At 65.9% G+C, this 56,575-nt stretch carries 56 protein-coding genes (1 of these 56 cut by a window edge); 24 read left to right on the top strand and 32 right to left on the bottom strand.

Features of this window, described 5'->3' with window-relative positions; translation table 11 throughout:
* Window positions 1–47 carry the beginning of a hypothetical protein gene (locus VB716_RS01510; RefSeq protein ID WP_197159387.1) on the bottom strand. The gene continues 175 nt to the left of window position 1, outside the view, so only the first 47 of its 222 coding nucleotides appear in the window; it begins with the start codon at window positions 45–47; the stop codon falls past the left edge of the window.
* Between the two features lie 173 nt (window positions 48–220).
* Window positions 221–1,978, bottom strand: a complete 1,758-nt coding sequence (locus VB716_RS01505) for an ATP-binding cassette domain-containing protein (RefSeq protein WP_323269541.1) — start codon at window positions 1,976–1,978, stop codon at window positions 221–223.
* Window positions 1,979–2,141: 163 nt separating this feature from the next.
* Between VB716_RS01505 and VB716_RS01500 the strand changes: the two genes are divergently transcribed.
* On the top strand, window positions 2,142–2,363 hold the full coding sequence (locus VB716_RS01500; RefSeq protein WP_323269548.1) for a hypothetical protein: 222 nt from the start codon (window positions 2,142–2,144) through the stop codon (window positions 2,361–2,363).
* Here the strand turns inward: VB716_RS01500 and VB716_RS01495 are convergent.
* Window positions 2,341–2,568, bottom strand: a complete 228-nt coding sequence (locus VB716_RS01495; RefSeq protein WP_323269539.1) for a hypothetical protein — start codon at window positions 2,566–2,568, stop codon at window positions 2,341–2,343. The genes VB716_RS01500 and VB716_RS01495 overlap by 23 nt on opposite strands.
* 92 nt (window positions 2,569–2,660) lie before the next feature.
* Window positions 2,661–2,906: a hypothetical protein gene (locus tag VB716_RS01490; RefSeq protein WP_231598199.1), complete on the bottom strand. Its 246-nt coding sequence runs from the start codon at window positions 2,904–2,906 to the stop codon at window positions 2,661–2,663.
* A gap of 140 nt (window positions 2,907–3,046) precedes the next feature.
* Here VB716_RS01490 and VB716_RS01485 point away from each other — a divergent pair, with 140 nt between their 5' ends.
* Entirely contained in the window at window positions 3,047–3,364 is a 318-nt protein-coding gene (locus tag VB716_RS01485) for a ribbon-helix-helix domain-containing protein (protein WP_197158648.1), read from the top strand.
* A gap of 7 nt (window positions 3,365–3,371) precedes the next feature.
* Here the strand turns inward: VB716_RS01485 and VB716_RS01480 are convergent, their stop codons facing one another.
* The 8 genes from VB716_RS01480 to VB716_RS01445 all read right to left on the bottom strand — a co-directional run bounded on the left by VB716_RS01480 (window position 3,372) and on the right by VB716_RS01445 (window position 13,029).
* On the bottom strand, window positions 3,372–4,547 hold the full coding sequence (locus tag VB716_RS01480; protein ID WP_323246763.1) for an anhydro-N-acetylmuramic acid kinase: 1,176 nt from the start codon (window positions 4,545–4,547) through the stop codon (window positions 3,372–3,374).
* A 5-nt stretch (window positions 4,548–4,552) separates the two neighbouring features.
* Complete coding sequence (locus VB716_RS01475) at window positions 4,553–5,257, bottom strand: potassium channel family protein (protein WP_197158650.1); 705 nt, start codon at window positions 5,255–5,257, stop codon at window positions 4,553–4,555.
* Window positions 5,258–5,505: 248 nt separating this feature from the next.
* The gene (locus tag VB716_RS01470) at window positions 5,506–6,915 is read right to left on the bottom strand and encodes a TrkH family potassium uptake protein (protein WP_197158651.1); all 1,410 of its coding nucleotides are present in this window, start codon (window positions 6,913–6,915) and stop codon (window positions 5,506–5,508) included.
* A 34-nt stretch (window positions 6,916–6,949) separates the two neighbouring features.
* Window positions 6,950–7,585: a peroxiredoxin gene (locus tag VB716_RS01465; protein ID WP_197158652.1), complete on the bottom strand. Its 636-nt coding sequence runs from the start codon at window positions 7,583–7,585 to the stop codon at window positions 6,950–6,952.
* A gap of 68 nt (window positions 7,586–7,653) precedes the next feature.
* Window positions 7,654–9,465: an SLC13 family permease gene (locus VB716_RS01460; protein ID WP_197158653.1), complete on the bottom strand. Its 1,812-nt coding sequence runs from the start codon at window positions 9,463–9,465 to the stop codon at window positions 7,654–7,656.
* Window positions 9,462–11,144 (bottom strand): GTPase HflX, encoded by a 1,683-nt coding sequence (gene hflX / locus VB716_RS01455; protein ID WP_323269537.1) that lies wholly within the window; start codon window positions 11,142–11,144, stop codon window positions 9,462–9,464. Before hflX ends, VB716_RS01460 begins: the two co-directional genes overlap by 4 nt.
* A complete protein-coding gene (locus tag VB716_RS01450) occupies window positions 11,141–11,803 on the bottom strand; it encodes an HAD-IA family hydrolase (RefSeq protein ID WP_323269535.1) in 663 nt (220 codons plus the stop codon). The genes hflX and VB716_RS01450 overlap by 4 nt, the downstream gene beginning before the upstream one ends.
* A 5-nt stretch (window positions 11,804–11,808) precedes the next feature.
* On the bottom strand, window positions 11,809–13,029 hold the full coding sequence (locus VB716_RS01445; RefSeq protein WP_231598200.1) for an NAD(P)/FAD-dependent oxidoreductase: 1,221 nt from the start codon (window positions 13,027–13,029) through the stop codon (window positions 11,809–11,811).
* A 178-nt stretch (window positions 13,030–13,207) separates the two neighbouring features.
* Between VB716_RS01445 and VB716_RS01440 the strand changes: the two genes are divergently transcribed.
* Both VB716_RS01440 and VB716_RS01435 read left to right on the top strand, forming a co-directional pair.
* Window positions 13,208–13,969 carry a phosphoadenylyl-sulfate reductase gene (locus VB716_RS01440; RefSeq protein ID WP_197171821.1) on the top strand — a complete coding sequence of 254 codons (762 nt, stop codon included), beginning with the start codon at window positions 13,208–13,210 and terminating at the stop codon, window positions 13,967–13,969.
* Entirely contained in the window at window positions 13,956–14,726 is a 771-nt protein-coding gene (locus VB716_RS01435; RefSeq protein WP_197158658.1) for a type III pantothenate kinase, read from the top strand. The genes VB716_RS01440 and VB716_RS01435 overlap by 14 nt, the downstream gene beginning before the upstream one ends.
* On the opposite strand, the gene bcp is transcribed toward VB716_RS01435, so the two are convergent.
* Entirely contained in the window at window positions 14,696–15,163 is a 468-nt protein-coding gene (gene bcp, locus VB716_RS01430; RefSeq protein WP_197158659.1) for a thioredoxin-dependent thiol peroxidase, read from the bottom strand. The genes VB716_RS01435 and bcp overlap by 31 nt on opposite strands.
* Before the next feature lie 61 nt (window positions 15,164–15,224).
* On the opposite strand from bcp, the gene VB716_RS01425 reads away from it, so the two are divergent.
* On the top strand, window positions 15,225–15,845 hold the full coding sequence (locus VB716_RS01425) for a 4'-phosphopantetheinyl transferase family protein (RefSeq protein ID WP_197158660.1): 621 nt from the start codon (window positions 15,225–15,227) through the stop codon (window positions 15,843–15,845).
* A gap of 435 nt (window positions 15,846–16,280) precedes the next feature.
* Window positions 16,281–16,946, top strand: a complete 666-nt coding sequence (locus VB716_RS01420; protein WP_197158661.1) for an alpha/beta hydrolase — start codon at window positions 16,281–16,283, stop codon at window positions 16,944–16,946.
* Between the two features lie 83 nt (window positions 16,947–17,029).
* Here the strand turns inward: VB716_RS01420 and VB716_RS01415 are convergent, their stop codons facing one another.
* Window positions 17,030–19,270: an AAA family ATPase gene (locus tag VB716_RS01415; protein WP_197158662.1), complete on the bottom strand. Its 2,241-nt coding sequence runs from the start codon at window positions 19,268–19,270 to the stop codon at window positions 17,030–17,032.
* A 192-nt stretch (window positions 19,271–19,462) separates the two neighbouring features.
* On the opposite strand from VB716_RS01415, the gene VB716_RS01410 reads away from it, so the two are divergent.
* Genes VB716_RS01410 through VB716_RS01385 form a run of 6 tightly spaced genes read left to right on the top strand, consistent with a single transcriptional unit; the run spans window position 19,463 to window position 29,138 of the window.
* Window positions 19,463–20,527 carry an efflux RND transporter periplasmic adaptor subunit gene (locus VB716_RS01410; RefSeq protein ID WP_197158663.1) on the top strand — a complete coding sequence of 355 codons (1,065 nt, stop codon included), beginning with the start codon at window positions 19,463–19,465 and terminating at the stop codon, window positions 20,525–20,527.
* Between the two features lie 53 nt (window positions 20,528–20,580).
* Window positions 20,581–24,006: an efflux RND transporter permease subunit gene (locus VB716_RS01405; RefSeq protein WP_197158664.1), complete on the top strand. Its 3,426-nt coding sequence runs from the start codon at window positions 20,581–20,583 to the stop codon at window positions 24,004–24,006.
* Entirely contained in the window at window positions 23,996–24,337 is a 342-nt protein-coding gene (locus VB716_RS01400; protein WP_323246777.1) for a hypothetical protein, read from the top strand. The genes VB716_RS01405 and VB716_RS01400 overlap by 11 nt, the downstream gene beginning before the upstream one ends.
* Window positions 24,338–24,381: 44 nt before the next feature.
* Complete coding sequence (locus VB716_RS01395; protein WP_322758280.1) at window positions 24,382–25,488, top strand: efflux RND transporter periplasmic adaptor subunit; 1,107 nt, start codon at window positions 24,382–24,384, stop codon at window positions 25,486–25,488.
* Window positions 25,485–28,823 carry an efflux RND transporter permease subunit gene (locus VB716_RS01390; protein WP_322758281.1) on the top strand — a complete coding sequence of 1,113 codons (3,339 nt, stop codon included), beginning with the start codon at window positions 25,485–25,487 and terminating at the stop codon, window positions 28,821–28,823. The genes VB716_RS01395 and VB716_RS01390 overlap by 4 nt, the downstream gene beginning before the upstream one ends.
* Before the next feature lie 33 nt (window positions 28,824–28,856).
* Window positions 28,857–29,138: a hypothetical protein gene (locus VB716_RS01385; RefSeq protein WP_197158668.1), complete on the top strand. Its 282-nt coding sequence runs from the start codon at window positions 28,857–28,859 to the stop codon at window positions 29,136–29,138.
* Window positions 29,139–29,220: 82 nt separating this feature from the next.
* Here the strand turns inward: VB716_RS01385 and VB716_RS01380 are convergent, their stop codons facing one another.
* The 3 genes from VB716_RS01380 to VB716_RS01370 all read right to left on the bottom strand — a co-directional run bounded on the left by VB716_RS01380 (window position 29,221) and on the right by VB716_RS01370 (window position 33,096).
* Window positions 29,221–30,951, bottom strand: coding sequence for a SulP family inorganic anion transporter (locus tag VB716_RS01380; protein ID WP_323269533.1), 1,731 nt, complete (start codon window positions 30,949–30,951; stop codon window positions 29,221–29,223).
* 40 nt (window positions 30,952–30,991) lie between these two features.
* A complete protein-coding gene (locus VB716_RS01375) occupies window positions 30,992–31,243 on the bottom strand; it encodes a hypothetical protein (protein WP_197158670.1) in 252 nt (83 codons plus the stop codon).
* A 212-nt stretch (window positions 31,244–31,455) separates the two neighbouring features.
* On the bottom strand, window positions 31,456–33,096 hold the full coding sequence (locus VB716_RS01370) for an alpha-D-glucose phosphate-specific phosphoglucomutase (protein WP_323269532.1): 1,641 nt from the start codon (window positions 33,094–33,096) through the stop codon (window positions 31,456–31,458).
* Window positions 33,097–33,221: 125 nt separating this feature from the next.
* Between VB716_RS01370 and VB716_RS01365 the strand changes: the two genes are divergently transcribed.
* Entirely contained in the window at window positions 33,222–33,596 is a 375-nt protein-coding gene (locus VB716_RS01365) for a hypothetical protein (RefSeq protein ID WP_197158672.1), read from the top strand.
* A 33-nt stretch (window positions 33,597–33,629) separates the two neighbouring features.
* Here VB716_RS01365 and VB716_RS01360 read toward each other — a convergent pair whose 3' ends face one another.
* The 10 genes from VB716_RS01360 to sufR all read right to left on the bottom strand — a co-directional run bounded on the left by VB716_RS01360 (window position 33,630) and on the right by sufR (window position 41,377).
* Complete coding sequence (locus VB716_RS01360) at window positions 33,630–34,004, bottom strand: hypothetical protein (RefSeq protein ID WP_323246785.1); 375 nt, start codon at window positions 34,002–34,004, stop codon at window positions 33,630–33,632.
* Between the two features lie 185 nt (window positions 34,005–34,189).
* Window positions 34,190–35,467: an FAD-dependent monooxygenase gene (locus tag VB716_RS01355; RefSeq protein ID WP_323269531.1), complete on the bottom strand. Its 1,278-nt coding sequence runs from the start codon at window positions 35,465–35,467 to the stop codon at window positions 34,190–34,192.
* Window positions 35,468–35,495: 28 nt separating this feature from the next.
* A complete protein-coding gene (locus VB716_RS01350; protein ID WP_322758286.1) occupies window positions 35,496–35,756 on the bottom strand; it encodes a hypothetical protein in 261 nt (86 codons plus the stop codon).
* Window positions 35,756–37,141 (bottom strand): phosphatidylserine/phosphatidylglycerophosphate/cardiolipin synthase family protein, encoded by a 1,386-nt coding sequence (locus VB716_RS01345; RefSeq protein WP_323269530.1) that lies wholly within the window; start codon window positions 37,139–37,141, stop codon window positions 35,756–35,758. The genes VB716_RS01350 and VB716_RS01345 overlap by 1 nt, the downstream gene beginning before the upstream one ends.
* A 130-nt stretch (window positions 37,142–37,271) precedes the next feature.
* Entirely contained in the window at window positions 37,272–37,469 is a 198-nt protein-coding gene (locus tag VB716_RS01340; protein ID WP_197158676.1) for a hypothetical protein, read from the bottom strand.
* A 19-nt stretch (window positions 37,470–37,488) separates the two neighbouring features.
* Window positions 37,489–38,556, bottom strand: a complete 1,068-nt coding sequence (locus VB716_RS01335; protein WP_323269529.1) for a DUF4912 domain-containing protein — start codon at window positions 38,554–38,556, stop codon at window positions 37,489–37,491.
* Between the two features lie 167 nt (window positions 38,557–38,723).
* Window positions 38,724–39,485, bottom strand: a complete 762-nt coding sequence (locus VB716_RS01330; protein WP_197171846.1) for a phycobilisome rod-core linker polypeptide — start codon at window positions 39,483–39,485, stop codon at window positions 38,724–38,726.
* 145 nt (window positions 39,486–39,630) lie between these two features.
* Window positions 39,631–40,230, bottom strand: coding sequence for a phycobiliprotein lyase (locus VB716_RS01325; RefSeq protein WP_197159071.1), 600 nt, complete (start codon window positions 40,228–40,230; stop codon window positions 39,631–39,633).
* Between the two features lie 37 nt (window positions 40,231–40,267).
* Window positions 40,268–40,693 (bottom strand): hypothetical protein, encoded by a 426-nt coding sequence (locus VB716_RS01320; protein ID WP_231598203.1) that lies wholly within the window; start codon window positions 40,691–40,693, stop codon window positions 40,268–40,270.
* Window positions 40,694–40,696: 3 nt separating this feature from the next.
* Complete coding sequence (sufR, locus tag VB716_RS01315) at window positions 40,697–41,377, bottom strand: iron-sulfur cluster biosynthesis transcriptional regulator SufR (protein WP_197158679.1); 681 nt, start codon at window positions 41,375–41,377, stop codon at window positions 40,697–40,699.
* A gap of 192 nt (window positions 41,378–41,569) precedes the next feature.
* Here sufR and VB716_RS01310 point away from each other — a divergent pair, with 192 nt between their 5' ends.
* From VB716_RS01310 to VB716_RS01290, 5 genes are all read left to right on the top strand, one after another.
* Window positions 41,570–41,923, top strand: coding sequence for a ferredoxin-thioredoxin reductase catalytic domain-containing protein (locus VB716_RS01310; protein ID WP_197171850.1), 354 nt, complete (start codon window positions 41,570–41,572; stop codon window positions 41,921–41,923).
* Between the two features lie 33 nt (window positions 41,924–41,956).
* Window positions 41,957–43,399, top strand: a complete 1,443-nt coding sequence (gene sufB / locus VB716_RS01305) for a Fe-S cluster assembly protein SufB (RefSeq protein ID WP_322758290.1) — start codon at window positions 41,957–41,959, stop codon at window positions 43,397–43,399.
* 71 nt (window positions 43,400–43,470) lie between these two features.
* Window positions 43,471–44,289, top strand: a complete 819-nt coding sequence (sufC, locus tag VB716_RS01300) for a Fe-S cluster assembly ATPase SufC (RefSeq protein WP_197158682.1) — start codon at window positions 43,471–43,473, stop codon at window positions 44,287–44,289.
* Window positions 44,289–45,551 carry a Fe-S cluster assembly protein SufD gene (sufD, locus tag VB716_RS01295; RefSeq protein WP_323269528.1) on the top strand — a complete coding sequence of 421 codons (1,263 nt, stop codon included), beginning with the start codon at window positions 44,289–44,291 and terminating at the stop codon, window positions 45,549–45,551. Before sufC ends, sufD begins: the two co-directional genes overlap by 1 nt.
* Window positions 45,552–45,555: 4 nt before the next feature.
* Window positions 45,556–46,923, top strand: a complete 1,368-nt coding sequence (locus VB716_RS01290; protein WP_322758292.1) for a SufS family cysteine desulfurase — start codon at window positions 45,556–45,558, stop codon at window positions 46,921–46,923.
* A 10-nt stretch (window positions 46,924–46,933) separates the two neighbouring features.
* On the opposite strand, the gene VB716_RS01285 is transcribed toward VB716_RS01290, so the two are convergent.
* Window positions 46,934–47,635: a class I SAM-dependent methyltransferase gene (locus VB716_RS01285; RefSeq protein ID WP_323269527.1), complete on the bottom strand. Its 702-nt coding sequence runs from the start codon at window positions 47,633–47,635 to the stop codon at window positions 46,934–46,936.
* A gap of 161 nt (window positions 47,636–47,796) precedes the next feature.
* Between VB716_RS01285 and VB716_RS01280 the strand changes: the two genes are divergently transcribed.
* Entirely contained in the window at window positions 47,797–47,988 is a 192-nt protein-coding gene (locus tag VB716_RS01280; protein ID WP_323269526.1) for a hypothetical protein, read from the top strand.
* Window positions 47,989–48,164: 176 nt separating this feature from the next.
* Window positions 48,165–48,401, top strand: coding sequence for a Nif11-like leader peptide family natural product precursor (locus tag VB716_RS01275; protein WP_197158686.1), 237 nt, complete (start codon window positions 48,165–48,167; stop codon window positions 48,399–48,401).
* 55 nt (window positions 48,402–48,456) lie between these two features.
* Here VB716_RS01275 and VB716_RS01270 read toward each other — a convergent pair whose 3' ends face one another.
* On the bottom strand, window positions 48,457–49,173 hold the full coding sequence (locus tag VB716_RS01270) for an iron-containing redox enzyme family protein (protein ID WP_323269525.1): 717 nt from the start codon (window positions 49,171–49,173) through the stop codon (window positions 48,457–48,459).
* A 335-nt stretch (window positions 49,174–49,508) separates the two neighbouring features.
* Window positions 49,509–49,898, bottom strand: a complete 390-nt coding sequence (locus VB716_RS01265) for a hypothetical protein (RefSeq protein WP_323269523.1) — start codon at window positions 49,896–49,898, stop codon at window positions 49,509–49,511.
* Between the two features lie 221 nt (window positions 49,899–50,119).
* On the opposite strand from VB716_RS01265, the gene VB716_RS01260 reads away from it, so the two are divergent.
* Window positions 50,120–50,815, top strand: coding sequence for a response regulator transcription factor (locus tag VB716_RS01260; protein ID WP_197158689.1), 696 nt, complete (start codon window positions 50,120–50,122; stop codon window positions 50,813–50,815).
* A 172-nt stretch (window positions 50,816–50,987) separates the two neighbouring features.
* Here the strand turns inward: VB716_RS01260 and VB716_RS01255 are convergent, their stop codons facing one another.
* Window positions 50,988–51,758, bottom strand: a complete 771-nt coding sequence (locus VB716_RS01255) for an STAS/SEC14 domain-containing protein (protein ID WP_323269522.1) — start codon at window positions 51,756–51,758, stop codon at window positions 50,988–50,990.
* 127 nt (window positions 51,759–51,885) lie between these two features.
* On the opposite strand from VB716_RS01255, the gene mtnA reads away from it, so the two are divergent.
* On the top strand, window positions 51,886–52,977 hold the full coding sequence (gene mtnA / locus VB716_RS01250; RefSeq protein ID WP_197171860.1) for an S-methyl-5-thioribose-1-phosphate isomerase: 1,092 nt from the start codon (window positions 51,886–51,888) through the stop codon (window positions 52,975–52,977).
* Here mtnA and VB716_RS01245 read toward each other — a convergent pair.
* Window positions 52,968–55,310 (bottom strand): response regulator, encoded by a 2,343-nt coding sequence (locus VB716_RS01245; RefSeq protein WP_323269521.1) that lies wholly within the window; start codon window positions 55,308–55,310, stop codon window positions 52,968–52,970. The genes mtnA and VB716_RS01245 overlap by 10 nt on opposite strands.
* Window positions 55,311–55,521: 211 nt before the next feature.
* On the opposite strand from VB716_RS01245, the gene VB716_RS01240 reads away from it, so the two are divergent.
* Both VB716_RS01240 and VB716_RS01235 read left to right on the top strand, forming a co-directional pair.
* Entirely contained in the window at window positions 55,522–55,749 is a 228-nt protein-coding gene (locus VB716_RS01240; RefSeq protein ID WP_197158692.1) for a hypothetical protein, read from the top strand.
* Window positions 55,750–55,847: 98 nt separating this feature from the next.
* Window positions 55,848–56,575, top strand: a 728-nt coding sequence (locus VB716_RS01235) for a class II aldolase/adducin family protein (protein ID WP_323269520.1), incomplete at its 3' end; no start/stop codon positions are given.

Here is a 56,575-nt window from a genome sequence, read left to right as displayed (position 1 = left end):
ATCCCGGTGCGGGAACCAAGTCCCGTGGACCAGAGCTCGACGCTCATGGGCTGCTCTCAACGACGTAAGGTCAGGCTATGCACACATCGCGCTGGACACCAGCGAAATGGGTCGAGTTGCTTACTCGTCTATGAAGTTGTGTTTTCCAGCTCCGCGCTGAGGTTCCTCCGTCGGCCGGCCGGCCGGCCGGCATGAGCCCGTCTGCCGGCAAAGCCGGCAATCAGCAGGCCGGCTGTCGTTGCTTGCCGCCATCGTTCTTGCTGGCCTGCTTGTTGCGCAGGCGCTCGCGCTGCTTCTCGCGGTTGGCGGCCTGTTTGCGGGTTCGGGCTTCCGTCTCCAGGGCCTGGCGGGCCGCTTCGGCTTCCTCCTGCTTCTTCTGCAGGTAGTAGGCGTAGTCGCCGCGGTAGACCACCAGCTCTCCCTCGCGCAGCTCCACGATCCGGTTGGCGACCCGGGAGATGAAGTAGCGGTCGTGGGAGACCAGCAGGGCCGCGCCTTCGTACTCCTGCAGCGCGTTCTCCAGCATCTGCTTGGCGGGGATGTCGAGGTGGTTGGTGGGCTCGTCCAGCACCAGCAGGTTGCAGGGCTTCAGCAGCATCAGCGCCAGGGCCAGGCGTGCCTTCTCTCCGCCGCTGAGCTTGCCGGCCTGCTTGAACACCGCCTCATTACTGAGACAGAAGCTGCCCAGCAGGGAGCGCACCTGGGTCTGGGTCCAGTCCGGTACCGCTTCGAACACGGTGTCGATCACGGTCTTGTCCAGGTCGAGGGCTTCGGCCTGGTTCTGCTCGAAATAGCCGGCGATCACGTTGTGCTCACCCAGCCCAGCCCGGCCCTCGTCTGGTGCCTCAAGGCCCATCACCAGCCGAAGCAGGGTCGACTTGCCTGCGCCGTTCGGCCCCACGAAGGCGATCCGATCGCCCCGCTCCACCTCCAGCTCGGCACCGAGAAACAGGATCTTGTCGCCGTAGCTGTGGGTGAGATCGCGGAATTCGGCCACCAGCCTTCCGGAGCGGGGGGCTTCGGGAAAGCGGAAGCGTGGACCGGAGACACTCTCGATCGGGGCCTCGATCCGTTCGACCTTCTCGAGCAGCTTTTCCCGGCTCTTGGCCTGGGTGGAACGGGTGGCGCTGGCCCGGAAGCGGTCGACATAGGCCTGCTGGCTGGCCAGTTCCTTCTGCTGCCGATCGAAGGCAGCCTGGCTGGCCTCGCGCTCCAGCGCCTTCTGCTCCAGATGCTGGCTGTAGTTGCCCAGGTAGGTCCGTGAGACGCCACGTTCGGTCTCCACGATCTGGGTGCAGACCCGATCGAGGAAGGTGCGGTCATGGCTGATCACCACCAGGGCGGCGCTCTGCTCGATCAGGTAGCTCTCCAGCCACTGGATCGTCTCCACATCCAGGTGGTTGGTCGGCTCATCCAGCAGCAGCAGATCCGGCTCCTGCAGCAGGATCTTGCCCAGGGCGATGCGCATCTGCCAGCCGCCGGAGTAGTCACCCACCAGCAGCTCGGCCCCTTCGGGGGTGAAGCCGATCGTGGGGAGTAATTTGTCGATGCGAGCATCGAGTTCGTAGCCGTGCAGGGCCTCGAAGCGGCTGTGCAGGCGGCCCAGCTCGTGGATCAGCTCATCGAGGTGATCGGGATCGCTGGCGGCCTGCTCGCTGGCCATGGCGTGCTCAACCTGATGCTGGCGGATCAGCACCTGGGCTGCTTCGCCGAAGGCCTGAAACAGCTCTTCGCGCACGGTGCGCTCGGGATCGACATCGAATTCCTGCTGCAGGTAGGCGATGCGCGGCTCCCCCTGCTTCACCACCTGGCCGCCGCTGGCTTCCTCCAGGCCGGCAATGATCCGCATCTGGGTGGATTTGCCGGCACCGTTCACTCCCACCAGGCCGATGCGCTCACCGGCCTTCACCTCCCAGGTGACATCCCGCAGCACTTCACCGGTGGGATAGATCTTGCTGATCCGTTCGAGACGAAGCACGGCGGCGTGGGTATGGGTACGGCAGGAGCAACGGAATCCTGCCGGTTCCGGTGCATTGCCTGCATCATCCCTGGCCATCCTCCCGACCGGAACCCCTGAGATCCGTCCCTCGGATCAGCGTCCGGCAGAGTGGTTTTCAGAACCTCGGCTGCTCGTTGGGATGATCAAGCGCCTCGAGCAGGTGGCCGCTCTGGTGGTGGCGGCGGGTCTGGCGATCGTGAGCTACTGGCTCTTCTTCAGCTGGGCCCAGGGGGGTGGGGCCCATCGCCGTCCCGGTGGGATCCCTGTCAGTCCTCCAGGTTCGAGCCAGTCCCGCGCACCGGATGCCGGCGTGGCGATGGCGGCCGATCCCCTTGCCGGCGTCACAGTCCGCCGCGCGCCTTGAGCAGCCACTGCTTGGTGTCGCCGTCCTCCAGGCTGGAGATGTGGGCTTTCACCTCGTCCGCGCTCACCGGCAGACCTTCGGCCTCACCGAGGGCAACGATCCGCTGCAAGGCGCCGCTGGGGTCCTGCAGGGCCTGGCGGAACAGGTCCTGGGTGAGTGCCGCATCGGCGCTGATGCGCGCGTAGAGCTGGGGTGCGTTGCTCATCGCTCGGCCACGGATGGCTTGACCCTATGCAGTGGAGGTGCCCCACAGTGTGCCCTGGGACGCGGTTGTTCGCGTTCCGTAGGGAAGGGCACTCAGGACTTGGCCTCGTTGTCAGCGGTTTCGCCCTTGAGGCTGCGGGCTTCCTGGCAGAGCACCTGGCGGAGCTGGGCGTAGTTGGCGGCCAGGCTGCTCTGCCCGTCCTGACGGGCTCCGAATTCCGCCCGTTGCAGCACGTGGTGCAGGTGGGTGAGCAGGTAGGGGCTGATCACGGCTGATACCAGCACATCACCACTGCTTTGGGCGGAGGTGGTGGTGGGGCCGTTGGAGCGAGGCGCCATGGCCGAGGGCCGGGTCTGGCTACAGCATAGGCTTGGATACTACCCAAGGGTGTGTTTGTACACTGGTGGTCATTGGTGCTGTCCAGTGCGGCCTTTGTCCGGGCGTCTCCGCCCGTGAGCCATCCACCCTCCACTGCGCCGTGCCTACCCGACAGACATCCTCCAGTGGCCGCTCAAAGTCGCCGCGGATTCAGGTGGTCTTGCCTGAGGATCTATGCGACCGGCTCACGGCTCTGGCGGAGCGGGATTCCCGCACCGTCAGCAACATGGCGCGGGTGCTGATCCAGCAGGGTGTGGAGCGGATGGAGCGGCAGCAGCTTCTGGCCGGCGACTCCGGTCTGCTGCCGAGCGAGGTCCAGGCCGATCGCTTTCGTGCGGCCCTCGTGCGTCAGGAGCAGAATCGAGGCCAACGGCTTCAGAGAACCCGCCGCTTACGGCTGTTCCGCCCTCGCGCTTGACGCGGGATCAGCCGCAGCGATCAGGTGACAGCCCTGCAGGCCTGGCGCAAGTCCCCAGCACGGCCTCCTGACGGGCGCCGGTCACCGCTGGCAGGGAGCCGGGGTGGCCCTGCTGGTGCCACCAGGCCAGCAACGCGAAGGCCAGGGCTTCCCTCTCCAGATCGCCGATGCCCAGCTCCTGCAGGGGTCGCACGCTCATGCCCCGGCAGCGGCGCCGCAGCTCCCGCATCAGGGTCTGGTTGCGGCCGCCTCCTCCGGCGACAAGCAGTTCGATTGGCCGTGGACCGCGCTGGAGATCCTGGGCCACGGTCGCGGCGCTGAAGGCCGTCAGGGTGGCGAGACTGTCGGCGGCGAAGTCGGTGCTGTCGCGGGTAGCCGCGCTGGTCTGGGCCAGGTCCGCCAGGCGGCGTTGCAGGTCGGCCTGGCCGAACAATTCCCGGCCGGTCGACTTGGGTGGGTGCTGGAGCAGATAGGGCTCCTGCAGCCAGCGCTCCAGCACCGTTGTCTGCACCCTGCCGCGTGCTGCCCAGGCGCCCCCGTCATCGAAGCTCAGCTGTCCCTGGCTGAATTGCTCCACGGCCAGGTCCAGCAGGGTGTTGGCCGGGCCGCAATCCCAGCCGCGTACCGACGCGTGGCGATCGGGACCGTGGCGGGGCGGCAGCAGGGTGAGGTTGGCGATGCCTCCCAGGTTGAGCAGGGCGCGCCAGCCACCGGTGCTGCCCAGCAGTGCCGCATCACAGGGGGGAACCAGCGGCGCCCCCTGCCCCCCCAGGGCCAGATCGGCAGCCCGGAAGTCGTGAACCACCGGTCGCTGCAGCAGGGAAGCCAGCAACGGGCCCTGCAGCAGCTGCAGGCTGGCGCCACGGCGATCGCCCGTAGGGGGGCGGTGCCAGAGCGTCTGACCGTGGCAGCCCACCAGAGCGGCTGTGGCACCGGGATCGGCATGGCGGGCCGCCTCGGCCTGCACCTCGGTCACGGCCTCGCTCAGGTCAAGGAGCTCCGCCGAGGTGCACGAGGCTCCCTGGCCCAACGCCAGCAGCCGCTGGCGGAGGTCGTCGGGATAGGGAACGGAGGCCCGCCCCAGCAACTGCCAGCGGGGGCGTTGGGGCGGGCCTGAGAAGGCGGCCAGCACCGCGTCCACGCCATCGGCGCTGGTGCCGCTCATCAGGCCGACCACGCGCATGGCGATCAGGTGGAGGGAAGCGCTTCCAGCGCCGTGCTGGTGCCCATCACCACCAGCAGTTCGCCTTCATTGAGCACATGGGAGGCCGGTGGGTTGACGGTCAGCTGGTTCTGGGGGCCGGCCGCCAGCACGCTGACGTTGTAGTTCTTGCGAAGGTTGATGTCCCGCAGGGAGTGCCCGACGAAGGCGCGGGGCACTTTGATCTCCTCGATGCTGTTGCGGTCGTCCAGCCGCAGGCGTTCCAGCAGGTTCGGACGCACCAGCTCCAGCCCCAGGCGTTCTCCCTGCATCTTCGAGGGAAACACCACCCGGTCGGCGCCGACCCGGCGCAGCATCTTCTCGTGCAGATCGCTGGTGGCCCGCGCGATCACGTGTTTGACGCGGCTGTCGCTGCTGTCCTTGGCGATCAGGGTGGCGGTGATGCTGGCCTCGAGGGGCTCGCTGATCGCCACCACCACCGTGCCGAGATCCAGCACTCCCGAGGCCCGCAGGGCCTCTTCATCAGTGCAGTCCACCACCCGACCCTCAATGCCCGGATCGGCCTGACGCAACTCGTCAATGGCCCGCTGACTGCTGTCAATCGCCAGCACGTCGGCACCAGCGCTGGCGAGCGACTTACAGACGGCACCACCGAAGCGTCCAACACCGATCACGGCGAAGCTGTCTTCGAAGCGATCCTCGCTTCCCTGCCATTGCCACCACTGGTTCATTCCCGCTGCATCCTCTGGTCGGTGTGGTTGGTGTGGTCGGTGGGGGTGGTGCGTGCGGAAGCTCCGTCAGGTTTCGCTGTCCGCATGGGCTGTCTGGATTGGCCGTCTGGATTGGCTGTCTGCCTGGGACTTCTGACTTGGCTGCGTGGTCTGGGCTTCTGTTTAGGCCGTCTGTGTCGCCTGTCTGCCTGCACTGGTCGCTGGAGAAGTTTGGATGGGGCCTGGCTGGTCGGTGCTGGTTCGACGGTTCAGATGTAGAGCTCTTCCTTGGGATACTTGACCCGAGTCTGAGGGCGACTGCCATAGAACGCAGAGAGCAGCAGCAGGATTCCCAGTCGGCCGACGTACATGCCCACCATCAAGACCGCCTGGCCCCAGCGATCCAGGTGGACTGTGACATCCACATCCAGCCCCACGGTGCTGAAGGCGGAGACGCAGGTGAACAGTTTTTCAAGGAAGGTGAAGGCCTCGGTCTCGGCGCTGCCGCCACCGCCGATGTTGTCGAGGGCCAGCAGCAGGGCCATCCCGAGAACGAACAGCAGCGAGGCCAGGGTGACCCCGACGGCCCGCAGTACGACCTTGGCTGGAATCTCGCGATTGCGCACCACCACGCCGTCTTCAGCTCGCAGGGTGGAGCGGGTGGCTGCCATCAGGGCCGCAAAGGTGGTGGTTTTGATGCCGCCACCGGTGCCACCGGGACTGGCGCCAATGAACATCAGCCCCATCATCAGCAACAGGCCTGCATCGGAGAGCGTGCTGGTGGTGAGGGGAATCGTGTTGAAGCCAGCGGTGCGTGTGGTGATCGACTGGAACAGACTCACCTGAAGTTTGTCCAGGGTATCGAGCTTCTGCATCAGAAGCCCCTCGGTATCGAGATGCTCAGTCAGGAGAAGGCCGATAGTCCCGACCAGAATCAGACCGATCGTGCTGCGAATCACGAGACGGGTGTGCATGCTCAGGCGATTCAGGCGCCGCAGGCGGAAGCGATTGACCCAGAGATCATTGGTGACTCTCCATCCAAGACCGCCCATCACGATCATGCTGGCGATCACCAGATTCACCACCGGATTGCTGCGGTAGCGCACCAGGCTGTCGCTCCATAATCCGAAACCAGCGTTGTTGTAAGCGCTGATGCAGTGGAACATCGAGGCCCAGAGCCGTTCCCCCAGATTGGGGATGTCATTGAAGCCGAAGCTGAACAGGATCAGGGTGCCGATCCCCATCACGCAGCCGGCTGTGATCAGGATTGACCGGAAGGTCGGCCCGATGCCGCCGACCCCGAATTCATCAAGGGCCCGGCCCTTGTCAAGCCGGTGCCTCAGGCCGGAGTGCCCCTGTACGAACCCCTGCAGAAAGGTGGTGATCGCCATCAGCCCGAGCCCACCGGTGATGATCAGACCCGCTAAAGCCACCTGCCCGATAGGGGTCAACTCGGTTCCGACATCAATGACCGAAAGGCCGGTCACCGTGATCGCGGAGGTCACGGTGAACAGGGCTTCCCAGAGCCCCACCGTTTTGGTGGAGCAGAGCGGTGAGGCCAGGATGAACGTTCCGAAAGCGATCACCAGAAGTCCGGTGATCGCCGTGAACTGGGGAACGCTGAGACGCTGATGCCAGCGGTAGCGATGCCCTGGGGGACGCTTTGGGCGTGGCGCCATGGCAGGAGGGGTTGGCTCTCGGATCAGGATCCGATCACTTGTTGGGCTGCGGGGTCATGCGCAGATAGGGCTTCACTTCCGTGACACCCTTGGGGAACTTGGTGCGGGCTTCTTCGGTGGGAATGGAGGGCACCACCACGCAGTCGTCGCCATCATTCCAGTTCACCGGTGTGGCCACCTGGTGGGAATCGGTGAGTTGAAGTGAATCAATCACGCGCAGGATTTCGTCAAAATTGCGACCCGTGCTGGCGGGATAGGTGATTTGCAGGCGCAACTTCTTGCTGGGATCGATGATGAACACCGACCGCACCGTGAGATTGTTGAGGGAGTTCGGGTGGATCATCCCGTACAGGTCGCTCACCGACTTGTCGGCATCCGCCAGAATCGGATAGTCGACGGTGGTGTTCTGGGTCTCATTGATATCACCGATCCAGCCCTTGTGGCTCTCGGCTGAGTCGACACTCAGGGCAATCGTCTTGACATTGCGCTTCTCCCATTCCGGGCGAAGGCGGGCTACTTCGCCCAGCTCCGTGGTGCAGACCGGGGTGTAGTCGGCGGGGTGGGAGAACAGGACGACCCAGCTGTTGCCGGCAAAGTCGTAGAGATTGATCGTACCCAGCTGGGAATCCTGGGTGAAATCGGGAACGGTGTCGCCGAGCTGCAGAGCCATGATCAGAGAAGTGTGGCAAGGGAAGGCCAGTTGCCGATCGTGGCACAGCAGCGGCTTCTTCGCGACCGCTACAGACTGAACTGACGGCACACCAGCCAGGGAACCAGGAAGGTCATGGTCAGTGTCAGGGGAACGCCGTAGCGAGCCACGTCGAGGAACCGATAGCGGCCCGGTCCGAACACCATCAGATTGGTCTGGTAGCCCACAGGGCTGAGGAAGCTCTGGCTGGCCCCGAACAACACGGTGAAAATAAAGGCCATCGGTGGCTGGCCGAGCCCGTTGGCCAGCTGGGCTCCGATCGGGATCAGCAGGGCCACGGTGGCCGCATTGCTCATCACTTCAGTCAGCAGGGTGGTGAACAGGAACACCACCACAAGAGCCCAGAACACCGACCAGGTGTGTAAGCCACTCAGCAGGGCCGTGGCGATCGCTTCAGCCAGCCCCGTTTTCTCGAGAGCCACGCTGAAACTGGCCAGGGAGCCCAGCAGCAGGATCACGTCCAGACGGATCGAGCGCTGCAGATCGCCGGGCCGGAGGCAGCCCGTCGCCACCATCGCCACTGTGCCGAGCAGCACCGAAGCCACCAGCGGCATCAGCTCAAAGCTGGGCAGAAGGATCACCAGCGCCGCGATCACAATGGCGTAGCGCTTGCGGCTCACGGTGGGGAGATCCTTTTCCAGCTGCTCCAGGACCACCAGGTCGTTGGTGGCCTGCAGGCCGCGGATGGCATCCCGGGGCGCCTGCAGCAGCAGCACGTCGCCTTCCCTCAGCACCGCCTGGCCGAGCTGTTCGCGCAGCACCGCATTGCCACGGCGCAGGGCCAGGACGGTGGCGTTGTAGCGCTGGCGAAACCGAAGATCCCGTAGGCAGTCTCCTGTCAGGGTCGATCCCGAGGGCAGCAACACTTCGACAGTGCGCTGGCTGCCCGGATCAATCCGAGCACCTTCTTCCTCATCCTGACTGGCCGGGGCCAGGCTGATCGTGTGGTCCTGTTGCAGCCGCAGCAGATCGTCGCGGCTGCAACGCAGCAGCAGGCGATCACCCGCCGCAAGGCTGCGATCCGCCAGGGGGGGCAGGAAGCGCTCGTTGCCGCGGTGCAGTTCGAGCACGTCCACGTCAAAGCGGCGCTGCAGGCGGCTCAGGTGCAGCGATTGGTTCACAAGCTCGGAGCCCTCTGGAATCAGAACCTCGGTGAGGTATCCGCTCCTGGCAAAGCTGCCCACCAGATCGTCGTCATCAATACCTCGGTTCGGGAGGAAGCGATCGGCCAGCAGCACCATCATGGTCCCGCCCACCAGCCAGACCCCCAGGCCGATGCCTGTGAATGTGAACAGATCGAAGGCTCCGTAACCGAGCTTCTCACTCACATCGCTGGCCAGCAGGTTCACGGAGCTGCCCAGCAGGCTGAGGGTTCCCCCCAGCACCGTGGCGAAGGAGAGGGGCAGCAGCACCTTGGAGGGGGCGATCCGGTGGCGATGGCACCAGCCTTCGATCACCGGCAGCAGGGTGGCCACGATCGGGGTGTTGGGGATGAAGGCCGACACCGGTCCCACCACCGCCACCATCAGGGTGATCATCCGCTTGGGGCTGCGCACCGCATCCGAGCCGATCAGACCCCGCAGGCGATCCAGGGCGCCGGAGCGAAACAGGGCAGCCGAGAGGGCGAACAGACCGATCAGAGTGATCAGAGCGGTGCTTCCGAACCCGGCCACCGCCTCTGCGGGCTTCAGGACTCCCGTGGCGATCAAGAGGCCGGCAGCCAGCAGTCCGGTCACCTCCGGTGCCAGCCAGCCTGTGATGAACAGAACGATCGCCAGGGCAAACACGACCAGGGTGATCAGCGCCTGGGGGTGCAGTGCCGTCTGAAGCAGGGCACTCATGACAGGCGTTCGATCGAGGAATCCGGCCAATCCTGCAATGCCGTCCGCAGCCCCTGGAGGCCCAGCCCTGCCGTGGCTGAGACGAACAGGGCCTGCGGCTCCAGGGCCAGAGCCCTCTCCAGCTCCCCTGCCGGGCAGCGATCGATCTGGTTGGCCACAAGTCGCCGTGGAACGCAGCTGCCGAGCGAATCGAGAATGGCGTTCACCGTGGCGATCTGTTCCGGCCAGCCTGGATCGCTGAGGTCCACCACCAGCAGCAGGCCATCGGCATCGAGGGTCTCCTCGAGGGTGGAGCGGAAGGCTTCGATCAGGGGCGGCGGCAGATCGCGGATGAAGCCCACCGTGTCGGTGACCAGCAGCGCCAGAGGTGGGCCGCTGGCGGGAATCAGGTCGATGCGGCGGGTGGTGGGATCGAGCGTGGCGAACAGCTTGTTCTCTGCCACGACTGCCTGATCGCCCTGGCGGCGGGTGAGGGCATTGAGCAGGGAGCTTTTGCCGGCGTTGGTGTAGCCCACAAGGGCCAGCCGGCGGAGGCCGTGGCGCTGCTGCCGCAGGCGGGCCCGGTGGGCGCTCAGCTGTTTCAGCTTGGCCTGGAGGTGGTCGATGCGGCGGGCGATGGCGCGCCGGTCTTTCTCGAGCTGGGTTTCGCCCGGCCCTCGTGTGCCGATGCCGCCCCCCTGGCGCGAGAGGCTCTGGCCCCGGCCGGTGAGCCGTGGCAGGCGGTAGCGCAGCTGGGCCAGCTCGACCTGCAAACGACCGGCGGCGCTGGCCGCCCGCTGGGCAAAGATGTCGAGGATCAGCTCGCTCCGGTCGCTCACCGGCAGATCCAGCAACCGCTCCAGGTTGCGGCCCTGCACCGGGCTGAGTTCCCGATCGGTCACCACCAGGCTGGCGCCGAGCCGCCGCGCTTCCAGGGCGGCCTCGCTGAGCTTGCCCTCGCCCCAGAGGCTCTGGGGGGACTCCTGCCGGCGGCGCTGGGTCACCAGTCCCACCGGTTCTGCCCCGGCGCTGCGGACCAGGCCCTCCAGCTCGGCGATCTCCCGGCTGGCCTGCTGCTGGTCATTCGGGGTGAGGACCAGCAGCAGAACCCGCTCCTGCCCAGCGGCTGGCGCTCCCCTGGCTGAAGGCCGATCGCCCGGCGCCATGGCAGCAGGGGCGGTGGAGGCGCAGGGCAGGCCGGCGGGATCACGGCCGCACAGATCGCCCAGATCCCCCTCCTCCAGGCCCTGCCAGGGCTGCCCGGCTCCGCTGGGCACGAACAGGCCGGCTGGCCAGTGCCCTCCGGCAGCGGGTTGATCCGGGAAGCGCAGCCACAGCCGCGGCGCCAGATCCAGCCCCACGATCCCTTCCTGGGTACCGGGTTCGAGCTTGCGGCTGCGTCCGCAGCAGGTGAGCAGACGCCAGTCTTCCCCCAGGCGTCGGCTCGATCCCGGCAGCCGCTCCAGCAGCCGGCCTGAGGTTTCCAGGGGGCCCACCCACAGCAGCCGGCCAAGGCCGCGGCCGTCCACCAGCAGGGTCAGCGGGGTTTCCAGCTCGTGGCTGAGCCCCGCCAGGCGCTGCAGCCCCAGCGTGTCGGCCGTTTCGTCCGGGCGATGGCGGCGATGACAGAGGCGCTCCAGCTGCCGCCGCTGGGCGGGGCGCAGCCCTTCGGTTCGCCCGGCCAGAACACCCTGTTTCAAGACCGATCCAGGCGCAGGCAGCGCACTCCGGCAGCGGCGGCTCCCAGCTCATCCTCCGGGCTGTCCCCCACGTGCCAGGCCTGCCCGGGCTCCAGCTGCAGCTGATGGAGCGCCTGCCGGAATGGCAGCGGCGAGGGTTTGGCGGCCCCGGCACTGCTGGACACCACAACCACTTCCAGCCAGCTGGTCAGGCCCAGCCCCTCCAGCAGGCCCTGGAGACGCTGGTCGAAATTGCTGACCACGGCCAGGCGGATCCCCAGGGTCTGCCAGCGGGCCAGACAGTCCGGCACCTCGGCGTAGACCATCCAGAGGGCTGGATCGGCGAAACGCTCGAACAGGGCGTGCTGCAGCTCCGGTGGTGCCACCACGCCGCCCGCCTGCTGCAGGGCCGTTGAGATCCGCTCCCCCCACCACTGCCGTTCAGCGGCCAGCAGCTCGGCGCCCTCCAGCCCCGGAAAGGCCAGGGGTGGAGCCTGCCGGTAGATCGCGCCGAAAACCCGGTCGATGGCGGTCGCCTCCACCGTGAGCCCGTGCTCAGCGGCCACGGCGGCGTAGGTGTGCCCCACCGACTGGCGCAGGGTGATCAGGGTGCCCATCGCATCGAGCAGCAGGGCCCGCGGCCGGGGCCAGGCTGCGGCCGTCTTCAGGTCAGCCTGCATCGCGCTCAGCGTCCATCGGTGAGCCAGCCGGCCGCCACCTTGAGTTGCAGGGGCAGGCCGGGCAGTCGGGTCAGGTAGGCCAGGCGCCGCAACTGGAAGGCCGCGGCGCCCGCCAAGGTGAAACCACCACCGGTGAGGCTGGCTTCGCCGAGCCCGAGGCTGATCATCTCGCCCAGGTCGTTCCAGTGGAAGGAGTCCAGCGGTTCGCCGGCCAGGGAGTGCAGCAGGTTGGCGGCAAGGCAGGGGGCCTGCTGAAAAGCCACCTGGGCATTGGCGGGGAACGGCTCGCCGTCCTCGTCGGCCACATGGGCGCCATCGCCGATCACAAAGACGTCGTGATGCCCCTGCAGCCGCAGGTCAGGCTGGCCGGGCAGGCGACCCAGGCGGTCGCCTGGCACGGGCGGGTTGAGGGCCGGTGGGCGGGCCTGGAAGCCGGCGGTCCAGATCACCGCTTCCGCCGGCAGACGTTCCTGCCGACCGGCCTCGTTGCCCGGCTCCGGCAGGAGGAGATCCAGGCCGCCGGGATGAATGGCCCGCACCCGGTTGCGGCAGCGCAGGCGCACATCGCGGCGTTGCAGGGCCAGCCGCGCCTGTTCGCGGTTGAAGGAGCGGGCCTGGGGCAGGAGATCCTCCCCCTGTTCGATCAGCTCGATCAGCGTGCTGCCGCCGAGCAGATCGGCCAGCTTGCAGGCCAGCTCCACACCGCTGGGGCCAGCCCCCACGATCGCCAGGCGTTGCAACGGCAGCGCCTGCTGCCGCAATTGCCGCACCAGCCCCTGGAGCCGTTCCACGTCATGAAGCGTGCGGAAGAAGAGGGCGTGCTCGAGGGCGCCTGGCACGTTGAAGGTGGCGGGTTGGCCGCCGCTGGCGATCACCAGGCGGCCATAGCGGAGTTCATGACCGCTGCGGGTTTTGAGCGTGTGCTGTTCGGTGTCGACCTGGTCCACCCGGTCCTGCAGCCAGGCGATGCCGCGGCTGGCCAGCAGGCTGTCGTAGCGGGGGGCGATCTCCCAGCTGCGCATCTCCTCACTGAGCAATTCGTACAGCAGGGGCTGGAAGACGAAGCGCTCGTTGGGTTCGATCAGCAGGATCGGCGGGTGATCGCGGTGCTGGGCCAGGGCCAGGGCGGTGTAGAGGCCACCGAAGCCGCCACCCACGATCACGATGCTGCGATCGATGGATCCCGTGGCCGACGACGTGTCAGGTGCGATGGGATCGGAGCTCACGTCGGACACGCTGGGTCGGGTATGGGGAGGGCTCGGACGGTGGGCCGCTGGCGAGGTTGGGAGCTGGTGATGCGGGCGGGGAGGGAGATGGGTGCAGGATTGGAAAACCTGTGTCCTGATCCAGACGTGCCCGATCGGCACCCTAACCAGCCGTTCCATCGGGGGCGATGATGGAGTCATGGTGACTGCCCCCGCCGCAACCCTCCCCGTTGACATGGCGGGGCGGTCGATCGATCTGGCCGCGGCCCGTGCCGACCTGGATCCGCTCAAGGCCCAGGAGCGTCTCCAATGGGCCTTCGATCGGTTTCAGGACGGTTTTGCGCTGACCACCAGCTTCGGGATCCAGTCGGCGGTGCTGCTGCACATGCTGAGCCGTCTGGATGGCGGTGCCTCCATCCCAGTGATCTGGGTGGACACCGGCTACCTGCCGCCCGAGACCTATCGCTACGCCGATCAGCTCACGGCCCGTCTGGGCCTCAACCTGCACGTGGCGCAGTCGGGGCTGTCGCCGGCCCGGATGGAGGCCTTGCATGGCCGGCTCTGGGAAACCGGCCGTGTCGAAGATCTGGAGCTCTATCACCGCATCCGCAAGGTGGAACCGCTGGACCGTGCCTTCGCTGAGCTGCAGGTGCGCTGCTGGGCCAGCGGTGTGCGGGGTGGCCAGACCGATCACCGCCGCAGCATGCAGGTGCTCGATCCGATCCGCCAGCGCTGGTCGTTGCGGCCCCTGCTGGTCTGGAGCAATCGCGACGTTTACTACTACATGGAGGAGCACGGTCTCCCCCAGCATCCGCTGTTCGAACAGGGCTACACGACCGTGGGCGACTGGCATTCCAGTGCCCCCGACGATGGCAGCACCATTGGCCGGGCCACGCGTTTTGGGGGGCTCAAGCAGGAATGTGGCATCCATCTGCCCGGATTGATGGGTGAGGGCATCTGAGCCGCTGGCAAGCTGGTTGTTGATCGGCAACAGCCGCTGGCACTGGGCCCAGCGACCGCCCGAACCAGGTGCCGCCCTGCGCTTCTGCCACACCACGCCTGAGGCTGGGTTTCCGGCGGGCGGCCTGAGGGCCTGGGCGGCGGTCGGGCCCGTTCCGGCCACTGCAATGGCCGGACTGGCCGGTGCCCCGCGGCTGGATCTGAGCCAGGTTCCGCTGCGGGAGATGCCTGCCTGGCTGGGTGTGGATCGGGCGCTGGCGGGGTGGGGGGCCTGGCGGCAGGATCACAGGCCCGTGCTGGTGGCGGATGCAGGCACGGCCCTGAGCCTCACGTTGGTGGATGGCACCGGCCGCTTTCGAGGCGGCCGCCTTCAGGCCGGTGTCGCCCTGCAGCTGCGGGCGCTGGCGGCAGGAACAGCGCGGTTGCCACGGATGGAGGCATGGCCTCCGATCCCTAGCGACAGCTCCCCAGTTGGCGCTGCTGCAGCCTGGCCCCAGGAGACCGCCGCCGCCATGGCCGAAGGCGTGGTGCGGGGTCTGGCGGCGGCGGTGGTGGCGGCCGCTGCGGAAGCTGTGGCTGTCTGTCCTGGATGCCGCCTCTGGCTCACCGGTGGAGACGGGGCCCAGCTGTTGCCCCTGATCGAGCCGGCCATGCCAGCGGCAGCACCGCTCCAGCTCATCCATGCCCCGAATCTCTGCCTGGAGGCTCTGGTGCAGCTGGAGGACCCTCAGGCCAGACCGAGATCTCCAAGGATCTGATCGGCCATTTCCTCCGCCTTGACCTTGAGGTAGACCAGCTCGATCTTCCCCTCTGGGTCCACCACGAAGGTGTGGCGCATCATGCCCATGTACTCCTTGCCCATGAACTTCTTGAGGCCGTAGCTGCCGTAGGCCTCGGCCACCGGGCAGGGCTCCGCATCGCTGAGCAGGGTGAAGGGAAGGGTGTACTTGTCGATGAACTTGGCATGGCTGGCGGCGCCGTCTTTGCTGATGCCCAGCACCGTGATGCCATTGGCGCTGAAGCTGCTCCACTGGTCGCGGAAATTGCAGGCCTCCTTGGTGCAGCCCGGTGTGTCGTCCTTGGGATAGAAGTAGATCACCACGCGTTGTCCGCGGAAGTCCGCCAGGCTCACGGACTTGCCCTCCTGGTCGGGCAGCGTGAAATCTGGTGCGGGATCACCGATCTGGAGGGCCATGGCAGGGCGGAGTTCGGAGGGGGTGAGCCTAGAAGCGGACCCCCAGCTGTGGCTGGTCTCCATGGTGACGCCGTCGGATGTGCTGGAGCGGCTGAGCCACCAGGAACGGAGCTGGTGCGCGAGTCTGGCGGAACCCCGCCGGAGCTGCTATGCGGCCAGTCGTGCCCTGTTGCGCGCCCAACTGGCGGAGCCCCTGCGCTGTGATCCAGCCGCGGTGCCCCTGCACAGCCCCCCTGGGGAGGCACCGCGTCTGGAGGCCGGGCACGGCTGGACCGGCATCAGTCACAGCGGTGCCGCCCTGCTGACGGCCTGGTCCCCCCGGCCGATCGGTGTCGACATTGAATCCCTGACCCGTCGTCTGGCGGCAGTCCCGTTGATCCAGCGTCACTTCCCTGCAGCGGAGCGTCGACAGCTTCTGGACGGCCCCTGGAGCCAAGATCCCGTAAGCCTGCAGCAGGCCGTGCTGACCAGCTGGGTGCACAAGGAGGCGGCGATCAAGTGGCGCCGCTCCAGCCTGGCTGCAGAATTGCATCATTGGTGCTTTGACCACGCCCGCTGCGAGCTTCGCCAGTTGGTTGATGGGGCCACTCCCCCCAGCTGCAGCGGTCAGCGGGGGGAGTGGCTGTGGGCGGCGGTAGGGGAGGGTGTGACGCGGGCCCACCTGCTGGGGCGGATGCCGTGATGCAAAGCACGTGCATTTTTTTCGCGCCTGTGCTGATATGACTCGCTGGCCAGGCGGCGTTGAAGGCGAATCGACAACATGAGGATCACGCGTCTCCGGGCACTCATGCGCCGCAATTTGCGACCCAGTCTATCGATGTGATCATTTGGTGACAATGCAGCGTCGGCCCCGGCTTGCTTCCCGGGCGGCCTTGCACCGTGTGGAGCTGGGACTGAAGAGATTGTCATTGCTCTGGTCTCGTTGGAATTCCTTCTGGTATCTGACCTGTCAGCAAGTCCGGAGATATTCGGTTGCGACTGGGCTGCGACGCTGATGGTGTAACGACCGCATTGCTGGTGTCCATCGTTCGGTGACGGGTTGAGGAGCAGGGGCTTGCAGCGTGGGCGTCTTTGCGGTTGAAGGCTAGTTTTGGAACGAAGTCCCCTTTTATGTCCCGTGCTGAAGCGCCTGCTTGCCGGTCTCGCCGTGGGAACGGCCCTCACCACCGTTGCTCTGCCGGCCTCTGCCGCAGTTGACAACGATCTTCCCGTTCGTTGGAACAGCGGCGGTGCCGTCTGGTCCACCAACCTTGATGCCTTCTCGACCTTTATTGATTCCGGTGATGTGACCGATCGCGGTCTTGCCAGCGGTCTGGCCCGCTCCGGCTGGACCTCCGAAGAGGTTCGCACCGGTCTGTCCAAGACGTATAGCGTCGACCTGGTCGGCGTCTCCCGTTTCCTCTATTCCGATAACGGAGTCAAGTTCCTCAAGAACGCCACCCGCAGCTACTTCCCCTACTGGACGATGAACACCTACGCCGTCCAGGCGCTGCGTTCGGCGATCATTGCCGATTCCGTGGATGGTTCGATCTCCTCGGCCGGGATCATGGCGGCCCTGCCTACTGACTTCCGCCTGGCTGATACCTGCAACACCTACGACGGAAAGCAGAACATCTGTGCAGAGGGTCGTTGCCAGGGTGAAGCGCAATGCACCTCCCTGCTGTCCTGGTACGTCTTCCTGCCCGCCTGCATCCAGGCCAACCAGATGGCCGATGCTGTGGCTGCTCCCCGTCAAGCCGCCCCCGCCCCGATGCCCGTTGAGCCCATCCGCGGCCTCTGGTGATCCTGGGCCGTGTTTGGTCCTTTCCGCCTCGGCTTCAGCCGGGGCTTTTTTGTGCCCATCCGCCCCTCCTGTGGCGTGGCTGTTCACGCTCCAGTGCGGCGGGCTAGCAGCAGCCGATGTTCGAGGCGCTGGGGCAGAACGGCATTCGGCAGGCCTTTCAGGTCCTGCAGCAGGAGGGCCAGGGCCTCGCCCTCGCCCTGCTCTTGCAGCCAGCGGCAATAGGCGCTGCCGGGAGCAAACCAGCGCTCCAGCAGGGATGGCGTGAGCGGCAGCGGCAGTGACTCCTCCCAGGCTTCGCTGTTGCATTCCCAACCCCGCTGACCCAGACCTGCCAAGGCCCAGCCCTCAGCGGCCAGCTCCTGCCGTAACCACTCCTGCTCCCGTGTCTCCAGGCGTGCCAGAACTTCAGACCCGACACCACCTCGGGCTGCAGATGGCTTGGGTTTCGCCATGGAAGTGCGCAGGCAGCGCAGGGCGCTGGCCGGCCCGATCATCGGTGCGCTGAACAACAGGCGGATCTCGGCCGCTGGGGCCGCCAGCTGGTCCAGCTGCTGCAGCCAGGTGCTCCAGCCGGAGGCCCCGATGTGCCGCAGTGGTTGGCGCGCCACGATCCATTCGAAACGCTCCTCCTTGTGCAGAAGGCCACTGGCGGCCCCGAGCCCTGCAGGGCCGGCCCCGAGCAGACGCGGCCGCTGCAGGCTGTCAAGCAGGGCCAGGTGGCTTTGAATCCTTTCTCTATCGTCGTCTGTGGCTGGGCCGATCACCACACCACCTTCCGGGACCCGCTGCAGGGGATCCAGCGCCCAGAGCAGCGATCGCGCCTCCAGGACAAGCACCCGGTCGGTGCGCTTCAGGCAAGCGTCTTTCCAGAATCGTTGCCGCAGTTGATCGAGCCTGGCGCCTTCGGCACTGGCCTGGCGCTGCAGCCATCGCTCGAGGCGGGGATCCTCCGGGCTGCTGGTGAGCAGCTCCCCGGCCTCCTCGGTGAGTTCCGCCGCCGCTCCCAGCTGGGCCGCCCGCCGCTCCTGCAGCCGCTGGCGCCGCTGCCCCTCCCAGCCCACCGCCCCTGGCTGCCAGAACACCTCGCCCTGCAGGGCGACTGGCAGGTACTGCTGGGCCACCCAGTGCTCGGCGTAGGCATGCGGGTAGCGGTAGCCGACCCCATCACCAAAGGCCTGCCCATCGCGGTTGGCATCGCGCAGATGGGCCGGTACCTGTTGCCTGTTGGCGGTGCGCACCACCTTGATCGCATCGAACACGCCCAGGGTGCTGTTGCTTTTCTCGGTGCCGGCCAGATACAGGGCCGCCTGGGCCAGCGGGTAGAGACCCTCGGGCAGGCCGATCCGTTCGAAGGCCGCGGCGCAGGCCTCCACCACCACGATGGCCATCGGATCGGCCAGGCCCACGTCTTCTCCGGCCGAGATCAGCATGCGGCGGAACAGGAAGCGGGGGTTCTCCCCGGCCTCCACCATCCGAGCCAGCCAGAACAGGGCGGCATCGGGATCGGATCCGCGCAGGGATTTGATGAAGGCGCTGATCGTGTCGAAGTGGGCATCACCCTGCTTGTCGTAAAGCACGGCCCGTTGCTGGATCGACTCCTCCGCGATCGCCAGATCGATGGTGACGGTGCCGTGCCGATCCGGTTCCGTCGTCTCCACCGCCAGCTCCAGGGCATTGAGCAGGCTGCGGGCATCCCCTCCGGCCACGTCGACCAGGTGCGCTGCGGCCTCGGGCAGCAGCCGGATCGCCCGGCCGCCATAGCCCCGCTCCACGTCCGTGAGGGCCCGCTGCAGCAGCGCCTCCAGATCGCCGCTCTCCAGCGGTTGCAGCCGGAACAGCCGCGAGCGGCTCACCAGTGCCTTGTTGACCTCGAAGTAGGGGTTCTCGGTGGTGGCACCGATCAGGGTGACGGTGCCGTTCTCCACCCAGGGCAGCAACGCGTCCTGCTGGGCACTGTTGAAGCGGTGCACTTCATCGATGAACAGGAGGGTGCGCAGGCCGTGCCGCTCCAGCCGGGCGCGGGCCTCCTCCACCGCCAGCCGCAGGTCCTTCACCCCCGCCAGCACGGCGTTGAGGCTGGTGAAGTGGGCGCGGGTGGTGGCCGCGATGATCCGGGCCAGGGTGGTTTTGCCCGTACCCGGCGGGCCATGCAGGATCAGGTTGCCCACCCGGTCGGCGCTGATGGCCCGGTGCAGCAGCCGGCCGGGCCCCAGAATCGACTGCTGGCCCACGAACTCCTCGAGGCGCCGCGGCCGCAGCCGATCGGCGAGGGGAGCAACCGCCGCGCGCCGCTGCTCGCTGTGATGGCTGAAGAGGTCACTCACACCGGCTGGTCCTGCTGCTGTGGACGATCCTGGCGCCAGCCACCCCCTCTGGCGGAGAGCTTCCACAGCCTTCAGAATGGCGCTACAGATCAGGGATGGACCTTGTTGGGCTTGAGACGCGCGACGGGATCCCCTAGTTGGACTTTGAGGGCGTCAGGCCGGTTCAACGCCACGGCCTCGAAGACCGCCTCCATGGCCGTTGCCCTGAGCACACTGCTCCTGGCGGCCTGTGACAAGCCCGCGCCTCCAGCGGCCAAGCCCCTGGTGGTGAGCACCGCTCCGGTTCAGATCGCTCCCTTCAGCGAGCGGGTGGAGACGGTCAGCACCCTTGAGGCCATTGATGAGGTACAGCTGGCCGCCCAGGCCGGCGGCAGGATCCAGCAGCTCGGCATTGGCCAGGGCGACAAGGTCAAGGCCGGCCAGCTGTTGTTGGTGCTCGATCAGGTTCAGCTCCAGGCTGACTTGGCCACCCTGCTGGCGAGGGAGGAAAAGGACAAACTCAATTACCAGCGTTACGAATACCTGGTACGTCAGGGTGCTGCCAGTGCAATCCAGCGCGATCAGTTCCGTGCTCAGTACATCGAGTCTCGCGAGGCCGTGCTGGCCAAGCGGGCCGATCTGGCGTTCCGAGATCTGCGCTCGCCGATCGACGGCACGGTGGCAGACGTTCAGGTGAAGGTGGGCGATGTGATCAGTGCCGGAGATCCCTTCACCCGCCTGATTCGCAATGATCGTCTCTTCGCCCGCATCGATGTCCCGGCGATCTTTTCCGATCGAATCCGCCCCGGTCTGCCGGTGACCCTCAAGCAGGCCGGCTCGGATCGGGTGCTGGTGGAGGGCCGGATCGACTCGGTCGACCCCAACGTGCTGGCGGGTTCCCAGGCCCTGCTGGTCAAGGCGGCGTTCGCCAATCCGGGCGGCGGCCTGCGCAACGGTCAGCGGCTGCGGGCCACCGTCGAGCTGGATCGGCGTCAGCTGCCCTCCGTGCCCTTCGCGGCTGTCACCCAGTCGTCTGGTCAGAGCTTCGTCTTCAGGGTCGGCACCCTGGCTGAACTGAAACTGCAGCCGGGCAAGGTGCCGATCGAGCAGTTGGAGGCTCTGCCGCCCAGTGCCCGCTTCGCCCTGCAGACGCCTGTGCAGCTCGGTGGTCTGCAGAACAATCGATATCCCGTGCTTCAAGGCCTGGATTCCGGCCGTCAGGTGATCACCAGCAACCTGCTCAACCTGCGCCACGGCATGCCGATCAAGGTCAACTAAGGCGGTCGCGTTCGCCTCCACGCATCAGTGTCGTCTTCGGATTCGAGTTCACCGTGTCGCCTTCCAACGGTTTTATCGTTCGCCCCGTGCTCACCACGGTCTGCAGCCTGCTGATCGTGATTGCGGGATTGATCTCGATCCCGTTGCTGCCGGTCGAAAACCTGCCTGACATTGCACCACCCACGGTGAACGTGAACGCGAGTTATACGGGTGCCGATGCGATCACGGTGGAGCAGGGCGTCACCACGGTGCTGGAGCAGCAGATCAATGGTGTGGAGAACATGGACTTTATCAGTTCCAACAGCTCTGCCGATGGTCGCAGCCAGATCACGGTGTCGTTTGCCAGTGGCACCGATGGCGATATCAATCAGGTCAACGTTCAAAACCGGGTTTCTCTCGCCAATCCCTCCTTGCCCGAGGAGGTGCGCCAGGCGGGAGTGGTGGTAAACAAGGCTTCCAACTCCATTTTGTTGGTCTATAACTTCGTCAGTGAAGATCCTGCCAAAATCACCTACAGTGTCGAGACAATCAGCGGGCTGCTGGATCAGAATCTCACCGATTCAATCAAGCGGGTGCCTGGGGTCGGAGATCTCACCTATTTCGGCGAACGTAAACTCGCCTTCCGCCTCTGGCTCGATCCCGCCAAGCTCACCGCGTTTAGCCTCACCTCCAATGACGTGGTCGCGGCCCTCAGCAGTCAGAACCGCCTGGTGCCCTCCGGAAGTGTGGGCGGCGAACCGGCGCCCAAGGGACAGGAGTTCACGTTCACTGTGCAGCTGCAGGGCCGCTTACTCAGCGTTGAAGATTTTTCGGCCCTGATCGTCAAGACCACCCCTGAGGGTGGAATCGTGCGGCTGCGCGACGTGGGTCGCGCCAGTCTGGGCGGCGAGAACTATGCCCTGCAGGCCACCGATATCCGCGGCGTTCCTTCCGTGGGCCTGGCTGTCTACCAGCTGAGTGGCAGCAACGCCCTCAAGACATCCGAGGGTGTGAAGGCTGTACTGGACGAGTTTCAGGCCGTGATGCCTGTGGGCCTGAAGATGGAGCAGATCTACGACAACACTGAGTTCATCAATGCCTCGATTCAGGGGGTTGTGGATTCCCTCCGCGATGCCGTGGTTCTGGTGGTGCTGATCCTGTTTCTGTTCCTGCAGGACTGGAAAGCCACCCTGGTGCCGGGTATCGCCATCCCTGTGGCCTTGATCGGTACGTTTGCCCTGGTGAATGCCTTCGGCTTCTCGCTGAATCAGCTCACTCTCTTCGGTCTGGTGCTCGCCACGGGTCTGGTGGTGGATGACGCCATCACCGTGATTGAAGACACCTCCACCAAAAAGGCTTCGGGCCTGACGGCGGCCAGGGCGGCCATGGCCACGATGGATGAGTTGTTCAGCGCGGTGATCGCCACCTCTCTGGTGTTGTTTGCGGTGTTTCTGCCGGTGCTGTTCTTCCCAGGAGCCACCGGTACGATCTATAAGCAATTTGCCGCCACGATCATCTTTTCGGTGGCGATCTCCACCTTCAATGCCCTCACCTTTTCGCCGATGCTCTCGGCGCTCCTGCTCGCTCAGGATTCTGAGCCTCCGGGACGGCGCACCTATGCGATCGCCGGCGGCTCGATCGGATTCATCTATGGCCTGATGGCTGGAGGCAGTGGTGTCTTGCCCGTGCTCTCGGCTGTGGTGGTGGGACTGTTCGTTGGCTATGTGGCCAAACTTCTCACAGGTCTGCCCCTGCGGTTGCCCTTCACGGTGGGGGCCGCGGCGGTGGGCCTTGTCTTCGGCGGGGTGGAGACCCCGTTGACGGTGTTGATCTTCGCGGCGGCGGGCCTGGCCACCGGTTGGTTCACCCCGGTGATCTTTCGCCGTTTCAACGGTCTTTATGCCGGCTTCGAAGACCGCTACAAGGGCCTGCTGGGCTGGGCTCTGAATCGGCGCATTCTGGTGATGGCTGTGCTGGCAGGGGGCATCACCCTCACCGGTGTGGCCTTCAGCGCCATCCCGGGAGGGTTTGTTCCGATCGAGGACCAGGGCTATGCCATCGGCTTTGTGCAGGCCCCCGATGGGGGCTCCCTGCAGGTCACGGATCGGATCAACCGGAAGGTGGCCGAGATCCTGCGAACCGAGAAGGACATCACGGCCGCCTCTGTGTTCAGTGGCGCCAGTCTGGATGGCAATGCCCCGAACAAGGGTCTGTTTTTCTTCGGCACGCGGAACTGGGATGACCGCCAGACCCGCGAGCAGGAGATGGGTGCGATTGTGGGACGGCTCAACCAGAAGATGGCCTCCCAGATTCAGGAGGCACGGGTGTTTGTGGTCGAACCACCGGCGATTCCGGGGTATGGCACCTCTGGAGGCTTTGAATTCCAGCTTCTGGACCGCAGCGGCGGCGCCCTTAACCTCCAGAGCTTCTTCCAGGCGGCGGGCACCTTGATCCGCGAGGCCAATGGCAGCGATCTCTTTCAGCGGGTCTTCACCCTGTTCTCCCCGGAAGCTCCCCAGCTGGCCATTGATGTGGACCGGGATCGCCTGGCATCCCTGGGAGTCGACTTCGGCGATGCGATGCGATCGTTCAGTGTCAACTTCGGTGGCAGCTACGTCAACGACACCTTCCAGGAGGGCAAGGTGCGGCGCGTCTTCGTGCAGGCCGACGAAGATAACCGTGCCACGCCGGAGAAGCTCAAGGCTCTCTATGTGCGCAATGCTTCAGGCGACCAGATTCCCCTGTCGGAGTTTTTCACGGTGAGGTCCACCCAGGGACCCAGTGTGATTCCCCACTTCAATCTCTACCGTTCGATCAAAATTGAGGGCAGCCCGGCTGCCGGCAAGAGTTCAGGCCAGGCGATCAATGGCATGCGTCAGTTGTTCGAGGCGCAGTCGTTGCAGGGCCTGAATTTCGACTGGACCGGCATCTCCCGTGAGGAGGTGAAGGCCGGATCCCTGGCGGTTGTGATCTTTGCCCTGGGAATCCTGGTGGTCTACATGGTTCTTGCTGCCCAATACGAGAGCTATACCGATCCCCTGATCATCCTGATGACGGTGCCCACCGCCATGCTGGGTGCCCTCACCTTCCTCGCCCTGCGCGGCGAAGTGCTCAACATCTATGCCCAGGTCGGCCTGGTGATGTTGATCGGCCTGGCGGCCAAGAACGGCATCCTGATCGTCGATCTCGCCAATCAGCGCATGGCCGAGGGGGCCACGGCCCTCGATGCCGCCCGCGACGCGGCCCAGTCGCGTCTGCGGCCGATCATCATGACCGCCATTTCATCGCTGTTCGGCTTCCTGCCCCTGGTGCTCGCCAGTGGCGCCGGGGCCCGCAGTCAGGCGTCTCTCGGCACGGTGGTGTTCGGTGGATTGCTGGTGGCCACGGTGCTGTCGCTGCTCGTGGTTCCCGTATTTTATGTGGTGGTGAAGACGCTGCTGGCTGGTGGCTCCACCCCATCGCAACCCGCGCCCACCCTTCCCGGTTCCGATGGCGCTTGATCCCCAGGCCATGGCGTCCTCTTCTCCTCCTGACAACGATCGCAGGCCTGCCGCAGCGCCGGCCAAGCGCCCTTCCTTTCAGGGCAAGCGGGTGGTGGTGGCCCTGCTGATCGGCATGGTGATCGGCTGGGCCGTGGGGTTGTTCATGGAATCGATCGTGCAGCATTCCCCCACCTCGATCGACCCAGGCGATCTGGTCTGGCTGCGGCGCCTGCTGGCGGCAGCCGGAGCCCTGAGCGGGCTGGCGATCGAAGCGATGCGGCAGTTGCAGGCCGCCAATCCCGATCCGATTTACCATCAAAATCGCCAGGGTCTGCGGCGCAGATGGTGATCGGACCTGATCCCACCTATCCTCCGCCCAGCCTCCCGGATTCTGTGAAGTCGCTCGTTGCCCTCAGGTTCGGAGCCGGGCTGGTGGTCCTGGCGTTGCCCCTGCAGGCGTGCAGCCCACCGAAGCCACCGCCACCGCAGGCGCCCCTTGTTCAGATCGAGCAGCCCACACCACGCACGTTCAACGATCAGGCCACTTATCAGAGCACCCTTGAGGCGATCCGGGATCTGAAGCTGGCGGCTGAGATTGATGGGCGGATCGTGGCGATGCCGATGCGGGAGGGGCAGAGCGTCAGCCAGGGCCAGCCCCTCTTCCGCCTGGATCAGGTGCAGCAGCGAGCCGAGGTGGATGCGGCGGCCTCGGAGGCCCGCAGGGACCTGGTGAACGCCCAGCGCTTCATCTTCCTGAACGAGCAGGGAGCTGTCTCCACCCTGCAACGTGACTATTACGTCACCCAGGCCCTCACAAGCCGGGACAAGCTGATCGGCCAGCAGGCCACCCTGGCCTACAAGGATGTCGTCGCACCGATCGCCGGCCAGGTCGGCAGCATCGCCTTCAAGCTGGGTGACTTCGTGCGGGCCGGCACCGTGGTGACCACGGTGATCGATAACTCCGTTCTCTGGGTGCGTCTTGATGTGCCGGCCTCCCAGGCCTGGCGGGTGCGCCGAGGACTGCCTGTGATCCTGCAACTACCGGATCAACAGGGGCAGCTGGCCCGGGGCTCTCTCACCTTCGTGGCCCCCTCGGTGGACAAGACCAGCCAGACCCTGCTGACCAAGGCCACGTTCGACAACCGCGATGGCCTGCTGCGCAACGGGCAGCGGGTGAGCGCCACGCTGGTGTTTGCCCAGGAGCCCCTGCTCTCGATTCCAGAACGTGCGGTTCTGCTGCAGGCAGGCAAGACGTTTGTGTTCCTGGCACTGCCGGCGGCCGAGGCCAGCCGTCGACTTGGCCGTCCCCTGGCGAGCCAGCCCCCATCGGGCGCTCTGGTGGCTGTGCAGGTGCCGGTGCGGGTGGGCACTCTGCAGCAGGGACGCTTTGCGTTGCTGGAGGGATTGCAGAGCAGTGATCGTTTCATCCTCGGCAACCTGGCCCAGCTGCGTTCCGGCTCGGTGGTGCGCACGACTCCAGCGGGGTCCGCACGTCCATGAGCCTCTCGGACACCTTTATCCGCCGCCCGGTGCTCAGCACCGTGTGCAGCATCCTGATTCTGATGGCTGGCATCATCAGCCTGCCGCTGCTGCCGATTGAGAACCTGCCCAACATCGCGCCGCCCACCATTGCGGTGACAGCCAACCTGCCGGGTGCCGATGCCCTCACGGTGGAAAGTGCCGTGACCGGACCTCTGGAGGAGCAGATCAACGGGGCGCCGGGGATGGATTACATCACCTCCAACAGCACCGGCCAGGGGGTGAGCCAGATCAATGTCTATTTCAAGCCGAACACAAACGCCGATATTGATCAGGTCAATGTGCTCAACCGGGTGCAGACGGCCACGGCCCAGCTGCCTGAGCAGGTCAATGCCCAGGGCATCACGGTGCAGCAGACGGCGTCCAGTTACCTGCTGGTCTATAACCTCACCTCCACCAAAGGCCAGTTCGACCGCAACTATCTCAACGGTCTGTTTCAGCTCAACCTCCTCTACCCCCTCAGCCGTGCCGACGGGGTGGGCCAGGTCAATGTCTTTGGAGCCAGCGATCCTGCCTTTCGCCTCTGGGTCGATCCCCTCAAGCTGGCTCGCTTCAATCTCAGCATCAATGATGTGATTGATGCCCTCAGCTCCCAGAACCAGGTGGTGATCGCCGGCAGCATCGGCGGCCCCCCTTCGGTTCCGGCCAATCGCCTCACCTACCCGTTGCTGGTCAACGGCAACCTGGAAACGGTCCAGGAGTTTGAGAATCTCATCCTGGCCAAAGGCCCGGGCGGGAGCCAGACAGCAGAGGGATCGGATGGCGGCCTGATTCGCCTGTCTGATGTGGGCCGTGCCGAATATGCGTTTCAGAACTTCTATCAGTCAGCGATCAACGCCAAGACCGGTTATCCCTGTGTTGGGTTTGGCGTGATTCAGCTGCCCGGTAGCAATGCTATCTCAACTGCAAAATCGGTGGATACTGTTCTGAAGCAGTTTGAAAGTACCCTGCCTCCAGGTGTGCGGCTTGAAAAGGTCTTTGATCAGACTGACTTCATCAATGGCTCCATCGAAGCCGCGCTGGATGCCCTGCGCGACGCCGTTGTGCTGGTGCTGTTGATCATCTTCCTTTTCCTTCAGGACTGGAAGGCCACGGCCGTGCCTGCCCTGGCCCTGCCGATCGCCCTGCTCGGCGCCCTTGTCTTCGTCAAGGCGTTCGGATTCTCGATCAACGAACTCACCCTGCTGGGGATCATTCTCGCCACCGGCCTGGTGGTGGACGACGCCATCGTGGTGGTGGAAGCGGTCTCGGCCCGCATCGAAGCGGGCGACCCGCCGTTCAAGGCGGCCTCGAATGCGATGAAGGAACTCACCGGAGCCATCCTGGCCACCGCCCTGGTGCTGCTGGCTGTGTTCATTCCGGTCACCTTCTTTCCTGGGGCGACTGGCGTGATCTACCGCCAGTTTGCCCTCACGATCGTGTTTTCGATCCTGGTGTCCACCTTCAATGCGATCACTGGCAAGCCATTGCAGTCGGCGTTGCTGCTGGGAGGCGGCAAGACCAATCCAACAGGATTGAAGTGGACCCTGATTGGAGCCGCCATCGGTGGCCTTTACGGCTACATGGTGAATGGCTGGGTCACAATGCTGCTCTTCGGATTGCTGGGTGCCTTGATCGGCACCTTCCTGCAGCCGATCTTCAAGGCCTTCAACGCCTTCTTTGAGCGCCTGGCTGCCGGCTATGCCCGGTTGCTTGACCAGGTGATCCGCCTGCGGCGTCTGGTGGTTGCTGTTCTGCTCGGTGGCGTGGTGCTCACGGGCATTGCCTTCACGGCCGTTCCCACCGGTTTTGTGCCGACGGAAGACCAGGGCTACGGGCTCGGCATCATCCAGCTTCCGCCGCAGGCTTCGATCGAAGCCACCATGGAAGTTGCTGATAAGGCCAGAAAAATCATCGCCGAAGAACCGGAAGTTGTCTCTGGTGAGTTGATTGGTGGAACCGGATTCAATGGTGGAGCCTTTAATCAAGCCATCTTCTTCTTCGGTCTCAAGCCGATTGAGGAACGCACCTCTCCGCAGCAATCGGCGCAGGCGATCATCCGTCGCTTCAACCAGAAGTTCCGTGAGATTCCCGGCGCCGTGGTTCTCTCCCAGTCTCCCGCCGCGGTGCCTGGGTTCAGCGCCCAGGGGGGATTCTCGTTTCAGTTCAACGACCTCAGTAATGGTGGCTATACGCCCACCGATCTCTCCAAGCTGTCTGATCAGCTGATCGTCAAGGCGCGGGCCACGGGGGATTTCTTCAATATCTATACTCAGTTCGTCAGTGATGCACCGGTCTGGCGGCTGGATGTGGATCGCGATCGGATGGCCTCGCTCGATATCAACTATGGCGATGCCATGGCCACTCTGGGGGCCCTGGCGGGAGGCCGCTTCGTTAATCCCACCTATGAAGATGGCCAATACCGGCAGGTGTACGTGCAGGCCGAAGGAGAGAGCAGGAGTGTGGTGGAGGATCTGGCCAATCTCTATGTGACCAACGGCAAGGGTCAGCAGATCCCTCTCTCCAATGTGATTCAGGCCCGGCTGGACAGCGCTCCGCCGATTGTCAGTCACTTCAACCTGTATCGCACCGTGCTGATCCAAGGGGCCGAGGCGATCGGCAAGAGCAGTGGTCAGGCGATCGACAGTCTGTCGCAGGCATTCAGCCAGCTTGATTTCAGCAACATCGGTATGGATTGGTCAGCCTTGTCCCGCTCCGAGGTGCAGGCCGGTTCTCTGGCGATCCTGGTCTTCGCCCTTGGCATTGTGGTGGTCTATCTGGTGCTCTCCGCCCAGTACGGCAGCTACATCGATCCGCTGATCATCCTGATGACCGTGCCACTGGCGATGCTGGGGGCCCTGGCCTTCCTGGTGATGCGCGGGCAGGTGAACAACGTCTATGCCCAGGTTGGGCTGGTCACCCTGATCGGCCTCGCTGCCAAGAACGGCATCCTGATCGTTGATCTGGCCAACCAGCGCCTCGAGCGGGGCGAATCGATCCCGGCGGCGGCCAGCGGCGCGGCTCGATCCCGCCTTCGCCCGATCCTGATGACGGCCATGGCGGCTCTGGCGGGCTTTTTCCCCCTGGTGATCGCCGATGGAGCCGGTGCTCTGAGTCAACGCTCCCTGGGATCGGTGATCTTCGGTGGCCTGCTGGTGGCCACTGTGCTCAGCCTGTTCGTGGTGCCCTCGTTCTATGTCCTGATGAAGAACCTCGAGCGCGACTGGTTTCCCGCCAGCGCCGACACCTCCGATCCTCTGGCCGACGATCCCGTACCCGCCGTGCAGCCCCCGGTTCCGCCTCAACCGTCGCCCTGAGCGGCTCTTTCCCAGGTTCGCTGCCTCTGTGCCATGCCTCTCCCCCCTCCTCCTGGCTACCGCCGCGGCCGTCAGCGGCGCGTTGATCGCCGCCGCATCGCCCTGGCCGGCACTCTGATGGCCTCGGCGGCCACTGTTCTGGCGCTGCTGGCCCACCGCGCCATGCGCACCCCTGGCAGCCTGCTCACCCCGATCCCGTTGGTGAAGTTGGCGGTGGTGGTCAGCGTGGCCGGCGCCTGCGGCAGCTGGGGTGAAACGATGCGACAGCTGGCTCTGGTGGCCAAGGACGATCCGGACTCAGATCTCGGGGGGTGAGTGGGCGATGGCCCTGGCGGCTGAAGCCAGGTGCTGGTGGCACGGGGCTCACTCTCCGGCCAGCTGGTGGCTCGCTCGTTGGTCACTCATGACGGCTGCTACCGGCTGGTTCAGTGCCGGATGTCTGGACGTCATCTCTGACTCCGGCCGAGGCGCAGGCGGGCGGTCTGGAGCGCAGAAACTCCTGCCGGGCGCTGCTCAGGGTGGGGAAGATGTGATCGGCACCGATCGCGTCCAGCAAGCCCGCCCGCACCAACTGGCCGTAAAGATCCTGTTTCACCCGCGCCAGGCCCAGCACGATCTGCCGATGGCGGAGTTCCTGGATCAGCTCGATCAGCATGTCTGCCGCTGAGATGTCGATCTCCACGATCGCTTCGGCATTGACCACGAACCAGGCCACCGGTGTGGTTTCGGCCTCGATCGCGGCCAGGGCTCTGCGGCGGAAATGGTCGGCATTGGCGAAGCAGAGGGGCGCGTCGTAGCGGTAGATCACCAGCCCGGGCAGTGTCCGTGCTCCCGCCCAGTCGTGGATGTCGTGCAGACCCGCCAGCTGGGGCACCTCCCCCAGCACCGCATCGTTGGGCCGCACCAGCCGGCTGAACAGATCGATCACCGACAGCGCCACCGCCACGGCCACACCTGTGAGCAGGTCGGTGAGCAGCACCCCCGCCAGGGTGGCCAGAGCCAGCTGCCATTCGCTGCTGCGAAAGCTGCGCAGCCGCCGAAATTCGCCCAGATCAATCAGCCGCAGCGCCGCGTAGATCACGATGGACCCCAGGGCCGCCTTGGGGAACAGCGCCAGCACCGGCCGCAGGGCCAGCAGCACCAGGATCACCACCAGGAAGGCCACCAGGGAAAACACCTGGCTGCGGCTGCCGGCGGTGTCGCCGATGGCGGTGCGGCTGCCGCTGCTGCTCACCGGGAAGCCCTGCAGCAGCCCGTTGCCCAGGTTCACAGCCCCCAAGGCCAACAGTTCCCGGTTGGCATCGATCCGGTAGCCGTTGCGAGCTGCGAAGGCCCGGGCAGTGAGCACGTTGTCGGAGTAGCCCACCAGGGCGATGCCTGCCGCGGTGGGCAGCAGGGACCTGAGTGTGGGGAGCGTCTCCCCCAGGGGCAGGCTCAACTGGGGCAGCCCCGCCGGAATCGGGCCGATCACCGCCACGCCCTGACGGTCCAACTGGAGAGCCGCCACCACCGCCGTGGCCAGAAGCACCGCCAACAGGGGAGCGGGCAGGCTGGGCCAGCGCCGTTGCAGCACCACCAGGAAGGTCAGCACCGCCGCCGCCAGCGCCAGGGTGGGCCCGTGCACCTCCACGTGCCGTTGCACAAGCTCCTGGATCTGCCCACCGATCGAATCGGCCGCCAGGGTGAGCCCGCAGATCCTGCCCAGCTGACTGGTGATCATGATCACCGCCACCCCGGCCATGTAGCCCACCAGGATCGGCTTGGAGAGCAGATCGGCCAGGAATCCGAGCCGGCCCCAGGCTCCGAGGCAGCAGAGCCCACCCACCACCAGGGCCAGCAGAGAGGCCAGCCCGGCGTAGTGGCCTGGATCGCCAGCAGCGAGCGGACCGATGGCGGCGGCGGTCATCACGGCCGTGGTGGATTCCGGCCCCACCGACAGCTGGGGCGAGGAGCCCAGGAGTGCATAGAGCAGCAGCGGCGGCAGGATGGCCCAAAGCCCGCTGATCGGGGGCAGTCCCGCCAGCTCGGCGTAGGCCATGCACTGGGGAATCAGATAGGCCGCCACGGTGATGCCTGCCACCAGATCGGCCTTCCACCACTCCGGCCTCCCCTGGTGGAGCGGCTGCATCCCTGGCGGAGGCCAGGAGGGCCTCATGGGCTGGCGCCGTTCATTTCACCGGATACCTTGTCGCGGCCTTGTCCCTGCAGGTGGTGCGGGCCTGGTCGATGTTGCTGCCGGCTTCAACCTGCTCCAGGAAGCAGGTGCAGGTGAACTCCCCCATGCCAGCGGGTGGTGTCTTGCCGGCGGCGGCCATGGCGGCGTTGAAGCCCGCCATGCAGAGTGCCTTCACCTGATTACCATCAACAGCCCCGGCAGGTGCGGCCTGGCCGATCCCCATCAGCAGCACGGCCAGCCCCATCACTCGGACGCGTGGCCATCGGGAGTGTTCGCCTGAGGGAGACAGGCGGCTTGTGGCGGCAGACGGGCGAACTGCCGCGGCAGACGGGGGAACAGTGGGTGAGGTCATGCCGAGCAATTGGACCGTTACTGCTGAGGCTAGGAGCAGGGACGAGCCTGGTCAGAGTGAGCGGGAGATCACGGATCAGGTGAGCACCGATCAGATGACCATGATCAGGTGATCACGGTGGGCCGTGCCATGCCGGTGCGCCGGTGGATCTCGGCCAGCTGGTCGGTGGCCTGGATCAGATCGCCCAGCGCCTTCTGGGGATCCAGGGTGAGGGCACCACCGGGATGCACGTAGCTCTCCAGGTACACCCGCAGCGTGGCGCCCTGGGTGCCTGTGCCGGAGAGGCGCAGCACCACGCGGCTGCCGTCGTCCAGCAGGATGCGCAGACCCTGCCCCGCACTGGTGGAACCATCGACAGGATCGGTGTAGGAGAAGTCGTCGCAGGTGGCGATCGCCCGACCCGCGAAGCGCTCACCCTTCAGGCTGGGGAGCATGGTCTTCACCCGGCTGTAGAGCTCTGCGGCGGCGCTGGAGGCGATCGCTTCATAGTCGTGGCGGGAGTAGTAATGGCGCCCGAAGCGGGCCCAGTGCTCCGTCATCACTTCGGCCACGGAACACTGGCGGCAGGCCAGGATCTGCAGCCAGAACAGCACCGCCCAGAGGCCATCCTTCTCGCGGATGTGGTTGCTGCCGGTGCCGAAGCTCTCCTCCCCGCAGAGGGTGATGCGGCCGGCATCCAGCAGGTTGCCGAAGAACTTCCATCCCGTGGGCGTTTCGAAGCAGGCGATACCCAGCTCCCTGGCCACCACATCCGCCGCGGCACTGGTGGGCATGGAGCGGGCCACGCCGCTGAGCCCGTCGGCGTAGCCCGGCGCCAGGGTGGCGTTGGCGGTGAGCACGGCCAGGCTGTCGCTCGGGTTCACGAAGCAACCGGCCCCCAGGATCATGTTGCGGTCGCCGTCGCCGTCGCAGGCGGCCCCGAAGCGGTAGGCATCGCCGTCCAGGAGCAGGGCGGCCAGCTCGTGGGCATAGGTGAGGTTCGGATCGGGGTGGCCGCCGCCGAAATCCTCAAGCGGGATGCCGTTCCGCACCGTTCCGGCCGGGGCCCCCAGCAGCCCCTCGAACAGACGGCTGGCGTAAGGGCCGGTCACGGCGTGCATGGCATCGAACGCCATCGGGAAATTGCCGCGCAGCAGGGCTCCGATGCGATCGAAGTCGAACAGGCCCTGCATCAGCGCCACGTAGTCTTCGACCCCGTCGATCACCTCCACCTCGAGGCTGCCGACCCTGTGGCGACCCGGCTGGTCGAGGGGGATCGGATCGGCGTCCTGGATCCGGTAGCCATCGAGCCCGAGGGTGCAGGCATAGATCGCATCGGTGACCGACTCCGGCGCCGGCCCGCCGTTGGCGCCGTTCACCTTCACCCCGAAATCCCCCTCCGGACCGCCGGGGTTGTGGCTGGCCGAGAGGATGATGCCGCCGATGGCCTGATGGCGGCGGATTAGATGGGAGGCGGCTGGCGTGGAGAGGATGCCGCCGGTTGTGGTGATCAGCCGCCCCACGCCGTGGGCCGCTGCCATGCGGACGATCACCTGGATGGCCTGGCGGTTGCCGTAGCGGCCGTCGCCGCCCACCACCAGGGTGCCGCCATCGACGCCCGGCAGCACCCGCAGGATCGCCTCGAGGAAACTTTCGAGGTAGTGCGATGTCTCGAACTGGCGGCTGCTCTTGCGCAGGCCGGAGGTGCCGGGCTTCTGGTCGTCGAAGGGCCGCTCAAGCACCACTTGACGCACACCGCTGGTCATCACGTAAGCCGCAACAGACCCAAGCTACGCCTGGCCCCAGAACGGGCTGGCTCCGGCAACCGTCGCTAGCGTTTCTTCATGGCCGGGTCGCACTCTGCCTGCGCTCCTTTTGCCCCAGCTCGCCCGTGCTGCTTCCCTCGTCCCGCCCTGCTGGTCTGGCCCTGGTGCTGGCGGCCATTCTCGTGCCCCTGGCCCGTCCTGGCCAGGCGGCACCCATGGGGCTCGGCCCGGTCGATTCCTATCCCGCTGCGATCCAGCAGACCCGCAAGGCTGCGGAGGCTGTGCTCAGCCATGCCGGCGCTGAAAGCTGCCTGCGGGGCAAGCTCACCAACGCCCTGCTCAAACTCAGCGCCAGCTGCTCGGCCGCTGGTCGTCAGGGCGGAGCCTGCGAGCTGGCTGACCGGGCCATCGTGGTGACGCCCTGGTCGGTGCCCTTCATGGAGAGCACATCCCGCGCTCTGCTGGATGCGGCAGAGGCTCCAGTGCCCTCTGCCCCTTGAACCGTTTCGGCGCTGAATCGGTTCACGAACGGTTCACTGCTGAAACGGTGACGAAGGTTTGTCGGTGGTCGGAGTCGGTTTGGCCTGGGCGCGGCAGATCACCATCAGGTCGCCTGCCGCCCTGTTGAGCGCTTCTCGTCTGACGTAGCTGTTGACCGCCGTGACCTCGGAGCCCTCCCGAATCTCCCAGAGCACGTCTTTGCAGGAGGCCGAAAGGCGCGGGTGATCGATCAGGCGGTCGGCCTGGTCCCGCGCCGGGGTGCAGGTGGCATCGTTGTTCTCACGGCCACAGTCCTGGGCGGCCAGCTGCAGTTGACGGAACTCGGCGTTGCTGGGGTAAGGGGGTAGATCTTTCCCCAGGGCCGCAGGCAACGGCAGGCAGAGCAGCAAGGGACTCAGCTGCAGCAACCTCAGCCCAATCCCTGATCGCTGGATCGCAGACTGCCCAGGCTGTGGTGCTCTGGTGCGGGTGGTTGCTTCCCAGGGCAGATCCAGCTGCGGCTCCACTGGCCTGGCACTGGAAGGGCCAGAGTTGGGGGCAGGGCTGTCAGCCATCACTCCGCTCGGACAGGCTGTTGCATCATGACGGGCCCTCACGATTCCAGCAGGCGCGGGCTCTCCAGCAGGTTCAGGGTGGTCACTCCCTGCCGCAGTGGTCGTTGCTGGTCGATCCAGTGATGGCGCAGAGCCGGAGCCAGCCACGGAGCCCCCGCCAGCAGCAACGCCCTCAGCCAGGGCTGGCCCTGCAGCAGCATCCCCCGTTCGGCCTCCTGGCGTTGCAGGGTCTGCAGGGTCCGGATCTCCGGCAGACGTTCGGCTGCGATCGCGGCCAGGGCGGCATCAAGCTGGGAAGCCGCTGGCTGGGCACCCTCCGCCAGAAGCGGAATCAGATGGTTCGCGGCAGCCAGAGCATCGCGCAAGGCCATGTTGATCCCCTGAGCCCGCACCGGACTCATCGGATGGGCGGCATCGCCCAGCATCAGCAGGCCAGGCCGATGCCAGCGGGGAGCCAGGCCCACGCGGACGGCCAGGGGCACCGGTGCCGTCGCGTGCACACTGCCGTTGCGCATCCAGGCCGCCAGCTCCGGCGGGCTCTGGCGGGCCCAGCACTCCGGCCAGGGGCTCTCCGCTGGCGTTGGCGTCGTCTGAACCGGGCCTGTCGCCACGGCGCGACGGGGACGAACCCAGGCCAGTTGCGCCACGCCGGTGGCCCCGTTGAACAGGCTGAAGATCCCGGCGGAGCCTACCACGGTGGTGAACCAGTCTCCCTGGGGCAGTGGCGGAGCGGCAGAGGTCGTGGAGGCCGCTGGCAGCCGGAACCAGAGCAGATCGAGGGGGCTGCTCTGCTCCTGCAGCTCCAGGCCGGCCAGGCGTCGCAGCAATGAGCTGCGCCCATCGCAGGCCAGGACCAGATCGGCCCGCAGCTCCTGGCCGTCCGCCAGCCGGATCCCCGCGATACGGCCGTTCTGCTCCACCAGCCCAGTGGCAGCGGTGCCTCGCAGAACCTGACAGCCTGGATAGCCCGCCGCCCGCTCCAACAGGCGCTCCAGCAGGGCCGGTTGGCTCACCAGGGTGCAGGCAGGGCCAGGGGCCAGGGGTTCCGCGGCCCGAAACAACTCCCGGCCGTCCAGCACGAAACGCCAGCCGGCCAGGGGCCGCTGGGGCAGTCCGTCCAGCAGGTCGGCACCGCCGATCTGTTCAAGGGCGGCCAGACCGCTGGGCATCAGGGCTTCGCCGCGGAAGACCCAATCCAGATTCCGGCTGGTTTCGATCAGGGTGAGCGGGATGCCCTGCTGGCTCAGCAGAAGGGCGAGGGCGGCACCGGTGGGCCCGCCCCCCACGATCAGAACCCGCGCCGGCTCGCGTCTCACCCCGTCGATGGCTGGGAACGGGGGCGGTTCAGGTGAAGGAGTTGTAATTGAGACCGTCGTGGGGTTTGTGCGTGGTGCCGCCGCTAAGACCGGTCTTTCGCGCCAGCAGATAGTCGACCAACTCCTGCTGCAGGGCCAGCAGTTCCTTGGTACACCCGCGGAAGGCGGCTCTATGGCGGATCTCATCATGCCGGGTGTGGAGATCCCGCAGCATCAGATTGATCGCATCAATGGTGGCTGACGGGTTGGGATCAGTGGCGCTTCTGTTGGAGGTCGCTGGCTGCTCCACTACGGCTCCGGCTCTTCGCGGTCTGCTGGGATCGTAGTCGCGTGCCCTTGACCGCACGTGCGCCGCAGCCGCTCGATCCGTCGCTCCAGCCCGGCCGTGATTCCCAGCTCGGCGCCGCTCCAGAGGCGATCGATCTCCTGGGTGAAGTGGCGGGCCAGGACAGGCGAGTCGATCACCAGCAGGGTTTCGTCGTTCTGGTGAGCGGCGGATGGACTCCAGTTGAAGCTGCCGCTGATCACCCGTTTCCCATCGATCACGGCGATCTTGTGGTGCAGTTTGTCGCCCCCGGCCAGCTGGGGGATGCCTACGCCTGCCAGCGGTTCCGTCCACTGACGATTGCCAGCCTCGATCTTGCAGCGCCGATCCGGCAGGGCCACCCCCAGCAGATCGAGCACCTCGCTGAAGGAGCGATTGGCGAAGCCGGGGTCGGCCAGCACCCGCATGGCCACACCGTTCTGATGCTGCTGCGCCAGCACGTTCGTGAGGTTCTGGGCCGAAAACACGAACAGGGCCAGATCGATGCGCCGCTGGGCCTGGGCGAGAAGCTGGCCCAGCCAGATCAGGCCGTTGTCGGGATCGCTGCGGCGATGGGGCGCAAACAGCACCTGCACCGGTGTGCCCTGCACGATCACCCGCTGTGGGGCACCGCCCCCCTTGCCGATCCCGAATCGGCTGTCGGCCTGGCCGCCGGGGCCGTCCCCCCACAGACGTTCGAATTCCGCCAGGAACACGGCCGCCAGCTCCCTGCTCTCGAAGCGCAGCAGATGGTTGACGTTGCCGCGGGTGCGTCGATCGTCCGGGTCGCCGTGGATGCCGGATGGGGTGAAGTTGGCCGAGCCGGTCATCACCACCCGGCCATCGACCACCAGGAATTTGTGGTGCATCAGGCCGCTGCCGGCGCTGCCGTCGGCGGTGTCGTCCAGCATCGGGACTCCGGCACGCTGCAGGATCAGCAGGGCATCGCCCCAGCCCAGCGCCTTCAGCTGGGCCTGTCGATGGCGCAGATGGGGGACCAGATCGACAGGATGCTGCTCGCTCCAGGGGGTGCTGTAGGTGTTCTCCAGCACCAGCCTGACCCGCACGCCCCTCTGGTGTTGGCGGGCCAGGGCCGCGGCCACCTTCGGCAGGGACAGCTCCTGCACGGCCACAGCGATCTCGCTGCGGGCCTCCTCAATGGCGCTCAGCAGCATCGCTTCGAGGTCGTCGCCCTGTCGCCAGCGGCCGTCGATCGGGCTGCGGTAGTGGCCGGCGGCGCGGTGGTTGAAGCCCACATCGATGCCAGCTGGCAGGGGCAGGCGGGGCGGAGGCTGGCCCTGCAGGCGGGCGGTGGAGCTGCAGCTTGCCAGCAGCAGGCCCAGGCCCCCAACCAACAGAAGGGACCTCACCTGATGGCCGGCGCACCTGGGTTGAGGGTGGACGGAGGGCGGTGGGACCAGGTGGGCCATGCACAGGGAAGACGCTGGCTTCAGCGTTCCCCGGGTCGGTCAACAGCAGGGTTGCTGTGCTGCTTGGGACTCAGTGCCCGGGCATTTCGGAGGTGCGCAGCATCAGAGCGAACCAGAGGCAGCCAATGGCCACAGCGGCTCCAACCGCTGCCTGAAGGCTCACGTGCACGATCAGCAGGGGAATCAGCAAGGCGAAGCTGACCGCACCCAGCACGGGCGTGATGGCCACGAAAATGCGCAGGCCGCGGCGGGACGAAGAGGAGGTCATCGGGGGGACACGGCGGGTGTCAGAACCACTCGGGGGCGGCCTGATGGGACGGATTGCTGTTGTCTTCCGGGGTCAACCGGCGGAAGTCGAGGGTGATGTTGCGTTTCTGCTCCCCATCTGCGGCCACGGCCTCGATCGGATAGACCTGCTGGCCGTCGCGGAAGGGCACCTGCACCCGGAAGGTGCCATCGGCGGAGAGGGGTACTTCCTCGCCGCCGATGGTGAGGCGGGCGGCTGGATCGGTGGCGCCATAGACGATCAGCTCAGCGTCTGCGACCAGCCAGAACGAACGCTGCCGGGGGGCTACCCCGCCTGCGCCGGAGGACTGGCGTCCGCTGGCCCAGATGCCCGCGCCTGAGGCGTGCTGTCCCTGGTGTTCGCTGCCGCTCTCCTGGAGCTCATGGAAGGCTTCGGAGCCACGGCCCAGTTTGCGCCAACGAGCTGTAGCCGTCTGATAAAGCCTCTCGTGCAGGCCGGAATCGCTGCTCTCCACGGGTGTCGGCAGCGAAGTGGGAGCTGCTTCGAGGGTGAAGGGAACGAACTGATCGAGGATCTGCTCGCTCGGATGCAAGGCTGGAATCCGGGCCACCGAGGAGAAGGCCAGAGAGATCCATCCGCCGGAGCTGCCTTTGCGGTACCCGAGCTCCACCCGGTAATCACGATCACTGAGCGGCACCGGTAGGTACCACTCGGTGGCATGGCTGTCGACCACCACTTCCTGCAGGGTGTGGGGATGGGCTGAGCCTCCAGCCAGGCCGGTCACATCCGCGACCCGCAGACAGAGCTGGCTGGCACCGGCCTGGAGGGCGTGAGCCAGGTCGGCTTCCGAGATCTCCCAGAAAACGTAGGCCCATTGGGGATCACGCGGCAGGAAGACCACACGGGTCTCTGCATCCGGCTGTGGAGCCGGTTTCATCTCGGCTTCAATCGCCTGCAAGGACAGGCTGCCCTCTTCATGGCGCGAGCTGATCGCGTTGAGCAGCTCCTCCTTGGATTTACGGCTGTAGAGGCTGACCCCCAGATCGCTGGCCACCTGACGGAGCTGTCTCAGGGTCAGTCGCGCCAAAGTGGTCAGAGACTGGCTCACAGCATCCGGGTACGTTTGAGAAACAGTTTGAAGCACTTTCTCCGCGATTTGCCGGACTGGCCCTGAGGGGTCAGGATCCACTGACCAGGGGCAGGACCAACAAAAAAGCGGTGCCGAAGCACCGCCTTCTGATCCGGATGACCCAGTGGCGCTGAAGCTGTGAAACCTCAGCGACCGATGCTGCGATAGGGGACCTTGGAGAGATAATCCATGCCGGTGTTGCCGGCGGCGGCGCCACGGGTGCGCATGGCAGGCAGCGTCCGCACCCAGGGGAGGTAATCCTCGGGGAAACCGCCACGGCGTTGGCGGGCACGCTCGGGGTAGGCCTTGGCGGTACCGGTGTAGACGATCTGGGGGAAGCCCAGAATGCCGCGGTGGTAGGCCTCGTAGCGGGGTGAGGTGATGTTGAAGGGGGTTTCGCCGACGCTGCGCGAACCAACCACGCGGTTGCGGTGGTAAGGAACCGTGTCGTAGCCGAAGTTGTCCAGGTATTCCTGGCTGTCGAGGATGTCATCCACCATCCCCCGGACCCCACGGGTCATCAGCACGGCCGACCAGGCGATTTCCTCGGATTTGCCGTAGGTCTGGCGACCCAGCAGCTTTTCCACCAGGTGGCGAGCCACGCGGTAGTTGCTGTTGAGGTTGTAAAAGCTGCGGGTGAAGGTGTCCGACAGGCACAGGGAGCGGATGAAATCACGCACCGTGATCTGGCCATCGCGCAACTGGCACTCAAGGGTGCGGTCGCGGTCCACCTTGAAAGCGTGGAAGAAGATCTGCCGATAGGCGGCCTCAATCACGAAGTTCTGGTCTTCGCGATCCATGGCCTTGTCCATGGACACGGCCTTGGGATCCTCGTCTGAACCCACCCGGAGGGCATCCACGCGGGAGTTCTGCGTCGTGGGTGCGTACTTCAGGAGAGGAAGGGCCACTCGTGCTCAGGCATCCGTCTCGGGGATCGTAGAAGTGCGGCCCCGTCACGACTCATCGCCCCCTGGCAGGGCTCACAGTCCGTAACGTTCGACACCGGGTTCACCAGCCCAGACTTCACCAGCCCAGACTTCACCAGCCCAGACTTCACCAGCCCAGTGGAGAGAGCAGGCGTCCGTCCTCCGGCGCTTCAGCTGGGGTGGGCCCGGCGGTCGCCTCAAGCACCCGGGTCTCCACGCAGAAGGACGCGGTGTTGGAGAGTCCCTCGACGGTGCTGGTGCGCAGCCGCACATCGGGCCCCGCGAAGCTGAACCGCTCCAGGCTGCTCATGGTTTCGTAGTCCGTGCTGAGCAGCAGTCCGTCGCGATCGTCCATCTGGAAATGCCCGGCCACCGGGGCCGTTTCGGCATAGCCACGATCGCGCAGCAGCAGGCCGGTCCTGCCCTTCTCGTCGGTCGGAATCAGCCCGAAGACACTCTCGCCTTCATGGGCTTCCCCGGCCTTGTCCCAGGCCATCGACCCGCTCCAGCGCACCCGACAGCCGCCCGCCAGCCCGTTCGGATCCTGGCCGTGCAGGGTCGCCACCGCCACCAGCAGGGGGTCAGTGGCGGAGAGTTCCACCACCTCGATGTAGGAGCCGCCCGCTTCGGCGCGGCGATGGAGCAGGTGGTGGCTGCTGCGCTGTGACCGCCAGCGGCCGCAGCTGAGGCGGAAGAAGCTGATGGCGTCGCTGATCGATCCGCTCACGGGACCTCGGGTTGCTGCAGCGATGATGGCAAGGCGCTCAGCCCGCAGGTGGTCGCGCATCTGTCTGCGGCGGGTCAGTCTGCGGCGCATCTGTCGACAGGCGAGCCGTGGCCTGCTCGCAGCTCCAGCGGATCAGATCCTCCAGGGTCAGCGCCAGCGGCGTGCAGGCTCTCTGGCGGGCCAGGTCCTCCAATTGCTGCCCCAGTTGCCCCAACTGGTCCAGGAACGCTTCGGCGAAGTCAGCATCGGCGGCAAGCAGCGGCTGACTCCAGACCCAGAGCTGCACCTGTTCGGGTCTCGGCAGGGGACCGTGCTGCGCGCCGGCAATGGACTGGAACGTCCGCAGGCCGTGGGCCAGCAGGCGGAGGTGATGGCGGTCGAGCGCCGGCAGCAGGGTGGTTTCGATCGCCTCGAGCTCCTCGATCAGGAGCGGGCCGCGGGGCGCGGGATCCGTTGGGCTCACGGCTCAGGGATTGGCTGAGGCGGCCGCCACATCGATCGGATCAGGCCTGGGGGTGAGGCGGAAGCCACAGGAATGACCCTCCGCCAGGCGCCAGTGCACCCGCTCGACGCTGCAATCGGGAAAGGTGTGACGGATCATCTGCAACTCCTGATCACAGACGCAGGGGAACTGTTCGGCGATCCGCATCACCGAACAGTGGTATTCGCTGAAGACCCAGCTGTCGTCGTCCGCCACGCACTCGGCCACGTAGCCCTCACGCCGCCTCAGTTCCACCAGGCGATCCAGGCGCTGCGGCAGGCTGCCAACACCGATCTGGAGCTGGTAATCGCCGGCCTTGTCGATCGCCTGGCGGTTGAGCAGATCTTTGATGGTGTCGGGCGGCAGGCTGCTGGCCATCGAGCTCAGCAGGCTGAGGGTGAACTGCTCACTGCCGTTCGGGAACTGGTTATGGCCGCTGGCGGTGAGGCTCCAGTGATTGCAGGGACGGCCAGGGCCATCCTGCGAGGGACTGGAAACGACCAGGCCTTCCTCCTCCAGGCTGCGCAGATGGCGGCGCATCACCTGAACGGAGACCGCCAGCTTCTGGGCCAGGGTCGCGGCAGTGGCATGGCCATGGCGCAGCAACAGCGTGAGCGCCGCCTCGCGGGTGCTGGCCTGGTTGGATACCGGGGCTGGGGCGGTCATGGCTCGCCACTGACCGTCACACCATGCCACGCACGACAGGTGGATGGGGGGCGCGCCGCGGCAGTCGTGGGGTCACAATGAACCTTCACCCCAAGGCTCGGACCCCTGCCCTAGGCTCGGGCAGATACGAAACCAGATGGTTTCGTATCTGAGTGATCCGTCCTGGGCTGGGTGCCCTCTACCTCCTGCTTCATGTCCGACGCCGCTGCCGCCCCCTCCGCTGAGAGCCTTGAGGTGATCCGCAAGTTCGCGGAAACCTATGCCCAGCGCACGGGGACCTATTTCTGCAGCGATCCGGGGGTGACGGCCGTGGTGCTGGAGGGTCTGGCCCGCCACAAGGATGATCTGGGCGGTGCGCTCTGCCCTTGCCGTCACTACGAGGACAAGCAGGCGGAGGTCTCCCAGGCTTTCTGGAACTGCCCCTGCGTGCCGATGCGCGAGCGCAAGGAGTGCCACTGCATGCTGTTCCTCACCGAGGACAACCCCTTCCGCGGCGACAGCCAGACGATCAGCATGGAAGAGATTCGCAGTCATACCGCCGGCTGATCACTACTGAACTCCCGTCCGCCGCATCCATCCATGAGCAGCACCGCCACCGTTGGGGATCTGGTTTCGCAGCCGTATAAGTACGGCTTCGTCACCGATATCGAGACCGACAAGATCCCCAAGGGGCTCAGTGAAGATGTGGTGCGCCTGATTTCGGCCAAAAAACAGGAGCCAGACTTCCTGCTGCAGTTTCGTCTGCGCGCCTACCGGCAGTGGCTGGAGATGGCTTCTCCCGACTGGGCAGCACTGGGTTTCTCGCCGATCGACTACCAGGACATCATCTATTACGCGGCACCACGGCAGCAGGAGAAAAAGGCCAGCCTGGATGAGGTGGATCCCAAGCTTCTCGAAACCTTCGACAAGCTTGGCATCCCCTTGAGCGAGCAGAAACGGCTTTCGAATGTGGCCGTCGATGCGGTGTTCGACAGTGTCTCGATCGCCACCACCTACCGCGAGAAGCTGGCCGAGCATGGTGTGATCTTCTGCTCGATCAGCGAGGCGGTCAAGGAATTCCCCGAACTGATCGAGCAGTACCTCGGCACGGTGGTGCCCAGCAACGACAACTACTTCGCGGCCCTGAACTCAGCGGTGTTCAGCGATGGCTCGTTCGTGTTCATCCCCAAGGGGGTGGAATGCCCAATGGAGCTCTCCACCTATTTCCGCATCAATTCCGGCGACACCGGCCAGTTCGAGCGCACCTTGATCGTGGCGGAAGAGGGGGCTTCGGTGAGCTACCTCGAGGGCTGCACGGCGCCGATGTTTGACACCAATCAGCTGCATGCCGCGGTTGTGGAGCTGGTCACTTTGGAGGATGCCGCGATCAAGTATTCCACCGTGCAGAACTGGTATGCCGGTGATGAGAACGGCAAAGGTGGGATCTATAACTTCGTCACCAAGCGCGGCCAGTGCCGTGGTGCGCGCAGCAAGATCAGCTGGACCCAGGTGGAAACAGGCTCGGCGATCACCTGGAAATACCCCAGTTGTGTGCTTCAGGGTGCTGATTCAGTGGGCGAGTTTTATTCCGTCGCCCTGACCAACAACTGTCAGCAGGCCGACACTGGCACCAAGATGATTCATGTTGGGCCCCGAACCCGCTCCACGATTGTCAGCAAGGGCATCAGTGCCGGGCGCTCCTCCAACAGTTATCGCGGTCTTGTGCAGGTGGGTCCCAAGGCTGTTGGAGCCAAGAATTACAGCCAGTGCGACTCAATGCTGATCGGCGACCAGGCCGCCGCCAACACCTATCCCTACATCCGATCGCAGCAACCTGACGCTGCGATTGAGCATGAGGCCAGCACCTGCCGCATCTCGGAAGACCAGCTTTTCTACCTCCAGAGCCGCGGGATCGGTTTTGAAGAGGCGGTGTCGATGATGGTGAGCGGCTTCTGTCGTGATGTGTTCAACCAGCTGCCGATGGAGTTCGCGGCTGAAGCCGACAAGCTCCTCGCCCTGAAACTCGAAGGATCGGTGGGTTGATCTCCTTCAGCTGCTGTCATCCCTAGATAACATTTTCTCCTTTCTGTCTTCCCTCTGCCTTCCCTGTTGCTGTGATCCGTTCCGACGCCCCCATTCTGCTTGAGATCTGTGATCTCCATGCCTGCGTCGAGGACAAGGCGATCCTCAAGGGCGTGAACCTCACCATTCGTGCCGGCGAGATCCATGCGGTGATGGGTCGCAACGGCAGTGGTAAGAGCACCCTGTCCAAGGTGCTGGCCGGCCATCCCGCCTATCAGGTCACCGCGGGCACGGTGCGTTACAGGGGCGAGAATCTGCTGGATCTGCCTCCGGAGCAGCGGGCCAGAATCGGTCTGTTTCTTGGGTTTCAGTACCCGATTGAGATTCCCGGGGTGAGCAACCTCGAGTTCCTGCGGGTGGCGACCAATGCCCGCCGGCTGGAGATGGGCGACGAGGAGCTCGATACCTTTGCCTTTGAGGATGTCGTGCGCGACAAGCTGGCCGTGGTCCAGATGGATCCAGCCTTTCTGGAGCGTTCCGTGAATGAGGGCTTCAGCGGTGGCGAGAAGAAGCGCAACGAGATCCTGCAGATGGCCCTGCTCGATCCACTGGTGGCGATCCTCGATGAAACCGATTCCGGCCTCGACATCGACGCCCTGCGGATTGTGGCTGGTGGTGTGAACCATCTCGCCACGGCCGAGAACGCCACCCTGCTGATCACCCATTACCAGCGCTTGCTGGATGTGATCACTCCCGATTATGTGCACGTCATGGCCGCGGGCCGCATCCTTCGTACCGGTGGCAAGGAGCTTGCCCTTGAACTTGAGGAGAGGGGATACGACTGGGTCGATCAGGAGCTGGCGGTCCTTGAGGCCGCAGCCCATGGGCGTACACCGGTGGAGGTGGGCTGATGGTGACGTTGCCTGTTTCCATGCCATCCACGGCCGTGCGCTCCTCCTCGACCCTCGAGGCCTGGACGGGTGATCTCATCGCCTCTCTGCCCCCTGCGACCGGTCCGCTGGCACCGTTGCAGGAGCAGGCCCGTGCGGCCCTGTCGGAGCTTCCTGCCCCCCATCGCCGCCAGGAAAACTGGCGCTTCACCGATCCGGCCCTGTTGGCGGCCACCTCACCGCGATTGCTGCGGCCTGAGCAGGCTGCTGGCACGGCGTCGGCTCATCTGTGCCTCCGTTTGGATGGCAGCGCCGACCCTCTGGATGGGGTGGCGCTGCCCGCGGGGCTCGAACCGATCGCCGGGGCAGAACTGCATCAGCGCCTCGGCGCGGTGCTTGAGGCGACCGGTTGCGCCCACCACTGGCTGACCCAGCTCAACCAGGCGGCAGCCCAGCAGGTGCTGGCTCTCCGCGTTTCCGGGGTCGTGGCATCGCCACTGGAGCTGCTGCTTCCCGCTGGCGCCAGCGATGGGCTGCTGCCCCTGAGGGTGTTGCTGCTGCTGGAGGACGGGGCCGAACTGGAACTGCTGCAGGTGCATACCGCCAGTGGTGCCAGCGCCACCAGCCTGGTGCTGGAAGCCCATCTGGGTCGTGGCGCCCGTCTGCGTCATGGGCTGCTGGCTCAGGGACATGCCCAGGCGTCGCTGCTGGCTCAGTGCGCCTACGTGCAGGAGAGTGGCAGTGACCTCAGCGTCGTGAGCGGCTGTGCCGGTTGGGGCCTGCTGCGCCTCGAGCCGCGGGTGAACCAGCGCGATGGTGCGGCCCACACCAGCCTGCGGGGCCTGCAACGGGTGATCGATCGCCAGATCGCAGACACCCACAGCCAGGTGACCTTTTCAGGACCCGACGGCCAGCTTGAGCAGGTCCACAAAGCCGTGGCCGATGGCCAGGCCCGTAGCGTGTTCAACGGAGCCGTGCGGGTGCCTCGCCAGGCGCAGCGCACCAATGCCTCCCAGATCAGCCGCAATCTGCTGCTGTCCGATCGGGCGCGCATCGACACCAAGCCCGAGCTCGAGATCGTGGCGGACGACGTGCGCTGTGCCCATGGCGCCACCGTGAGTCGCCTGCAGCAGGACGAACTGTTCTATCTGCAGAGCCGTGGCATCGCGGCCGACCAGGCGGCCCGTCTGCTGCAACGGGCCTTCTGTGAGGAGGTGCTGCGGGAGCTGCCGGCCATCGCCGCCGCCTGGCGCCCGATCGATCGTCTGCTGGGGGAGGCCTGAGCTGATGACCCCTGCTGCTGATGCTCTTCTGACGCCCGACGCTGCCGTCTCGCCGGCGGCGCGTGACACCGCCCCATCCATCTCCACACCGCCGGAGCCTCAGGATTCTGCCGCGGCGCCACAGTCCTATGAAGACCTGGCCAGCCTCACCCGTCCTGATTTCCCGCTGCTCGCCCAGACGGCCTGCCTCGGCGAGCCCCTGATCTATCTCGATCATGCCGCCACCAGCCAGAAGCCCCGCCAGGTGCTGGAGGCTCTGCAGCATTACTACTCCCACGACAACGCCAATGTGCACCGGGGCGCCCATCAGCTGAGTGCGCGAGCCACCGAAGGTTTTGAAGGAGCCCGTGGCAAGGTGGCTGCCTTCGTGGGGGCGGCCAGTGCCCGCGAGATCGTCTACACCCGCAACGCCAGCGAGGCCATCAACCTGGTGGCGCGCTCCTGGGGTGAGGCCAACCTGCGCTCCGGCGATGAAGTGCTGCTCTCGGTGATGGAGCACCACAGCAACCTGGTTCCCTGGCAGCTCCTGGCGGCCCGCACCGGGTGCGTGCTCCGCCATGTGGGCCTCACCGAAACGGGCGAGCTGGACCTCGCCGACCTGCGCCGCCAGATCAACGAGCGCACCCGCCTGGTCAGCCTGGTTCAGGTCAGCAACACCCTCGGTTGCCTCAACCCGGTCGCGGAGGTCGCCCCCCTGGCCCACGCCGCCGGTGCGCTGCTGCTGGTGGATGCCTGCCAGAGCCTGCCCCACCTACCCGTGAATGTGGCCCAGCTGGGCTGCGATTTCCTGGTGGGCTCGTCCCACAAGCTCTGCGGCCCCACCGGCATGGGCTTCCTCTGGGCGCGCGAGGAGTTGCTCGAGGCCATGCCTCCCTTTCTGGGGGGCGGCGAAATGATTCAGGACGTCTACCTCGACCACAGCACCTGGGCGGAGCTGCCCCATAAGTTTGAAGCCGGCACCCCCGCCATCGGTGAGGCGATCGGCATGGGTGCCGCTCTGGATTACCTCCAGGGCCTGGGGCTGGAGCGCATCCACGCCTGGGAGCAGCGGCTCACCCGCCAGTTGTTCCAGCGCCTGCAGGCGATCGAAGGGGTGCGGATCCTCGGACCCACCCCGGAGCAGCAGCCTGATCGGGGGGCGCTGGCCGCCTTCACCGTCGATGGCCTGCATGCCAATGACATCGCGGCCCTGCTTGATTCGGCCGGCATCTGCATCCGCAGCGGCCATCACTGCACCCAGCCGCTGCATCGCCTGTATGGCATTCCCGGTTCAGCCCGGGCCAGCCTCAGTTTCACCACCACTCCCGAGGAGATCGACCGCTTCGCCGATGAGTTGAGCGGCACGATCGGTTTTCTGCGGGAGCACAGCTGAGCCCCAGGCTTCAGATCGGCTGCAGCTGGGCCAGTCCTTCAGCCCGCTGTGGGCCGTTCCAGAGCCAGGTCCAGCGCCAGCCTGCTGCTTCGGCCTGTCGCACGATCACGGCACGATCGGCTGGGTGGTCCAGCTGATCGATGTGGTCGATCACCTGGGTGCGGGCCTCGGCGGGCAACACCGACCATTGGCTGTGGATCCGGTGTCTGTAACGCCCCAGGTAGTCCTGACGGGATTCGCCTGGATCGCGGAAGACATCAGCCCAGAGAAAGAGTCCGCCGGGGGCGAGGCGCTGGCGGGCCTGGCGCAGAAACTCCGCTTTTTCGCTGTCTGAGAGATGGTGGAGCGCAAAGGCCGTGTGGATCAGATCCACGGGTTCGTCGTTGCTGGCTGCCCAGACACGCAGATCGGCCGCCTGCCAGCGGCTGGGATAGGGCACGGCTCCCAGGGCCTGGCGGGCCAGGGGCAAAACCTGGGCGGTGAGATCGATCCCCTCGTAGCCCCCCAGGGGGAGTTGCCGCCAGACAGGCGCGAGTGCGCTCAGATCGCCGCAGCCCAGATCCACGGCAAGGGGCGGCCGGGTGCCGGGGGCACGTGCCTCAAGCCAGGAGCGCAGGGCCAGTGCGGTCGCTGCGGTGAGGTCAGCGTGCCCCATCAGATCGTGCTGCACCACGGCCCGGTAGGTGCTCCAGTTCTGTTCGAACAGGTCCATCGGCACAGCAGAGTGCATGGTCACAGTCTTGTCGACAGGGCCCCGACCGCACCCTGCCTGGCCAGCCGCGTCCCCAAGCTTTGGAGATTGTCCCCTGTTGGGGGCATCGCAGCCTGGCCTGCTTGCCGAAACTGGAGCCAACGAGAGCCAGGAAGCCCGCCATGGCAGAACCCACCATGACGATCAACACCAGCAGCTGTCTGGGGCGCACCTGTCTGAAGTGGGAAGCCGATGGCGACCTCACCGCCCTGGATCTGAAGCTGGTGCTGGAACGTCTGGCTCAGGTGGATGCGGATGTGGCGGCCCTGCTCCAAGGCTCTCTGGATCGCGAAGCATGGCCATCGATGATCTGATCACCGGGTCTCTAGTCGACGAAGTCTCTGGCGGCAAGTTGCTGAGACTCTTCGGCCAGAGGGCGGGCCGGGCCAACGGGGTTGTGCGCTGGTAACGAACTACCCGCTGCCCCGCGCTGCGATGGGCATCTTGAATCAGCACTCCTAGGCTGGTATCACTCTGAGATGGAGGCCCCATGGCCACCTGCAATCGATCGACCCCGGCTCCGGCGGTTCCAGCGGCGGATGCCCTGCACCACCTGAAGGATCTGCTGCAACACGACCCAGCCTTCGCCAAGGACCTGCGCGCCACCGACTCCACCGAGGCGGCGGCGCGCCTGGCAGCCAGGCACGGCGTTGCGGTGACTCCGGCAGCCCTCTGGCGCAACCGCGGCACCCTTGTGGGCGGTGGTCTGCCCACCTGGCGCGGCTGAAGCCGCGGCCTGGATCTGGCCCCTCGGTTGCAGTCCGAGGGGCCATGGAGTCGGGCTACACAGGCCCGCCACCACCCCGAAGAACACGCTCGTACAGCCAGTCCCAGAACGAATTCCGCAGGGCGAGGGCCATGTGCATGCCCTTGGACAGGTCGGCCTGGCCGCCTGGGGTCATGGCAAAGTCGATGGCGTTGATCCTGGCCTGGCGCTGATCGTGGATCGCTGTACGCAGCGGGAAGAACACAGTGTCACGGGGCTCAAGCGTGCCCAATCGGCCGATTGCATCCAGGAAGGGCTGGTAGATCGCCGGCACGATGCTTTCGCTACCCAGACCCAGGGCGCCCAGGGCTTCGGCTGGAGACCCGCTGCTCAACAGGCTGAGCAGAAGATCTCTCCAAGCGACCACATAAACGTGATCGATGCTGGGATCAGTGCCAATCATCCCCAGAGCCTGCCGGAAACGCTGGAACAGTTCGGGGTGCGGGACCCCCACGATCCAGTCGGCTTCAATGCCGCAGCGGTGCAATCCCGCGAGCTCCTCAGGCTCATAGTGGCCCGATTCCTGAAGGAGGTTGGCCAGCAGGGGATTGCGGTGGTCCGGGTTCTCCAGTCGTGAAATCAGCGCCGTCAGATAACGGGGGAAGTGGGCCGAGTAGCCGTAGTAATGCCGGGCAAAATCACCCAGAGCAAATCTCAGGTCAGGCAGCGTTCCCGCCGAGAGGGCTGTGAGGTAAGGATGCCTTGTCGCCCGGTGCATCAGGGCCTGGCTCACCAGATCGTCGACATACTGAGCTGCAATGTGTTGATCCTGAGAATCTTCAGGATCAACATGGGGAGAGGAATTGAGTTCGTTGCTTGGGCTGTTCTCCACTTGCCTGTCGTTTTGTCTGTCGTTCCGGATCGCGTTGCCACCACCGGTTTTCTGTAGGGCGCGGGCCTCGTCAGGACCCAGCAGCCCCGGCTCCTGGCTGGCTGAACGATGACGGCACTGGTTGTGCAGTCGCCTCCTCCATCAGTCCCCTGTGACCGCCAATTCATCCTGAAATGCCGCTGGGTTCCTCGACCAGTCCCCAGGCGGGGGTATCGGCCCCGGCTGCATGGGCTCGATCAAGGCCAGGCCATGAAGCTGACCGGCTCGTACTTGGCGATCGTGATCCGCCAGGCCCTGATGGCCAGGTCCCCAAGGCTGCTGAGCAACGCCTCCGTGTCACCTCCACCCACCCAGTTCGCCTTCAGTTGTGGCAGCTGGTCGCGCATCGACTCCATCGGCAGTTCGACCAGCAGCAGGCTGGGATCCCCAGCGGCCCGTTGCAGAGGGCCTTCGTCGCTGCGCTGCCAGAGGCGCAGCAGCAGCTCCAACGCCAGGGTGCGACCGTCATCGCCGGGATCGATGGCGTCAGCAGCAGCTGCTGACTGCGATTTTCCGGAAAGAGGCAGCGCACGCTTCCCCCCAAACTCCACCAGGGCCAGGGCCACGAGATAGGGAGCGTCGGTCATCGATGCAGCGTGCGGGGAGACTCCACCCTGCAGGTTCGCCGGGCGGCGCTGGGATCCTGCGGCGACAGATGAGCAGACGTCCCTGAGATGTCAGAAGCTGCCCATCGATTCAGGGCTTTGGGGGCTGGTCCTGGGATCTGTCAGACCTCGCAGCGCCTGCCGCCCAACGCCTAAGTTTGCCCAGGCTTTCATTGCTCCCAGCCAGGGGCCATCCGCGGAGCATGGATCTCACGCCCTTTCTGGCCAATGCTGGTCTTGGCACCCCTGAGGAGGGTCTCGAATCGATCGAGATTCCGGGCCGTGTTGCGGTGGTGGCCAAAGGTCGCTTTCTGCTGCGGGCCTTGTGCCGCAGCTTCGGGGGGTATTCCCGCATCACCTGTGCTGTGACCGATCAGGAGATGTGCCTGGATTATCTGGCGGCGGAAGCCAGTGATCCCTATGAATTGCTCGTCTGTACCGATTATCTGGAAAGTGGCAATGGTTTCGATCTGGTGCGTCAGGCCCGCCAGCTTCATCCGAAACTTCATGCCGTGATCCTGGCGCTGGGGGATGCTATTCCTGCCGAGTGCATCGAAGCACCATGGCTGGAAGCCGTGGTCGCCGAGGCGGATTTCGTGGATGATCAGCAACCGCTTCAGGCCGCCGTGATGGCGGTGCTGGGCGGGCACTCCTACCGCAGCCCCTCCCTGCGGACGGGCATTCTTCCCTACCTGAGCTGTCCCAGACTCACGCCGCGTGAGTATGAAGTTCTCGACCTGCTCGCCAGTGGCCTCAGCGATCGGGAGATCGCCAAGCGACTGGTGGTGAGTGATGAAACCGCCCGCACCTACACCAAGCGCTTGCTGCAGACCCTCAACGTGCACAACCGGCTCCAGGCGGTGCTCAAGGGAATGCGCTGCGGCATGGTTCAGGTGTGATCGGTGGGATGGGTTGGGTCAGAGGATGAGGGGAGACATGATGGAGTGACAGGGCTGCAAGTGCATCTCTTGGTGCCATGGTCAGCCCACGAAGACCCTCTACCCCCAGCCCAACGCCACCGCGATCTCAGGATCGTGAAGAAGCGAGCGTTTCTGCGCCGGCTGGCCGGGATCAGGCGTCGTGCGGCTGCCTGATCCCGGCCTCGCGCACTGACTCCCCATTGCCCTGGAGCCACAGTTCCGCCTGGGCGCTGTGGGCCACATCAAAAAAGCGTGTCTCCGCCGACGTGAAGCGCGACAGCAGCTTCTGCACCAGTTTCTGCCAGTTCTGCTGGCCCACCACGGCCACCCGGCGCGGGGCGCTGCGATGCTCCCGGATCAGCGACAGATGCTCACCGAGGGCGGCCAGGCCCGACCAGCCGTCGAAGTCGCGCAGATCGAGCAGCAGTTTCACCGGCGTCACCCGGCTGAACAGGGCGGCGATGTCTGCGTCGATGTGGTCGTAGGCACTGGGCTCCAGCCTGCCGATCAGGCGCACTTGAATCACACCGTTGTGTTCATCGAGATGGATGCTGCCCAGCGACTCGCCCAGCCAGATCCGGGCCTCCTGCTCCTGCTCCGTCGGGAAGTTGCGGATCGGGCAGGGCAGCAGGGCGCCGATGGCCCGGATGGTGGTGCGCAGCCAGGGCACATCGCTCACCACCGCGATCCGCTCGAAGCCGCGCCAGTGGCGCAGGCCGAGCAGGGTGTCGTCCCAGGCGGCGGCGAGGTCATAGCCCTCGAAGGCCGGCCCGAAGCGCAGCAGGGTCTTGATGCGGTCGTGCTCTTCGATGGCCCGCTCCATGGCGGGGACGAGCACCGTGTCGTAGTCGTGGCCACTGATCTGGCCGCTGAAGGCGAAACCCAGGGTGCCCTCCGGCAGACCTTCGATCGTCTCGATCATCGTGATCCCCCGCTGCGCCCGTCCTGTTCGCAAGCTAGGCAGAGCTGCTGAGGTTGCCCATTGTCGTTCGCGCCGGCCGCGATGATCGGGGCCTCAACCCATCGCCGCTTCCTCGGCGCCCACTCCCATGAACATCGACGGCAAGGCCTGGCGCACCGTCTGGCTGGAGCCGGGGGGTCGCTCGATCGGTGTGATCGATCAGACGCGGCTGCCCCACCAGTTCGAGACCCGCTCGCTCTCCACCGTCGAGCAGGCCGCCGAGGCCATCGCCACGATGGTGGTGCGTGGCGCGCCGCTGATCGGTGTGACGGGCGCCTATGGCCTGATGCTGGCCCTGCAGGCAGATCCGAGCGATGGGGCGCTGGCGGTGGCGTTCGAGCAGCTCAACGCCACCCGTCCGACTGCCATCAACCTGCGCTGGGCCCTGGAGCGGGTGCGGGATCGTGTGGCTCCACTGCCGGAGACCGAGCGGGCCGCGGTCGCCAGGGAGGAGGCCGCGGCGATCGCGGAAGAGGATGTGGCCATGTGCGAGGCGATCGGAGCCCACGGGCTGAAGATCCTGCAGGGGCTGGCGCTGGCCCGGCCGGCTGAGCGGCAGGGCCAGCCTCTGAATGTGCTCACCCACTGCAACGCCGGCTGGCTGGCCACGGTCGACTGGGGCACGGCCCTGGCGCCGATCTACAAGGCCCACCGGGCTGGCCTGGCCGTGCATGTGTGGGTGGATGAGACCCGCCCGCGCAACCAGGGCGCCAGCCTCACCGCCTTCGAGCTCGGCAAGGAGGGCGTGCCCCACACCGTGATCGTCGACAACGCCGGTGGACACCTGATGCAGCACGGCCAGGTGGATGTCGTGATCGTGGGCACCGACCGCACCACGCGCCGCGGCGACGTGTGCAACAAGATCGGCACCTATCTCAAGGCCCTCGCCGCCCACGACAACGGCGTCCCCTTCTATGTGGCCCTGCCGGCCTCCACGATCGACTGGACCCTGGCCGATGGCGTGGCGGAGATCCCGATCGAGGCGCGCTCGGCCGCTGAAGTGACGTCCATCCAGGGCCGCGTCGCTGCAGAAGCGGTCACGGTGCAGCTCACCCCCGCTGGCAGCGCCGGTTTCAATCCCGCTTTCGATGTGACGCCGGCCCGGCTGGTGACGGGCCTGATCACCGAGCGCGGTGTGGCTCCCGCCAGCGAAGCAGGTTTGCAGACCCTCTATGCCTGATCGATCCGGGCCTGATCGAGTCCTGGATGCAGAACCGCATAGGCATGGTGGATGGCGGCGACCAGAGCGTCCGTTTCAATCGGTTTACTGAGAAAGTCGTTGATGCCGTCAGTGAGGGCGGCGCGGCAGGTGCTGGGGGCGACATCGGCCGTGACCGCCAGGATCCAGGGATGAATCGGATCGCCACTGCTGGAGCGGATCCGCCGTGTTGCCTCCAGGCCATCGAGCCGCGGCATGTGCAGATCCATCAGGATCAGATCCGGCTGCTCGGTGGCCTGCATGGTCACCGCTTCTTCCCCGTCGACGGCGAAGCTGGGGGTGTAGCCAAGGCGGCGCAGCACCAGTTCGCAGACCCGCCGGTTGACGGCATTGTCGTCCGCCACCAGCACCCGCAGGGGGTGGCTCTCCGCCATCGTGCCCCGAACCGGCTGGTCAGGAGACGGGCCGCTCGCCACGGCGGCGCCGTCGCCGTCTGTTGGGGGTGGTTCCAGCGATCGCATCAGAATCTGCCCCAGGGCGACCGGTTTGACCGGCTTGCTCAGCACGGCCTGGACGTTGCTCCCATCCACCTCCTCCCCCACCCAGCGGATCACGATCACGGGCCGAGGCTGCCGGTCCGATCGCTCCCTCAGCGTCGTCACCAGGGTGCTGATTCCCTCTCCGGGCAGGGCTGTGTCCAGCACCACAGCCTCGATCGTCTGTTTCTCCAGCTGGCCCAGGACCTCGCCTGCCGTTGAGGCTGCGTGGGGCACCATCCCGAGGAGGCGGCAGTGGCTTTCCAGCAGGCGCTGATTGGTGGGGTTGGCCATCGCGATCAGAACGCCGCGCTTCTCCAAGAGCCTTGCCTGGGGGAGAGGATCACTGAGCGGGATGGCCTGGGTTCGGAACGTCAGAGAAAAGACACTGCCTTCTCCCTCGGTGCTCGTCACGCTGATGTCTCCACCGAGGGCGCGGGCCAGTCTCCGGCAGATCACCAGGCCAAGGCCGGTACCGCCATGAATGCGCGTGGTGGAGGCGTCGGCCTGGGAAAAGGCCTGAAACAGGCGGGCGATGCGATCGGCAGGAATCCCGACACCGGTGTCGCGCACGGTGATCTCGAGTTTGCAATGGTCCTCAGGCAGGGATCCATGGCTGGTCACCTCCACCACGATCTCTCCCCGCTCTGTGAATTTGGTGGCATTGCCCACCAGGTTCATCAGGATCTGGCGCAGGCGGGTGGGGTCGGTGAGGATGACGCTGGGTACTTCCGGGGCCAGCAACAGCACAAGTTCGATCCGCTTTTCCCGTACCTGGGGGGCATAGAGATCGAGCACGTCTTCGATCAGGGGGCGCAGAGCACAGGGCTGCTCCTCAAGCTCGAGCCGGCCGGCCTCGATCTTGGAGAAATCGAGGATGTCGTTGAGCACACTGAGCAGGGTCTTGCCGCTGCTTTTCACCGTGTCGAGGCACTCCCGCTGGTGATCGGTGAGCTCGCTGGCCAGGACCAGATCGGTCATGCCCAGCACGCCGTTGAGGGGCGTGCGGATTTCGTGGCTGAGGGTGGCGATGAAGTCGGTCTTGGCCTGGTTGGCCAGGTCGGCAGCGGCAGCGGCGGCCTCCGCCAGCTGGCGTGCCTCCGTCTGTTCCAGCAGGGCCTGGGCTCGGGCCTTCAAGGATCGATAGGCATCGAAGCCCGCCAGAAAGGCCAGGCCGCCGCTGCCGACAAGAGCGAGGATCAGGGTGATCCGCAGCGGCAGCACCTTTTCCTCGATCTGAGTCGTGGACAGATCGAGGCCAACCAGGCCGATCACCTGGCCGCTTGCATTGCGGAACGGTGCGTAGCTGCTCAGGAAGGTGCCCCACCTGTCGGTGTAGGGGGTCTGGCTCACCTGAGTTGTTCCCTGCTGGAGCGCCCGCTTGGCCGCTGGGGGTGCGTCGGTGTACAGCTCGCCGAGCTTGGCGACGTCCGTGTCGTCGCCATGGTTTTTCACGTAGTACGAGGTGTCCACGCCGAAGCGCAGGCCCTCGGAGGAGGGCCGAAGGGTGTAGGCGTAGTAGATCTCCGGCACCTCCGAGCGCAGTTGGATCAGGGGCTGGCTCACCTGTTGGTAGAGCGGGCCGCCGAGCTGATCGGCCCGCTGCAGCTGGGCGATGGCCTTGGTGTCGATCTCGGCGGCGGCGATGCTGGCGAGGCTGCGCAGATGCTCCCGCAGCTGGTTCTGCATCGTGCGGGTGGCGACCCGATAGGTGACCGTGAGGGCCGCGGCGGCCACCGAGAAGATCGTGATGCCTGTGAGCAGCGCTTCCCGGCGGATGCGCCGTTCTGACGGCACCGGAGGCGTGGGAAGGGGCACGGGGAGCCGATCGTGGCCGAACCCAAGCCTGCCACGCAAGATCGTGCGGTGCAGCACCGCGAGCAGCCTGATGTCCGAGAGGACCTGGGCTGCCTAGCCTGAGGCCGTGCCGGAGAAATGGGCTGCCGTGGCTTTTGCCGACCCACGTGACTCTCGCGCTGTTCACCTGTCTGTCGAGGCCTCCAGCGTCAGAGTCGCTTCCACTGGGGCGGTGACTGCCGCCGCTGTGTTTCTCTTCCTGGCGGGTGGCCTGCCGAGTCGGGCGCAGGTGGTGTCGCCTGATGGTCAGGGTGCCTGCCCGGAGGGCTTCCTGGCCATTGGAGAGGCCTGCGTCAATCCCACTTCTCCCCCAGGCTGGACCTATCCAAAGCCGGCGGATCTGGACTGCCTGCCCGAGTGGATGGATATCCCAGCCAACGACGAATGCCTGCGGATCTGAGGATCGACCTGGCTCTGCGGCCTTTCCCACTCCGACTGGGTGATGAGATCTCCGATCCGTAGCCTCGGTCCGTCCCCTGTGCCCCCAGGCCGCCGCCCATGCCCGTGCTCAACCGGTGGTCGGATGCCGACGCGGCCGCGGCGGTCGCCCGCTATGGCGCCGAGGGCGTCAGCGAAGACCTGGCCCTGCGCACCTACTCGGCCCGCCTGCTGGGCGCCGATCCGGAGCTGGTGCTGCACGGTGGCGGCAACACCTCGGTGAAGACCCGCTGCACCGGCCTGCTGGGGGAGTCGATCCCGGTGCTGTGCGTCAAGGGATCCGGCTGGGATCTGGCCACGATCGAGCCACCGGGGCACCCGGCCGTGCGGCTGGAGCCTCTGCAGGCCCTGCGGGCCCTGAAGGCCCTCAGCGACGAAGACATGGTGGCCGCCCAGCGCCGCAACCTGATCGATCCGGCGGCCCCCAACCCCTCGGTGGAGGCGCTGCTGCATGCGTTTCTGCCCCACAAGTTCGTCGACCACACCCACGCCACCGCCCTGCTGGCCCTGGCGGATCAGCCGGATGCGGCGGCCCTCTGCCGGGAGCTGTACGGCCCCCGGGTGGCCCTGGTGCCCTACGTGATGCCCGGCTTCGATCTGGCCCTCGCCGCCGCCCGGGCCTATGCGGAGGCCGCCGCCGCCGCGGCTGAGCAGTCCATCGAGCTGGAGGGCATGGTGCTGCTCCAGCACGGCCTGTTCTCCTTCGGTGCCACGGCCCAGCAGAGCTACGGGCGGATGATTGCGCTGGTGCGCCAGGCCGAGGAGCGCATTCAGCGCGCGCGTGGCGC

The organism is Synechococcus sp. CCY9201 (genome assembly GCF_034931105.1).
In the GTDB taxonomy this organism is placed as follows: domain Bacteria; phylum Cyanobacteriota; class Cyanobacteriia; order PCC-6307; family Cyanobiaceae; genus CBW1002.
Note: the sequence above shows the minus strand (reverse complement) of the source record. Positions and strands in the feature narration are given on the sequence as shown.

Excerpts from the sequence above, each read along its gene's own strand:
- VB716_RS01390 (WP_322758281.1), top strand. The coding sequence starts at position 25,485 with ATGAGCCTCTCGGACACCTTTATCCGCCGCCCGGTGCTCAGCACCGTG.
- VB716_RS01255 (WP_323269522.1), bottom strand. The coding sequence starts at position 51,758 with ATGATCGAGACGATCGAAGGTCTGCCGGAGGGCACCCTGGGTTTCGCC.
- VB716_RS01470 (WP_197158651.1), bottom strand. The coding sequence starts at position 6,915 with ATGGCGCCACGCCCAAAGCGTCCCCCAGGGCATCGCTACCGCTGGCAT.
- VB716_RS01440 (WP_197171821.1), top strand. The coding sequence starts at position 13,208 with ATGGTGACTGCCCCCGCCGCAACCCTCCCCGTTGACATGGCGGGGCGG.
- VB716_RS01275 (WP_197158686.1), top strand. The coding sequence starts at position 48,165 with ATGGCCACCTGCAATCGATCGACCCCGGCTCCGGCGGTTCCAGCGGCG.
- sufD (WP_323269528.1), top strand. The coding sequence starts at position 44,289 with ATGGTGACGTTGCCTGTTTCCATGCCATCCACGGCCGTGCGCTCCTCC.
- VB716_RS01425 (WP_197158660.1), top strand. The coding sequence starts at position 15,225 with ATGGTGACGCCGTCGGATGTGCTGGAGCGGCTGAGCCACCAGGAACGG.
- sufB (WP_322758290.1), top strand. The coding sequence starts at position 41,957 with ATGAGCAGCACCGCCACCGTTGGGGATCTGGTTTCGCAGCCGTATAAG.
- VB716_RS01475 (WP_197158650.1), bottom strand. The coding sequence starts at position 5,257 with ATGAACCAGTGGTGGCAATGGCAGGGAAGCGAGGATCGCTTCGAAGAC.
- VB716_RS01450 (WP_323269535.1), bottom strand. The coding sequence starts at position 11,803 with ATGCAGGCTGACCTGAAGACGGCCGCAGCCTGGCCCCGGCCGCGGGCC.
- VB716_RS01310 (WP_197171850.1), top strand. The coding sequence starts at position 41,570 with ATGTCCGACGCCGCTGCCGCCCCCTCCGCTGAGAGCCTTGAGGTGATC.
- mtnA (WP_197171860.1), top strand. The coding sequence starts at position 51,886 with ATGAACATCGACGGCAAGGCCTGGCGCACCGTCTGGCTGGAGCCGGGG.
- bcp (WP_197158659.1), bottom strand. The coding sequence starts at position 15,163 with ATGGCCCTCCAGATCGGTGATCCCGCACCAGATTTCACGCTGCCCGAC.
- VB716_RS01265 (WP_323269523.1), bottom strand. The coding sequence starts at position 49,898 with ATGACCGACGCTCCCTATCTCGTGGCCCTGGCCCTGGTGGAGTTTGGG.
- VB716_RS01460 (WP_197158653.1), bottom strand. The coding sequence starts at position 9,465 with ATGAGTGCCCTGCTTCAGACGGCACTGCACCCCCAGGCGCTGATCACC.
- VB716_RS01410 (WP_197158663.1), top strand. The coding sequence starts at position 19,463 with ATGGCCGTTGCCCTGAGCACACTGCTCCTGGCGGCCTGTGACAAGCCC.
- VB716_RS01260 (WP_197158689.1), top strand. The coding sequence starts at position 50,120 with ATGGATCTCACGCCCTTTCTGGCCAATGCTGGTCTTGGCACCCCTGAG.
- VB716_RS01495 (WP_323269539.1), bottom strand. The coding sequence starts at position 2,568 with ATGAGCAACGCACCCCAGCTCTACGCGCGCATCAGCGCCGATGCGGCA.
- VB716_RS01385 (WP_197158668.1), top strand. The coding sequence starts at position 28,857 with ATGCCTCTCCCCCCTCCTCCTGGCTACCGCCGCGGCCGTCAGCGGCGC.
- VB716_RS01480 (WP_323246763.1), bottom strand. The coding sequence starts at position 4,547 with ATGCGCGTGGTCGGCCTGATGAGCGGCACCAGCGCCGATGGCGTGGAC.
- sufR (WP_197158679.1), bottom strand. The coding sequence starts at position 41,377 with ATGACCGCCCCAGCCCCGGTATCCAACCAGGCCAGCACCCGCGAGGCG.
- VB716_RS01290 (WP_322758292.1), top strand. The coding sequence starts at position 45,556 with ATGACCCCTGCTGCTGATGCTCTTCTGACGCCCGACGCTGCCGTCTCG.
- VB716_RS01280 (WP_323269526.1), top strand. The coding sequence starts at position 47,797 with ATGGCAGAACCCACCATGACGATCAACACCAGCAGCTGTCTGGGGCGC.
- VB716_RS01400 (WP_323246777.1), top strand. The coding sequence starts at position 23,996 with ATGGCGCTTGATCCCCAGGCCATGGCGTCCTCTTCTCCTCCTGACAAC.
- VB716_RS01490 (WP_231598199.1), bottom strand. The coding sequence starts at position 2,906 with ATGGCGCCTCGCTCCAACGGCCCCACCACCACCTCCGCCCAAAGCAGT.
- VB716_RS01340 (WP_197158676.1), bottom strand. The coding sequence starts at position 37,469 with ATGACCTCCTCTTCGTCCCGCCGCGGCCTGCGCATTTTCGTGGCCATC.
- VB716_RS01375 (WP_197158670.1), bottom strand. The coding sequence starts at position 31,243 with ATGGGGCTGGCCGTGCTGCTGATGGGGATCGGCCAGGCCGCACCTGCC.
- VB716_RS01380 (WP_323269533.1), bottom strand. The coding sequence starts at position 30,951 with ATGCAGCCGCTCCACCAGGGGAGGCCGGAGTGGTGGAAGGCCGATCTG.
- VB716_RS01465 (WP_197158652.1), bottom strand. The coding sequence starts at position 7,585 with ATGGCTCTGCAGCTCGGCGACACCGTTCCCGATTTCACCCAGGATTCC.
- VB716_RS01285 (WP_323269527.1), bottom strand. The coding sequence starts at position 47,635 with ATGGACCTGTTCGAACAGAACTGGAGCACCTACCGGGCCGTGGTGCAG.
- VB716_RS01370 (WP_323269532.1), bottom strand. The coding sequence starts at position 33,096 with ATGACCAGCGGTGTGCGTCAAGTGGTGCTTGAGCGGCCCTTCGACGAC.